Source organism: Sphingobium sp. SA916 (assembly GCF_002894065.1).
Taxonomy (GTDB): Bacteria; Pseudomonadota; Alphaproteobacteria; order Sphingomonadales; family Sphingomonadaceae; genus Sphingobium; species Sphingobium fuliginis.
Map to the genome: position 1 here is coordinate 1 of NZ_LXYF01000051.1, position 51,138 is coordinate 51,138.

The 51,138-nt window shown below is 65.6% G+C and carries 54 protein-coding genes and 1 tRNA gene; 32 read left to right on the plus strand and 23 right to left on the minus strand.

All coding sequences use genetic code 11. The features are described from left to right. Nucleotides 1-105: 105 nt before the first annotated feature. Nucleotides 106-192 (minus strand) — tRNA-Leu (locus A8G00_RS15860). 142 nt (nt 193-334) lie between these two features. On the opposite strand from A8G00_RS15860, the gene A8G00_RS15865 reads away from it, so the two are divergent. The 3 genes from A8G00_RS15865 (at nt 335) to A8G00_RS15875 (ending at nt 2,249) form a co-directional block, all read left to right on the plus strand. Continuing rightward, a complete protein-coding gene (locus tag A8G00_RS15865) occupies nt 335-1,090 on the plus strand; it encodes a carboxylesterase (RefSeq protein ID WP_044660561.1) in 756 nt (251 codons plus the stop codon). Next, nucleotides 1,090-1,962 (plus strand): tetratricopeptide repeat protein, encoded by an 873-nt coding sequence (locus A8G00_RS15870; RefSeq protein ID WP_044660562.1) that lies wholly within the window; start codon nt 1,090-1,092, stop codon nt 1,960-1,962. The genes A8G00_RS15865 and A8G00_RS15870 overlap by 1 nt, the downstream gene beginning before the upstream one ends. Nucleotides 1,963-2,039: 77 nt before the next feature. After that, nucleotides 2,040-2,249: a hypothetical protein gene (locus tag A8G00_RS15875; RefSeq protein ID WP_103001109.1), complete on the plus strand. Its 210-nt coding sequence runs from the start codon at nt 2,040-2,042 to the stop codon at nt 2,247-2,249. A 3-nt stretch (nt 2,250-2,252) separates the two neighbouring features. Here the strand turns inward: A8G00_RS15875 and A8G00_RS15880 are convergent, their stop codons facing one another. Further along, on the minus strand, nt 2,253-2,957 hold the full coding sequence (locus A8G00_RS15880; RefSeq protein WP_103001110.1) for an SIMPL domain-containing protein: 705 nt from the start codon (nt 2,955-2,957) through the stop codon (nt 2,253-2,255). A 103-nt stretch (nt 2,958-3,060) separates the two neighbouring features. Between A8G00_RS15880 and A8G00_RS15885 the strand changes: the two genes are divergently transcribed. The 3 genes from A8G00_RS15885 to A8G00_RS15895 are packed head-to-tail and all read left to right on the plus strand — an operon-like array spanning nt 3,061 to nt 4,692. Next, nucleotides 3,061-3,495, plus strand: a complete 435-nt coding sequence (locus A8G00_RS15885) for a VOC family protein (protein ID WP_025547971.1) — start codon at nt 3,061-3,063, stop codon at nt 3,493-3,495. A 3-nt stretch (nt 3,496-3,498) separates the two neighbouring features. After that, complete coding sequence (gene gloB, locus A8G00_RS15890; protein ID WP_061935009.1) at nt 3,499-4,221, plus strand: hydroxyacylglutathione hydrolase; 723 nt, start codon at nt 3,499-3,501, stop codon at nt 4,219-4,221. Nucleotides 4,222-4,275: 54 nt separating this feature from the next. After that, the gene (locus A8G00_RS15895) at nt 4,276-4,692 is read left to right on the plus strand and encodes a hypothetical protein (protein WP_103001111.1); all 417 of its coding nucleotides are present in this window, start codon (nt 4,276-4,278) and stop codon (nt 4,690-4,692) included. A gap of 57 nt (nt 4,693-4,749) precedes the next feature. Here the strand turns inward: A8G00_RS15895 and A8G00_RS15900 are convergent, their stop codons facing one another. Beyond that, entirely contained in the window at nt 4,750-6,528 is a 1,779-nt protein-coding gene (locus tag A8G00_RS15900; protein ID WP_172451874.1) for a long-chain fatty acid--CoA ligase, read from the minus strand. Between the two features lie 265 nt (nt 6,529-6,793). Next, entirely contained in the window at nt 6,794-7,294 is a 501-nt protein-coding gene (locus A8G00_RS15905) for a flavin reductase family protein (RefSeq protein WP_025547976.1), read from the minus strand. A 167-nt stretch (nt 7,295-7,461) separates the two neighbouring features. On the opposite strand from A8G00_RS15905, the gene cofE reads away from it, so the two are divergent. From cofE to cofC, 3 genes are read left to right on the plus strand one after another with little or no spacing between them, the layout of a single operon-like run. After that, on the plus strand, nt 7,462-8,220 hold the full coding sequence (gene cofE / locus A8G00_RS15910) for a coenzyme F420-0:L-glutamate ligase (RefSeq protein ID WP_103001112.1): 759 nt from the start codon (nt 7,462-7,464) through the stop codon (nt 8,218-8,220). After that, the gene (cofD, locus tag A8G00_RS15915; protein ID WP_103001113.1) at nt 8,217-9,152 is read left to right on the plus strand and encodes a 2-phospho-L-lactate transferase; all 936 of its coding nucleotides are present in this window, start codon (nt 8,217-8,219) and stop codon (nt 9,150-9,152) included. The genes cofE and cofD overlap by 4 nt, the downstream gene beginning before the upstream one ends. A 5-nt stretch (nt 9,153-9,157) precedes the next feature. Then, nucleotides 9,158-9,736 carry a 2-phospho-L-lactate guanylyltransferase gene (cofC, locus tag A8G00_RS15920; RefSeq protein ID WP_103001129.1) on the plus strand — a complete coding sequence of 193 codons (579 nt, stop codon included), beginning with the start codon at nt 9,158-9,160 and terminating at the stop codon, nt 9,734-9,736. Nucleotides 9,737-9,930: 194 nt separating this feature from the next. Here the strand turns inward: cofC and A8G00_RS15925 are convergent, their stop codons facing one another. Further along, the gene (locus A8G00_RS15925) at nt 9,931-12,192 is read right to left on the minus strand and encodes an NADP-dependent malic enzyme (RefSeq protein ID WP_103001114.1); all 2,262 of its coding nucleotides are present in this window, start codon (nt 12,190-12,192) and stop codon (nt 9,931-9,933) included. 283 nt (nt 12,193-12,475) lie between these two features. On the opposite strand from A8G00_RS15925, the gene mutS reads away from it, so the two are divergent. Together mutS and A8G00_RS15935 are read left to right on the plus strand one after the other, a co-directional pair. After that, on the plus strand, nt 12,476-15,127 hold the full coding sequence (gene mutS / locus A8G00_RS15930) for a DNA mismatch repair protein MutS (protein ID WP_103001115.1): 2,652 nt from the start codon (nt 12,476-12,478) through the stop codon (nt 15,125-15,127). 9 nt (nt 15,128-15,136) lie between these two features. Then, a complete protein-coding gene (locus A8G00_RS15935; protein WP_103001116.1) occupies nt 15,137-17,896 on the plus strand; it encodes a [protein-PII] uridylyltransferase in 2,760 nt (919 codons plus the stop codon). 57 nt (nt 17,897-17,953) lie between these two features. On the opposite strand, the gene A8G00_RS15940 is transcribed toward A8G00_RS15935, so the two are convergent. The 4 genes from A8G00_RS15940 to A8G00_RS15955 form a co-directional block, all read right to left on the minus strand. Next, nucleotides 17,954-18,454, minus strand: a complete 501-nt coding sequence (locus A8G00_RS15940) for a L,D-transpeptidase (protein ID WP_103001117.1) — start codon at nt 18,452-18,454, stop codon at nt 17,954-17,956. Continuing rightward, nucleotides 18,451-19,509, minus strand: a complete 1,059-nt coding sequence (gene ribA, locus A8G00_RS15945; RefSeq protein WP_103001118.1) for a GTP cyclohydrolase II — start codon at nt 19,507-19,509, stop codon at nt 18,451-18,453. The genes A8G00_RS15940 and ribA overlap by 4 nt, the downstream gene beginning before the upstream one ends. Then, nucleotides 19,509-20,306 carry an exodeoxyribonuclease III gene (gene xth / locus A8G00_RS15950; RefSeq protein WP_044660572.1) on the minus strand — a complete coding sequence of 266 codons (798 nt, stop codon included), beginning with the start codon at nt 20,304-20,306 and terminating at the stop codon, nt 19,509-19,511. Before xth ends, ribA begins: the two co-directional genes overlap by 1 nt. Nucleotides 20,307-20,821: 515 nt before the next feature. After that, nucleotides 20,822-21,475, minus strand: a complete 654-nt coding sequence (locus tag A8G00_RS15955) for an outer membrane lipoprotein carrier protein LolA (protein WP_048577561.1) — start codon at nt 21,473-21,475, stop codon at nt 20,822-20,824. A gap of 398 nt (nt 21,476-21,873) precedes the next feature. On the opposite strand from A8G00_RS15955, the gene A8G00_RS24830 reads away from it, so the two are divergent. Further along, entirely contained in the window at nt 21,874-22,254 is a 381-nt protein-coding gene (locus A8G00_RS24830) for a hypothetical protein (protein WP_146032600.1), read from the plus strand. A gap of 21 nt (nt 22,255-22,275) precedes the next feature. Here A8G00_RS24830 and A8G00_RS15960 read toward each other — a convergent pair whose 3' ends face one another. The 6 genes from A8G00_RS15960 to A8G00_RS15985 form a co-directional block, all read right to left on the minus strand. After that, entirely contained in the window at nt 22,276-24,597 is a 2,322-nt protein-coding gene (locus A8G00_RS15960; protein WP_025549602.1) for a DNA translocase FtsK, read from the minus strand. Nucleotides 24,598-24,828: 231 nt separating this feature from the next. After that, the gene (locus A8G00_RS15965) at nt 24,829-25,320 is read right to left on the minus strand and encodes a GNAT family N-acetyltransferase (RefSeq protein WP_103001119.1); all 492 of its coding nucleotides are present in this window, start codon (nt 25,318-25,320) and stop codon (nt 24,829-24,831) included. A 10-nt stretch (nt 25,321-25,330) separates the two neighbouring features. Continuing rightward, nucleotides 25,331-26,260 carry a DMT family transporter gene (locus tag A8G00_RS15970; RefSeq protein WP_103001120.1) on the minus strand — a complete coding sequence of 310 codons (930 nt, stop codon included), beginning with the start codon at nt 26,258-26,260 and terminating at the stop codon, nt 25,331-25,333. Nucleotides 26,261-26,300: 40 nt separating this feature from the next. Continuing rightward, nucleotides 26,301-26,525 (minus strand): hypothetical protein, encoded by a 225-nt coding sequence (locus A8G00_RS15975; protein ID WP_103001130.1) that lies wholly within the window; start codon nt 26,523-26,525, stop codon nt 26,301-26,303. Nucleotides 26,526-26,575: 50 nt separating this feature from the next. Then, complete coding sequence (ispG, locus tag A8G00_RS15980; RefSeq protein ID WP_044660577.1) at nt 26,576-27,736, minus strand: flavodoxin-dependent (E)-4-hydroxy-3-methylbut-2-enyl-diphosphate synthase; 1,161 nt, start codon at nt 27,734-27,736, stop codon at nt 26,576-26,578. A gap of 180 nt (nt 27,737-27,916) precedes the next feature. Continuing rightward, nucleotides 27,917-29,221 (minus strand): OmpP1/FadL family transporter, encoded by a 1,305-nt coding sequence (locus tag A8G00_RS15985; RefSeq protein WP_025549607.1) that lies wholly within the window; start codon nt 29,219-29,221, stop codon nt 27,917-27,919. Between A8G00_RS15985 and A8G00_RS25245 the strand changes: the two genes are divergently transcribed. After that, the gene (locus A8G00_RS25245; RefSeq protein ID WP_172451875.1) at nt 29,220-29,420 is read left to right on the plus strand and encodes a hypothetical protein; all 201 of its coding nucleotides are present in this window, start codon (nt 29,220-29,222) and stop codon (nt 29,418-29,420) included. The two genes, A8G00_RS15985 and A8G00_RS25245, sit on opposite strands and share 2 nt — an antisense overlap. A gap of 199 nt (nt 29,421-29,619) precedes the next feature. On the opposite strand, the gene pgmG is transcribed toward A8G00_RS25245, so the two are convergent. The 3 genes from pgmG to A8G00_RS16000 are packed head-to-tail and all read right to left on the minus strand — an operon-like array spanning nt 29,620 to nt 32,335. Further along, on the minus strand, nt 29,620-31,071 hold the full coding sequence (pgmG, locus tag A8G00_RS15990) for a phosphoglucomutase/phosphomannomutase PgmG (RefSeq protein ID WP_103001121.1): 1,452 nt from the start codon (nt 31,069-31,071) through the stop codon (nt 29,620-29,622). A 20-nt stretch (nt 31,072-31,091) separates the two neighbouring features. Next, the gene (locus A8G00_RS15995) at nt 31,092-31,529 is read right to left on the minus strand and encodes a DnaJ domain-containing protein (RefSeq protein ID WP_103001122.1); all 438 of its coding nucleotides are present in this window, start codon (nt 31,527-31,529) and stop codon (nt 31,092-31,094) included. Beyond that, nucleotides 31,529-32,335: a division plane positioning ATPase MipZ gene (locus tag A8G00_RS16000; protein ID WP_099185538.1), complete on the minus strand. Its 807-nt coding sequence runs from the start codon at nt 32,333-32,335 to the stop codon at nt 31,529-31,531. Before A8G00_RS16000 ends, A8G00_RS15995 begins: the two co-directional genes overlap by 1 nt. A gap of 109 nt (nt 32,336-32,444) precedes the next feature. Here A8G00_RS16000 and panC point away from each other — a divergent pair, with 109 nt between their 5' ends. Beyond that, nucleotides 32,445-33,290 carry a pantoate--beta-alanine ligase gene (panC, locus tag A8G00_RS16005; RefSeq protein ID WP_099185539.1) on the plus strand — a complete coding sequence of 282 codons (846 nt, stop codon included), beginning with the start codon at nt 32,445-32,447 and terminating at the stop codon, nt 33,288-33,290. Between the two features lie 38 nt (nt 33,291-33,328). Here panC and A8G00_RS16010 read toward each other — a convergent pair whose 3' ends face one another. Next, nucleotides 33,329-33,769, minus strand: a complete 441-nt coding sequence (locus tag A8G00_RS16010) for a CopD family protein (protein WP_025549611.1) — start codon at nt 33,767-33,769, stop codon at nt 33,329-33,331. A gap of 14 nt (nt 33,770-33,783) precedes the next feature. Continuing rightward, nucleotides 33,784-34,845, minus strand: a complete 1,062-nt coding sequence (gene hemE, locus A8G00_RS16015) for a uroporphyrinogen decarboxylase (RefSeq protein WP_103001123.1) — start codon at nt 34,843-34,845, stop codon at nt 33,784-33,786. 287 nt (nt 34,846-35,132) lie between these two features. Between hemE and A8G00_RS16020 the strand changes: the two genes are divergently transcribed. From A8G00_RS16020 to A8G00_RS16070, 11 genes are all read left to right on the plus strand, one after another. Beyond that, complete coding sequence (locus A8G00_RS16020; RefSeq protein ID WP_025549613.1) at nt 35,133-35,954, plus strand: pyruvate, water dikinase regulatory protein; 822 nt, start codon at nt 35,133-35,135, stop codon at nt 35,952-35,954. 4 nt (nt 35,955-35,958) lie between these two features. Then, nucleotides 35,959-36,552 carry a nucleoside triphosphate pyrophosphatase gene (locus A8G00_RS16025; RefSeq protein WP_044660582.1) on the plus strand — a complete coding sequence of 198 codons (594 nt, stop codon included), beginning with the start codon at nt 35,959-35,961 and terminating at the stop codon, nt 36,550-36,552. After that, nucleotides 36,549-37,370, plus strand: coding sequence for a shikimate dehydrogenase (aroE, locus tag A8G00_RS16030; protein WP_103001124.1), 822 nt, complete (start codon nt 36,549-36,551; stop codon nt 37,368-37,370). Before A8G00_RS16025 ends, aroE begins: the two co-directional genes overlap by 4 nt. Nucleotides 37,371-37,389: 19 nt before the next feature. Further along, entirely contained in the window at nt 37,390-37,983 is a 594-nt protein-coding gene (gene coaE / locus A8G00_RS16035) for a dephospho-CoA kinase (RefSeq protein ID WP_025549616.1), read from the plus strand. A 45-nt stretch (nt 37,984-38,028) separates the two neighbouring features. Next, complete coding sequence (gene dnaQ / locus A8G00_RS16040) at nt 38,029-38,721, plus strand: DNA polymerase III subunit epsilon (protein ID WP_061934391.1); 693 nt, start codon at nt 38,029-38,031, stop codon at nt 38,719-38,721. A 95-nt stretch (nt 38,722-38,816) separates the two neighbouring features. Continuing rightward, nucleotides 38,817-39,413, plus strand: a complete 597-nt coding sequence (gene raiA / locus A8G00_RS16045; protein ID WP_025549618.1) for a ribosome-associated translation inhibitor RaiA — start codon at nt 38,817-38,819, stop codon at nt 39,411-39,413. 119 nt (nt 39,414-39,532) lie between these two features. Next, on the plus strand, nt 39,533-40,000 hold the full coding sequence (locus tag A8G00_RS16050) for a PTS sugar transporter subunit IIA (protein WP_025549619.1): 468 nt from the start codon (nt 39,533-39,535) through the stop codon (nt 39,998-40,000). Next, the gene (locus tag A8G00_RS16055; RefSeq protein WP_037482870.1) at nt 39,960-40,469 is read left to right on the plus strand and encodes a PaaI family thioesterase; all 510 of its coding nucleotides are present in this window, start codon (nt 39,960-39,962) and stop codon (nt 40,467-40,469) included. Before A8G00_RS16050 ends, A8G00_RS16055 begins: the two co-directional genes overlap by 41 nt. Beyond that, nucleotides 40,459-40,809 carry a DUF1491 family protein gene (locus tag A8G00_RS16060; protein ID WP_025549621.1) on the plus strand — a complete coding sequence of 117 codons (351 nt, stop codon included), beginning with the start codon at nt 40,459-40,461 and terminating at the stop codon, nt 40,807-40,809. The genes A8G00_RS16055 and A8G00_RS16060 overlap by 11 nt, the downstream gene beginning before the upstream one ends. A 176-nt stretch (nt 40,810-40,985) precedes the next feature. After that, nucleotides 40,986-41,633, plus strand: a complete 648-nt coding sequence (locus A8G00_RS16065; RefSeq protein WP_025549622.1) for a cell wall hydrolase — start codon at nt 40,986-40,988, stop codon at nt 41,631-41,633. A 99-nt stretch (nt 41,634-41,732) separates the two neighbouring features. After that, nucleotides 41,733-42,227 (plus strand): MmcB family DNA repair protein, encoded by a 495-nt coding sequence (locus A8G00_RS16070; RefSeq protein WP_025549623.1) that lies wholly within the window; start codon nt 41,733-41,735, stop codon nt 42,225-42,227. Nucleotides 42,228-42,311: 84 nt separating this feature from the next. Here the strand turns inward: A8G00_RS16070 and A8G00_RS16075 are convergent, their stop codons facing one another. Continuing rightward, the gene (locus tag A8G00_RS16075; RefSeq protein ID WP_083198958.1) at nt 42,312-42,911 is read right to left on the minus strand and encodes an ankyrin repeat domain-containing protein; all 600 of its coding nucleotides are present in this window, start codon (nt 42,909-42,911) and stop codon (nt 42,312-42,314) included. Nucleotides 42,912-42,982: 71 nt separating this feature from the next. On the opposite strand from A8G00_RS16075, the gene A8G00_RS16080 reads away from it, so the two are divergent. From A8G00_RS16080 to A8G00_RS16095, 4 genes are read left to right on the plus strand one after another with little or no spacing between them, the layout of a single operon-like run. Beyond that, nucleotides 42,983-43,639, plus strand: coding sequence for an SCO family protein (locus A8G00_RS16080; RefSeq protein WP_172451876.1), 657 nt, complete (start codon nt 42,983-42,985; stop codon nt 43,637-43,639). Between the two features lie 3 nt (nt 43,640-43,642). Beyond that, complete coding sequence (locus A8G00_RS16085) at nt 43,643-44,068, plus strand: YcgN family cysteine cluster protein (RefSeq protein WP_025549626.1); 426 nt, start codon at nt 43,643-43,645, stop codon at nt 44,066-44,068. Beyond that, nucleotides 44,049-44,759, plus strand: a complete 711-nt coding sequence (locus A8G00_RS16090; protein WP_103001125.1) for a M48 family metallopeptidase — start codon at nt 44,049-44,051, stop codon at nt 44,757-44,759. Before A8G00_RS16085 ends, A8G00_RS16090 begins: the two co-directional genes overlap by 20 nt. Before the next feature lie 7 nt (nt 44,760-44,766). Continuing rightward, nucleotides 44,767-45,030, plus strand: coding sequence for a hypothetical protein (locus tag A8G00_RS16095; RefSeq protein WP_025549628.1), 264 nt, complete (start codon nt 44,767-44,769; stop codon nt 45,028-45,030). A gap of 48 nt (nt 45,031-45,078) precedes the next feature. On the opposite strand, the gene A8G00_RS16100 is transcribed toward A8G00_RS16095, so the two are convergent. Further along, nucleotides 45,079-45,927, minus strand: a complete 849-nt coding sequence (locus A8G00_RS16100) for a rhodanese-related sulfurtransferase (protein WP_103001126.1) — start codon at nt 45,925-45,927, stop codon at nt 45,079-45,081. Between the two features lie 53 nt (nt 45,928-45,980). Between A8G00_RS16100 and pdeM the strand changes: the two genes are divergently transcribed. Then, nucleotides 45,981-46,640 (plus strand): ligase-associated DNA damage response endonuclease PdeM, encoded by a 660-nt coding sequence (gene pdeM / locus A8G00_RS16105; protein ID WP_048577546.1) that lies wholly within the window; start codon nt 45,981-45,983, stop codon nt 46,638-46,640. Between the two features lie 188 nt (nt 46,641-46,828). Then, nucleotides 46,829-49,594: a TonB-dependent receptor gene (locus tag A8G00_RS16110; protein WP_044660589.1), complete on the plus strand. Its 2,766-nt coding sequence runs from the start codon at nt 46,829-46,831 to the stop codon at nt 49,592-49,594. On the opposite strand, the gene A8G00_RS16115 is transcribed toward A8G00_RS16110, so the two are convergent. Then, the gene (locus A8G00_RS16115; protein WP_048577544.1) at nt 49,572-50,318 is read right to left on the minus strand and encodes a YggS family pyridoxal phosphate-dependent enzyme; all 747 of its coding nucleotides are present in this window, start codon (nt 50,316-50,318) and stop codon (nt 49,572-49,574) included. The two genes, A8G00_RS16110 and A8G00_RS16115, sit on opposite strands and share 23 nt — an antisense overlap. A gap of 17 nt (nt 50,319-50,335) precedes the next feature. Between A8G00_RS16115 and A8G00_RS16120 the strand changes: the two genes are divergently transcribed. Continuing rightward, nucleotides 50,336-50,899: a thiamine phosphate synthase gene (locus A8G00_RS16120; RefSeq protein WP_103001127.1), complete on the plus strand. Its 564-nt coding sequence runs from the start codon at nt 50,336-50,338 to the stop codon at nt 50,897-50,899. Nucleotides 50,900-51,138 lie beyond the last annotated feature (239 nt).

A 51,138-nucleotide genomic window follows, 5' to 3' on the forward strand; every position in this document is an offset into this window, starting at 1 on the left:
GGCCTGATGATGGGCCATTTTCCCGTAGCAGTTTGGGGTAGCAGATGCTCTCTGGGGACCGTTTTTTGGGCGATCCCCGAGAGATTTCAAGCACTTGAGAAGTGCTGGTGCCCAGAAGAGGACTCGAACCTCCACGACCTTGCGATCGCCAGCACCTGAAGCTGGTGCGTCTACCAATTCCGCCATCTGGGCACGGGGTAGGAGCGCGCAACTAGCCGCTGGCCGGGGGGCTGTCAATCACGGCAGGCGCATTATTTTTTATTTTTCTGGTTTCCAGGCCAAGAGCTTTTTACGGGCCTTTTTCAGGCCCCTGCCGTTGAACCGGAGAAATAGCATGGATCGTCCCGACGTCGCGCCGCCCGCCTTTCACCCTCGGCCGGACGGGTTGCGGCTGGCCTGTCGGCACCGGCCCGGCACCGCCCCCACGATCGTCTTCCTGCCCGGCTACATGTCCGACATGGAAGGCGGCAAGGCGGTTGCGCTGGACGGTTGGGCGCAGGATCAGGGCCGGGCGATGCTGCGGCTCGATTATGCCGGCAATGGCGCGAGCGAGGGACGGTTCGAGGATGGCACGCTGGCGAGTTGGCGCGACGATGCGCTGCTGCTGATCGATTCCCTGACCCAGGGGCCGGTGGTGCTGGTGGGATCTTCCATGGGCGGCTGGCTGGCGCTGCTGATCGCGCTGGCCCGGCCGGAGCGGGTGGCGGGGCTGGTCGGCATCGCGGCGGCGCCCGATTTCACCGAATGGGGCTTTACCGACGCGGACAAGGCCCTGCTGGCGACGGAAGGACGGATCGTCGAACCGACCCCTTATGGCGATAACCCCTATGTCACCACCTTGGCCTTCTGGGAATCGGGCCAGTCGCTGCGGCTGCTGGAGGGGGAGATCGCGATCGATTGCCCGGTGCGGCTGTTGCAGGGGCAGGCCGACCCCGACGTGCCCTGGCGAACAGCGTTGCGGATCGCGGAGCGGCTGCGTTCATCCGATGTGCAGACGCTGCTGATTAAGGATGGCGACCATCGCCTTTCCCGCGACCCGGACATCGCCCTGCTGATCCGGACCGTCTCCAGCCTGTTGGACAGCCTCTGATGCCCTTCCTCTTCCTCCCGCTGCTGCTGCTCGCCCCGCAGGCCTATGATCCGGAGGTCGAGGCGGTGATGAACCGCAAGAGGAAGGAAAAGGCGGAAGCGGCGGCTTCTGCGTCGGCCGCTCCGGCGCGGTCAGGAGCAGGAGCGAGTGAGGGCCGCATTCCGGTGCCGGACAAATATGCGGCGAAATTCCAGGCCTGCCTGGACCAGGCGGTGGAGGCGCCGGACAAGGGCGTCGCCTTCGCTCAGCAATGGCGGATCGACGGCGGTAGCTTCTATGCGCGCAACTGCATGGGCTTTGCCTATGCCCGCGCCGAACGCTGGGCGCCCGCCATCGTCGCCTTCGAACAGGGGGCGGACGAAGCCGAACGCAATGGCGAAATGGTGCAGAGCGGCCGGCTCTGGGCGCAGGCCGGCAATGCCGCGCTGGCTGGTGGCGACGCCGCCAAGGCGCGGGACGATTTCGACGCGGCGCTGGCGCGTGGGTTGCCCGACGGTCTGGAGAAGGGCGAGGTCCATCTGGACCGCGCCCGCGCGCTGGTGGCGCTGAACGATGTGAAGGGCGCCCGCGCTTCGCTCGATGCGGCGCTGGATCAGGTGCCGCGGGACCCGCTGGCCTGGCTGCTTTCGGCCACGCTGGCCCGGCGATCGGGGGAAATGAAGCTGGCGCAGGCGCATATCGCGCGGGCGGTGCAGCTTTCGCCCGACGATGCTTCCGTCGCGCTGGAGGAAGGCAATATCGCCATCCTCACCGATCATGAGGATGTGGCCCGTTCCGCCTGGCAGCGGGCGGTGAAGCTGGCGGCGGAAGCGCCGGCGGGAAAGGCGGCCGCCGACAATCTTTCCCGCCTGCCGCCGAAGCCCGCCCGCTGAAGGGCGACCAAGGAACCTCCGCCCGCCATTCTCCGTTGGCCCGCCAGGCGGGACGCGAAGGGATAAGGAGCATGAGGATGCCGGATCGTCATGGAAAGTTCGCGGCGCTGGGCCTGCTGGCCGCGGGCGCGCTGGCGCTGACCGCCTGTTCGCATGGCGCGACGCGCGGCGGGCTGATCGGCGGCGCGGGCGGCGCCGTGGTGGGCTCCGCCACCGGCCTTGGCACGGTGGAGGGCGCTGTGATCGGCGGCGCTGCCGGTGCGATCATCGGCGACGACCAGGATTGATGGCTATTTGAGGTAAAAGTCGACGGTCGTGACGACGCGCACCTTCTTATAGGGTGTGTCGCTCGACCCGTCGGCTTCGCCATCACGTGCTTCGATCGAGAAATAGCCTTGCGTCGCGCTCTTGATGCCGCCGACGCTCGCCCCGCTGTTGCGGGCGAACTGCTCGGCGGCGGCGCGGGCATCCCTGGTCGCGGCGGCGACCATCCGGGGCTTCACGTCGTTGAGCCTTGTGAAACTGTAGCGCATGCCCGACCCCTCCTGCAGCGTGACGCCCCGCCGGACCAGATCAAATTGCTGCGCCACGGCGCGCTGGGCGCGGGGAATGTCGGTGGTGCGCAGCAACATCCGCTGGGTGATGGTGATCGTGTTGACGCCATTGTTGATATATTGGTTGACCCCGGCGCCGGTGGCGGTCAGCGCATCCGGCCTGAAGCCGAGGCCGGCGAAATAGGCGCGCAGTTCGCGGGTGTTATTGTCGATCTCCGCCCGGACAGCGGGCAGGTCGAAACCGGTGGCGGAATAGCTGATCGACCAGGTGGCGAGGTCCGCGGTCACATCCCTTTCCGCCAGTCCGCGCACGGTGACGGATCGGTCCGCCGCCTTCGCCCGCTTGAGCCCGTCGCCCAGCAGATAGCCGCCGCCGACCATGCTGAGCGCCAGAACGGCCGCGCAGCCCATGAAAAGCTTGTCATGATAAGTTAAGGCCATGCCTGCCTCCCTCTTCCGTCGAAGCCCGACGCATCTTATCTTGGAAGCGTCTTAGGTCTTCAGAGATGAACCGTTGCTTTATGGCGACGAATGGAGTGATTTCTTGCCCAAATATCTGCACACGATGATCCGCGTGACCGACATCGACCGCACCGTCGACTTCTTCCGCCTGCTTGGCCTGGAGGAGCAGAAGCGCATCGACAATGCGCAGGGGCGGTTCACGCTGGTCTTCCTCGCCGCGCCCGGCGATGAAGAGGCGCAGGTCGAACTGACCTATAACTGGCCGGCGGAGGACGGTACGCCGCCGGAGGTCTATGGCGGCGGACGCAATTTCGGGCATCTCGCCTATCGGGTCGAGAATATCTACGAGACCTGCCAGCGGCTGATGGACGCGGGCGTCACCATCAACCGGCCGCCGCGCGACGGTCACATGGCCTTCGTGCGGACGCCGGACAATATCTCGATCGAACTGTTGCAGGACGGACATCTTGATCCGGCCGAACCCTGGGCATCGATGCCCAATGTGGGAGCCTGGTAGGCCATGCTGGAGGTCGTCCGCATACCCGTTCTCAGCGACAATTATGTCTGGCTGCTGCATGACGACGCCAGCGGGGAGACTGTGGCCGTCGATCCCGCCGTGGCGGAGCCGGTGCTGGAAGCAGCCCGGCAGAGGGGTTGGACCATCGGCCAGATCTGGAACACCCACTGGCATGGCGACCATGTCGGCGGCAATGCGGCGATCAAGGCGGCGACGGGCTGCATCATCACCGGCCCGGCGGCGGAGGCGGAGAAGATCGGCACGCTGGACCGCACGGTGCGGGAGGGCGATAGCGTCCGCATCGGCGCCCATCAGGCCACCGTGCTGGAGGTGCCAGCCCATACCGCCGGGCATATCGCCTATCATCTGGCCGACGACCGCCTGATCTTCGTCGGGGACACGCTGTTCGCCATGGGTTGCGGCCGGCTGTTCGAGGGAACGGCGGCGCAGATGTTCGCCAATATGCAGCGCTTCGCTGCCCTGCCCGACGATACGGCCGTCTATTGCGCGCATGAATATACGCAGTCGAACGGCCGCTTCGCCCTGACGGTGGAGCCGGACAACGCCGCCTTGCGCGCCCGCATGGGGGATGTCGACGCGGCGCGTTCGCGGGGAGAGGCCACGGTGCCGACCAGCATCGGGCAGGAACGCGCAACCAATGTCTTCATGCGCGCCCGCGATGTCGCGCAACTGGCCGAACGGCGCGCGGCGAAGGATGCGGCGTGACGGTTTTCGCGCTGCTTTGTCGTCCTGCAAGCGGGACGAATGAGGAGAGATGCCATGCGTCCATGGATGTTGCGTTCCAGCCTGTGCCTGGCCCCGCTGCTGCTGGCCGGATGTTCGGACAGCTATGAGCCGCCCAGGCTGACCGAAAAACAGACCAGCGAGCTGGAACGGGCCCTGGCGGGCAAGGTGCCGGGCGAAAGGACGAGCTGCGTCAATCGGGAATCCCAGTCCAATCTGACGGCCATCAGCAACAGCGTCCTGCTCTACCGGGTCAGCCGGCGGCTGGTCTACCGCAACGACCTGATCGGCAGCTGTTCCGGGCTGTCGCGCGGCGACACGCTGATCATCAGGACCTGGGGATCGCAATATTGCCGCGGGGACCAGTTGACCAGCGCCGACCTGATGACCGGCATGGCGACGGGAAATTGCGCGCTGGGTGACTTCATCCCCTATCGCGCGCCGTCGAAATAGGGTTGCTTCCTTATGGCGTCCTGGTCCTGCAAAGGCAGGAACAGGATCAGCCAGGCTTCACCCCTTGTACAGCGCGTCGAGCCGTTCCTGATAGCGGGCGCGGATGACGTGGCGGCGGATCTTCATCGACGGCGTCATCTCGCTATTGTCGATGGTGAAGGGCTCATCCGCCAGGATGAACCGCCGCACCCGTTCGATCACGGACAGGTCGTCATTCACCCGGTCGACCGCCGCGCGCAGCGCCGCCTGATAGGCGGGATCGGCCGCGATCCCTTCAACATTCCGTCCCTGCGCCAGCGCCCATTCCCGCGTCCATTCGGCATCGGGCACCAGCAGACCCACCAGATGCGGGCGGCGGTCGCCATAGACCATCGCCTGCCCGATCTCCGGCTGGAGCGTCAGCATGCCCTCCACCTTCTGCGGCGAGACATTGTCGCCCTTGTCGTTGACGATCAGGTCCTTCTTGCGGTCGGTGATGCGGATGCGGCCCTTTTCATCGATCTCCCCGATGTCGCCGGTGTGGAGCCAGCCATTTTGCAGCGCCTTCTCCGTTTCCGCGGGATTGCGCCAATAGCCGTGCATCACCAGTTCGCCGCGCACGAGAATCTCGCCATCCTCCGCGATCCGCACCTCCACCCCGTCGAGCGGCGGGCCGACCGTGTCCATCGCGATCCCGGCGCGGGGGCGGTTGCAACTGATCACCGGCCCCGCCTCGGTCTGGCCATAACCCTGGAGCAGCGTCAGCCCCATCGCGTCGAAGAACAGGCCGACATCCGGATTGAGCGGCGCCCCGCCCGACACCAGCGCCTTCATCCGCCCGCCGAAGCGCGCCGCGATCTTCGGCTTCAGCGTGCGCGCCAGCAGCGCCTTCATCGGCAGGTCGAGCAGCGATTTTTGCCCGCGCTGTTCCCTGGCCGCGATGCGCAGCGCCTGGCCCAGCAGATAGGTGGGGAATTTGCCCTGCTTCTCGACCGACTTGATGATGCGGGCGCGCAGCACTTCGAACAGGCGGGGGACGACGACCATGATCGTCGGCCGCGCCTCCTCGATATTGCTGGCGAGTTTTTCCAGCCCTTCCGCATAATAGATCTGCCCCGCCGCCATGATCGGCAGGAACTGGCCGCCGCTATGTTCATAGGCGTGGGACAGCGGCAGGAAGGACAGGAACACCTCTTCGTCCCGGCCGAAATCCTCCTCCAGCAACTTGTCCGCCCCCTCGATATTGCAGAGGATGGCGCCATGATGCTGCATCACCCCGCGCGGCGCGCCGCCGGTGCCGCTGGTGTAGATGATGCAGGCCAGATCGTCGCGCTTCGCCGTCTGGCCAGCGGCGCAGGCATCGATGTCGGTGGGATAATGGGCGATCAGGTCGCTCCACAAATGGCAGGCGACATGACCCTGCATGCCGCGCAACGGCTCCATGCCGATGACGAAGCTCGCCTGCGACCGCAGCACGGCTGGCATCAGGTTCTGCGCCAGCCTGGCGGTGGAGACGATGACGGCCCGGGCGCCGCTGTCGGTCAGGATATGCTGGTGATCGCGCGTGGTGTTGGTGGTGTAGGTCGGCACGGTGACGCAGCCCGCGGCCATGATGGCAAGGTCCGCGATGCAGAATTCCGGCCGGTTCTCGCTGACCAGCATCACCGGATCGCCGGGCCTCAATCCCTGCGCCTGCAATGCGCTGGCCAGTGCGGCGACGTCATGGGCGACTTCGGTCCAGCTCAGCGACTTCCATTGGCCAGCCACCTTGCGCCAGAGGAAGGGCGTGTCCCCCATCGCCTTGGCGCGGGCGAAGAACATGGTCACCAGATTGGGAAAACGCTCGATCGCGCTCAAAACGGCATCTCCTCATTCGCGGCGCGTCTTCGGCGCGCCTATCCGCCTGCCCGGCAGGCTATACCCTCGCCGTGCCGTAACGGCCATGATTTTTCGTGGGTTTTCGGAGATCCCCTCCGGGTCGCGGGGAGATGCGATTCAGCGGCGGCAATGGGGGATGGAAAGCGTACATGCGCTTCCATAGGGCCGGCCATGGTCCTGCGCAGGATCATGGCGCGCTGGGGGCCGGTCCCAGTGTTCCCCCGCACAACGCTGATCGACAGGATCAGCTCAGATGAGCGAACTCGCCATAGCCGCCCTGGAAGAAGAGCAGCGGCTTGCCCGGCGTTTCCACCTCCAGCGCGATGACCCGGCCCAGCACGATATAATGGTCGCCCGCTTCATGCACCGCTTCGAGCCGGCAGTCGATCCAAGCCACCACCCCATCCAGGATCGGCGAGCCATTGGCGGAGACGCGATGCGTCACCCCGGCGAACTTGTCGTTCGCGCCCTTGGCCGAAAATTGCTGGCAAAGCGGCTTCTGGTCGCTGGCGAGGATGTTGACGCAGAATTTCCCCGCCCTTTCGATCCGCGGCCAGCTCAGCGAATTCTTGGCAGGGAAAAAGGCGACCAGCGGCGGATCGAGCGAAACGGAGGTGAAGGAACCGACGACCATGCCGGTGGGCGCATGATCGTCCTCCACCGCCGTCACCACGCAGACCCCCGTGGGATAATGCCCCAGCACACGGCGGAAAGTGCCGCTGTCGAAGGCGATGGCCTCGCTCATGCGCGGACGCCCTGAAGGGGAAAAATATCGTCACTGATCTTCATCGTCGCCTCTCTTCCAGACTCGGCCGGGGCATGGCAAGCGAATCCCGCTGATAAGCTCATGAGTTTCCTTTTCCGGGAAATCGCAATGCTACCTTAACCGGCAATTGCACGCTACAGCACGGCATGATCTCGATTCATCCGCTATGCGATATTCCTGAAATCCGGGCCGGCGACGATCTGGCGGCGGTGCTGCGCGACAGTCTGGCGAAGGCGGGCCTGTGGCCGCTCCAGGCCGGCGATGTGCTGGTCGTGACGCAGAAGATCCTGTCCAAGGCGGAAGGACGGATGGTCGCGCTGGACAGCGTCGAGCCGGGCGCGCAGGCGCTGGAGCTGGCCGCCACGACGCGCAAGGACCCCCGGCTGGTCGAACTGGTGCTGCGCGAAAGCAGCAGCGTGGTGCGCGCGGTGCCCCATGTGCTGATCACCCGCCACCGGCTGGGCCATGTGATGGCGAACGGCGGCATCGACCGGTCCAATATCGGGCCGGGGGAGGAAGATCGCGCATTGCTGCTGCCGCTCGATCCCGACGGATCGGCGCGCGGCCTGCTGGCGGCGCTGGCGGGGGCCGAGGCGGCCGGGATCGGCATCGTCGTTTCCGACAGTTTCGGACGGCCATGGCGCCACGGCGTGGTGGGCGTCGCGATCGGCGCTGCGGGATTGCCCGCGCTGGTCGACCGCCGCGGCGAGGAGGATCGGGACGGACGGCGGCTGGAGGTGACGCAGATCGCGCTGGCCGACCAGATCGCCACCGCCGCAACGCTGGTGACGGGCGAGGGCGCGGAAAGCGTGCCCGCCGCCCTGCTGCGCGGCGTGGCCCTGCCCGAAGGAGATGCAGGCGCGGGCGCGCTGGTCCGCCCGCTGGAAGAGGATCTGTTCCGGTGAGCGGCCGCATCGTCGTTCTGACCGGGGGGGTCGGCGGCGCCAAGCTGGTGCTGGGGCTGATGCAGGTCTGCCCGCCGGAGGACATCACCGCCATCGTCAACACGGGGGACGATTTCCGTCATCTCGGGCTGGCGATCTCTCCCGACATCGACACGCTGCTCTATACCCTGTCGGGCAGGGCCAATGCCGCGCAGGGCTGGGGCCGCGAGGGTGAGACATGGAGCTTCATGGACGCGCTCGAATCGCTGGACGGCGAGGACTGGTTCCTGCTGGGCGACGGCGACATGGCGCTGCATGTGCTGCGGTCGCACATGCTGGCGTCGGGCGAAACGTTGAGCGCGGTGACGGCTCGTTTTGCGACGGCCTGGGACCTTGGCCTCAAGATATTGCCGATGAGCGACGATGCCGTGGCCACCCATGTCTCCACCGATGCGGGCGACCTCCCCTTCCAGCGCTATTTCGTCGAGCAGCGCTGCGTCCCGGCGGTCCGGGCGATCCGCTTCGAGGGCGCGGAGCAAGCGCATCCTGCGCCCGGCGTGATCAAGGCGATCAGCGATCCCGCAACCCGCGCCATAGTGATCGCGCCGTCCAATCCCTGGCTGAGCGTCGACCCGATTCTGGCGGTGCCCGGCATCCGCGAAGCGTTGGCGGCAAGAAAGGCGCCGGTCGTCGCGGTGTCACCGATCGTCGGCGGGCAGGCGGTCAAGGGACCGACCGCCAAGCTGATGGGCGAGTTGGGACTGGGCGTCACCAACCAGGCCATTGCCGCCCATTATGAAGGCGTCATCGACGCGCTGCTGGTCGACGTCCGCGACGGGGGCGAAGGGCTGGATATCGCCCATGCCGTCACCGACACGCTGATGAAGACGCTGGACGACCGCGCCCGGGTGGCGCGGGCGGCGCTGGATCTGGCCGAACGGATCGCCGGTTGACGGTCATGAACTGCTGGATCGTCATCCCGGTCAAGGCGCCCGCCGCCTGCAAGACGCGGCTGGCGCCTGTTTTGGACGAAACCGGACGGCGCAATCTGGTGGCGGAGATGCTGCACCGCACGGTGGGGGCTGCGGCGGAAGTGGTCGGGATGGAAAGGCTGCGGCTGCTGGGGCCGTCGCGGCATGGACTGCCGGAGAGCATAGGCTTGCTCGATGATCCGGGCGGCGGCCTTAACCCTGCCGTGACGAGCGCCCGCGATGCGGCATTGGGGGCAGGAGTCGAGCGGCTGCTGTTCCTCTCGGCCGACCTGCCGCTGGTCGAGGCAGCGGATGTGGCGGCGCTGCTGGACGCCCCCGGCATTGCGGCCGCGCCCGATGTCCATGGGCGGGGAACCAATGCATTGTCCTTGCCTCTGCCGCGAGCGGCGGATTTCCAGTTCCATTATGGCCAGGGCAGTTTCTCGGCGCACAGGGCGGAAGCGGAACGGCTTGGTTTGATGTTCTCGCCGGTCGTCCGGCGCGGTCTGGGCTTCGACATCGACCAGCCGGACGATCTGGCCGACTGGAAAGGGCGCGCGATCTAGGGTGGAAGGCGGACATTCCCCCTCCCGCAGGCGGGAGGGGGTTAGGGGGTGGGCTGGCGCGGCATCTGCGCTGTTTTGCAACGGCTAAGTCAAAAGCTCGCTACGCTCGCACCCACCCCTAACCCCTCCCGTTTACGGGAGGGGAATGTCTTGAATTGGCCACCTCCGGCCAGTCGCTCACACCCGCACTTCCGTCAGATTGCCACACCCGCCGAAGCCAGCACCGCCAGCGTCAGCAGTTCCGAAGCGTTGGACGCCATGGTGGCGATCTGCACCGACTTGTCCATGCCGACCAGCATCGGCCCGATCATGGTCGCGCCGCCCAGTTCGCGCAGCAGCTTGGCCGAGATATTGGCCGACTGAAGCCCCGGCATCACCAGGATATTGGCCGGGCCGGACAGACGGCTGAACGGATAATTCTTCATCACCGTGGGGTTGAGCGCCGCGTCGACGGTCATTTCGCCTTCAAATTCGAAATCGACATTCCGCTCTTCCAGCGCCTTGATCGCGTCGCGCACATTATCGAGGAAGCTGCCCGGCGGGTTGCCGAAATTGGAATAGGACAGGAAGGCGACGCGCGGGTCATGGCCCATGCGGCGGGCGACCGCCACGGTGCCTTCCGCGATGTCCGCCAGTTCCTGCGCCGAGGGGCGCTCATTGACCGTGGTGTCCGCCAGGAACACCGTCTTGTCCTTCGTCACCAGCACATGGATGCCGAAGGGGGTGCGGTCCGCCGCCGGGTCCATCACCCGCTTCACCTCCCGCAGCGTCTGGGCGAAGGGCCGGGTCATGCCGGTGATCATCGCGTCGGCATGGCCCATCTTCACCAGCAGCGAGCCGAAGATGTTGCGGTCGCGATTGACCATCCGCTCGCAGTCGCGGCGCAGATAGCCGCGGCGCTGGAGCCGCTTGTAGAGCGTGTCGACCATCTCCGGCACCAGCGGGGAATTGACGCTGTTGTGCAGTTCGAAGCTTTCCGGGTCCTGCACGCCCAGTTCCTTGAGCTTGTCATAGACATGGCCGCGACCGACCAGCACGGGGATGCCATAGCCCAGCGTGCGGAACTGGATCGCCGCGCGCAGCACCACTTCCTCTTCCGCTTCGGCAAAGACGACGCGCTTGGGATTGGCCTTCGCCACTTCATAGGCAGTGGTGAGGACCGAGGTGGTCGGATTGAGCCGGGCCTTCAACGACTGGCGGTAGGCCGCCATGTCCGCAATCGGCTTCTGCGCAACGCCGGTCTCCATCGCCGCCTGCGCGACGGCGGAGGGGACGACCTCCATCAGACGCGGGTCGAAGGGCGCGGGGATGATGTAATCCGGGCCGAAGCTGTGCGAACGGCCATAGGCCTTGGCCACTTCCTCCGGCACCTGTTCGCGCGCCAGTTCCGCAATCGCCTTGGCGGCGGCGAGCTTCATCGGCTCGTTGATCCCGGTCGCCCGCACGTCGAGCGCGCCGCGGAAGATGAAGGGGAAGCCCAGCACATTGTTGACCTGGTTGGGATAGTCCGACCGGCCGGTGGCGACGATGGCATCGGGGCGCACCGCATGCGCTTCGGGCGGCGAGATTTCCGGGTCGGGGTTCGCCATGGCGAAGATGATCGGCTTGTCGGCCATCGACTTCACCATGTCCTGCGTCATCGCGCCCGCGACAGAGAGGCCCAGGAATACGTCCGCGCCCTTGACCGCTTCGGCCAGGGTGCGGGCGTCGGTCTTCACCGCATGGGCCGACTTCCACTGGTTCATGCCCTCGGTGCGGCCCTGATAGATCACGCCCTTGCTGTCGCACATGATGACATTGTCATGCTGTACGCCCAGCGCCTTGATCAGTTCGGTGCAGGAAATCGACGCCGCGCCAGCGCCGTTCACCACCACCTTCATGTCCTTCATCTCGCGGCCGGTCAGCATCGCCGCATTGATGACGCCCGCCGCCGCGATGATCGCCGTGCCGTGCTGGTCGTCATGGAAGACCGGAATGTTCATCCGCTCCTTCAGCGTCTGTTCGATGATGAAGCATTCCGGCGCCTTGATGTCCTCCAGGTTGATGCCGCCGAAGGTCGGCTCCATCAGCTCGACGGCGTCGATGAACTTGTCGACATCCTCAGTCTTGAGTTCGATGTCGATGGAATCGACGGCGGCGAAGCGCTTGAAGAGGACCGACTTGCCTTCCATCACCGGCTTGGACGCCAGCGCGCCCAGATTGCCGAGGCCCAGGATCGCCGTGCCGTTGGAGATCACCGCGACCAGATTGCCCTTCGCGGTATAGTCATAGGCGGTCGCCGGGTCTTCCGCGATGGCCCGCACCGGCACCGCGACGCCGGGCGAATAGGCGAGCGAAAGATCGCGCTGGGTCGCCATCGGCTTCGACGCGATGATCTCGATCTTGCCGGGGCGGCCGGTCGAGTGGAAGAACAGCGCCTCGCGCTCTGAAAATTCCACATTCGACTTGTCGGTCATGGCTGCACCCACCCCTTGTTTGAAACAATAAGCTCGCCCCATAGGGCGCTCCGGCATTCAGTTCAGGCGGAGCCGAAAAGGGTGATTTTCGAGCATCGGAGCGCAGCATACGCAAGTATGTGCGCACCGAAGCGCAGAAAATCGCGCTTTGCAGGCCCGAATGGGCTGAATGCCGACCGCCCTAGCGGTAAGAATATCTTGTGGGCAAGTGCGAGAAGCGCAATTTTCCTGCTGTTTCTTGCAGCACTGGCATGAGGCCGGGCTTCACGCTATCCGCTGTGCCATGGCGCGAACGATCAACACATCCACGCAACAGGCGACGCCGATGATGGCGCAATATCTTGCGCTGAAGGCGGAGGCGCAGGATTGCCTGCTCTTCTACCGCATGGGCGATTTCTTCGAGCTGTTCTTCGAGGATGCGAAGGCGGCGGCGGCGACGCTGGACATCGCGCTCACCAGCCGGGGCGAGCATGGCGGCGCGCCGATCCCGATGTGCGGCGTGCCGGTGCACAGCGCGGAATCCTATCTGGCGCGGCTGATCAAGGCGGGCCATCGCGTCGCCATCGCGGAGCAGACCGAGACGCCCGCCGAAGCCAAAGCGCGGGGGTCCAAGTCCCTCGTCGCCCGCGCCATCGTCCGTTACGTGACGGCGGGCACGCTGACCGAGGAGACGCTGCTCGACAGCCGGCGCGACAATATGCTGGTGGCGCTGGCGCAGGTCGGCGGCGAGGAGGCGGGGGAATATGGCCTGGCCGCCGCCGACATTTCGACCGGGCGGTTCGAGACGCTGACCCTGCGGGCGGCCGATCTGCCCGCCGAACTGGCGCGGCTGCGGCCAAGCGAGATCGTGCTGCCGGACGGGCTGGAGCTGGAACTGCCGGACTCCCACCCCTTCGACCGCGCGGCCTTTTCCAGCAGCCGGGCCGAAGCAGCGCTGAAACGCCTCTTCGGCGTCGCCACGCTGGACGGATTCGGCCAGTTCGGTCGCGCCGAACTGGCGGCGATGGGCGGCCTGCTCAGCTATCTCGACCATGCAGGCAAGGGCACCCTGCCCTTCCTCGCCCCGCCGATGCGGAAAACCAGCGGCGGGCACGTCGCCATCGACGCCGCGACGCGCGAGAGCCTGGAGATCACCGCCACCATGAGCGGTACGCGGGCGGGCAGCCTGCTCGGCGCTGTCGACCGGACCGTCACGGGTGCAGGCGCCCGATTGCTGGCGCAGGACCTGTCCGCGCCGTTGATGGACCAGGCCGGGATCGAAGCGCGGCTGGGCCTGGTGCAACTGTTCCATGACGACAGCATGCTGCGCGACCAGTTGCGCGTGGCGCTGCGGGCCTTGCCCGACATCGGCCGCGCCTTGGGCCGTCTCGCGATGGGCCGGGGAAGCCCCCGCGATCTTGGCCAATTGCGCGACGGGCTTGGCGAGGCGCGGCTGTTGCGGGAGCGGCTGGGCCGCCTGCCCGACCAGCCCTTGCTGCTGGCGCAACTCCTTCCCTCGCTCGACGGCCATGGCGCGCTGGTCGACAGCCTGTCCCGCGCCCTCGTCCCCAGCCCGCCGACCGAGACCGCCAATGGCGGCTATATCGCGGACGGCTATGACGCCGCGCTGGACGAGTTGCGCCGCCTCGCCGGGGACGGCCGCCGCGCCATCGCCGCGCTGGAGGCGAAATATCGCGAGCAGACCGGCATCGCCTCGCTCAAGATCCGGCATAATGGCGTTCTGGGCTATCATGTCGAGGTGCCCGCCCGCGCCGCCGACCAGTTGATGCAGCCCGACAGCGGCTTCACCCATCGCCAGACGCTGGCCGGGGTGGTGCGCTTCAATTCGGTCGACCTGCACGAACAGGCGAGCCGCGTGGCGCAGGCAGGCGCCCACGCGCTGGTGGCGGAAGCCGCGCATCTGGAAGACCTTGTCGAAGCCACCCTCGCCCGCAAGGCGGAGATCGCCCGCGCCGCCGATGCCCTTGCCCGGCTCGACGTGGCGGCGGCGCTGGCGGAACGCGCCGCGGAGGGCGGCTGGCAACGGCCCCATTTCGTCGCGCAGGATGGCGAAGGCCCCTGCCTGGAAATCGTCGGCGGCCGTCATCCGGTGGTCGAGGACGCGCTGCGCCGCGATGGTCAGCCCTTCGTCGCCAATGATTGCCGGCTGTCGGCCGGGGACCGGCTGTGGCTCGTCACCGGACCCAATATGGGCGGTAAATCCACCTTCCTGCGGCAGAATGCGATCATCGTGATCCTTGCGCAGGCAGGCGCCTATGTGCCCGCCGCGTCCGCGACCCTGACGCTGGTCGACCGGCTGTTCAGCCGCGTCGGCGCATCGGACAATCTGGCCAAGGGCCGCTCCACCTTCATGGTCGAGATGGTCGAAACCGCCGCCATCCTTGCCCAGGCGACCGAGCGAAGCTTCGTCATCCTCGATGAAGTCGGACGCGGCACGTCGACCTATGACGGGTTGGCGCTGGCATGGGCGGTGGTGGAGGCGGTGCATGAGGTCAATCGCTGCCGCTGCCTGTTTGCGACCCATTATCATGAACTGACCCGGCTGGCGGAAACCCTTGCCTCGCTCTCGCTCCACCATGTCCGTGCGCGGGAATGGAAGGGCGATCTGGTCCTGCTGCACGAGGTGGCGGAGGGCCCTGCGGACCGCAGCTATGGCCTGGCGGTGGCGCGGCTGGCCGGGCTTCCACCCGCCGTCCTGAAGCGCGCCAAGGACGTCCTCTCCCGCCTTGAAGCGGGCAAGGCCAGGACCGGCGGCATCGCGGCGGGGCTGGACGACCTGCCCCTCTTCGCCGCCGCCACGGCTCAGGTGGAGGAAAAGGTCGATCCCCTGCGCGCCGCGCTGGATGGCATCGACGCCGACGCGCTCTCGCCCCGGGAGGCGCTGGACCAACTCTACCGGCTCAAGCAACTGGCAGCAGCCGGTCAGGAAGACTAGATAAGCCTTATGGTCATGCAGTTTCCGAAATTGGGGTCCAGGCGCGCGATCATCGACCGGCGCGCCATTTCCGACCGCATCGCCGCCCTGGCGCAGGAGCATCGGGGCGACCAGATCAAGCTGCGCGGCCTGATCGTGAAGGAACTGAAGGACGCACTGGACGCCGGGCGGGAGGATGTCGCCCGCCGCCTCAGCCAGAGGCCGACCCGAGGGCGGGAGGCCGTGACCGCCTTTGCCTTCCTGATCGACCAGATCCTGCGCCTGCTCTACGACGCGACAACCCATCACCTCTACCCGGCGGGCAACCGCAGCACCGGCGAGCGGATCGTGCTGATCGCGGTCGGCGGTTATGGCCGGGGCGAGATGGCGCCGCACAGCGATGTCGACATCGGCTTCATCACCCCGTGGAAGCCCACCGGCTGGACCGAGCAGGTCATCGAATCCATGCTCTATTCGCTGTGGGATCTGGGGCTGAAGGTCGGCCATAGCAGCCGTTCCATCGATGAGACGATCCGCATGGCGAAGGCGGACCTGACCGTGCGCACCGCCCTGCTGGAGGCGCGCTACATCTGGGGCGACCGCGCCCTGTATGAGGAGATCAGCACCCGTTTCGACGCCGATGTGATGCAGGGCACAGCCCGCGCCTTCGTCACCGAAAAGCTGGAGGAACGGGACGAACGGCACAAGCGCATGGGCGACAGCCGCTATGTCGTCGAACCCAATGTGAAGGAGGGCAAGGGCGGCCTGCGCGACCTGCACACGCTGTTCTGGATCGGCAAATATGTGAACCGGGTGAAGTCGGTGGCGGAACTGGTCGATGTCGGCCTGCTGACCGAAACCGAACTGCGCCAGTTCCAGAAGGCGGAGGATTTCCTCTGGGCGGTGCGCTGCCATTTGCACATGATCACGGGGCGGGCGGAGGACCGGCTGACCTTCGACCTGCAACTCGAAACCGCCACCCGCATGCATTTCACCGGACGCGCCGGGCGGTCGGGCGTGGAGCGCTTCATGCGCTATTATTTCCTGAACGCGAAGACGGTGGGCGACCTGACCGCGGTGTTCCTCGCCCATCTGGACGACCAGATGGCGGAGCGGGGGCGTCGCTATATCCCCAGCTTCTTCCGCCGCCCGAAGAAGCTGGACGGCTTCGTGCTGGATCGCGGGCGGCTGGCGCTGCCTAACGATCATTTCTTCCAGGACGATCCGGTCCGCTTGCTGGAAATCTTCGCGCTCGCCGACAGGCATGGCCTCGCCATCCATCCCAGCGCCATGCGCGCCGCCAGCCGCGACGCCAGCCTGATCACCGCCAAGGTGCGCCGCGATCCCCGCGCCAACGCCGCTTTCATGGAGGTGCTGACCAGCCCCCGCGACCCGGAAACCGTGCTGCGCTGGATGAACGAGTCCACGGTCTTCGGCCGCTTCATCCCCGATTTCCGCCGCGTCGTGGCGCAGATGCAGTTCGACATGTACCACCATTATACGGTGGACGAGCATACGATCCGCGCCGTCGGCCTGCTGGCGCGGATCGAAAAGGGCGAACTGAGCCAGGATCATCCGCTGGCGGCGGACCTGATGGGCAAGCTGCTGTCGCGCCGCGTCCTCTATGTCGCGGTGCTGCTGCACGACATCGCCAAGGGGCGCGGCGGCGACCACAGCATATTGGGCGCGGAAGTGGCGGACCATCTCTGCCCGCGCCTGGGCCTGACACCGGCGGAGACGGAGACCGTGTCCTGGCTGGTGCTGCACCATCTGCTGATGTCGGCCACCGCCTTCAAGCGCGACCTGGCCGATTACAAGACGATCCTCGATTTCGTCGACGTGGTGCAGAGTCCGGAACGGTTGCGGCTGTTGCTGTGCCTGACCGTGGTCGACATCCGCGCCGTCGGACCCGGCGTCTGGAACAGCTGGAAACGGCAATTGCTGGGCGATCTCTACGAGGCGGCCGAAGAAGTGCTGCGCCTCGGCCACAAGCAGAAGGGCCGCAGCGAACGCGTCACCGCCAAGCAGCAGGCGCTGCGTCAGGCGCTGGGCCTGTCCGAAGCCGATTTCGAGAAGCTGCGCAAGCGGCTGCCGGAAAGCTACTGGATCGCGGAGCCGGAGGACATCCTCATCCACAATGCGCAGCATATATTGGAGGCGGGCGATTCCCCGCTCTCCATCGCCGCGCAATATTATCCGCAGCGCGGCGCGACGCTGGTGACGGTCTATGCCGCCGACCATCCGGGGCTGTTCTACCGGATCGCGGGCGCCATCCATCTGGCGGGCGGCAACATCATCGACGCGCGCATCCATACGACTCGCGACGGCGTCGCCATCGACAATTTCCTGGTGCAGGACCCGCTGGGCGGCGCCTTCCACAGCCCCGACCAATTGACGCGCATCCGCAAGGCGATCGAGGACTCCCTCGCCAACCGGCACCGCATGATCACCAAGCTGGAGGCGCGCCCCCTGCCCCGCACCCGCGCGGAGGCCTTCCGCATCGAACCCAATGTGCTGATCGACAACAAGGCGTCGAACCGCTTCACCGTGATCGAGGTGAATGCGCGGGATCGCCCGGCGCTGCTGTTCAGCCTCGCCAACGCGCTGTTCCAGTCGAAGGTGACGGTGCACAGCGCCCATGTCGCCACCTATGGCGAGCGGGCGGTGGATACCTTCTACGTCACCGACCTGCTGGCCGGGAAGATCGAGAGCAGGGCGCGGCTGCAGACGCTGGAACGGCGGCTGCTGGAAGCGGCAGGCGGTGAGGTGGCGGAACTGGAGCGGGCTTAGGAAGACCCGCCTCCCCCGACCACCTCGTCATCCCCGCCTTCGCGGAAGGACGAACCTTCAGACGACTTCCATCACATCGCCCGGCGCCAGCAACGGCAACAGGCGCAGCATATCCGCCCGCTCCACCGCCACGCACCCCGCCGTGGGACGGCCTTCGGAAAGATGGAAGAAGATCGCGCTCCCCCGCCCCGGCACCGGCGGCGAGTCATTGTGCCCCAGCACGACGATCACATCATAGGCATCATCGTCCCGCAGCAGATTTTCCGCGGAAAAGGCCCGCGGCAGATGCACGGGCCGATTATAGGCCGGATCGGCCGGATCATCGGACCAGCCATCCCCTTCCCGCACCCAGCGCCATGGCAGGCGGATGCCCGCCGCCGCCGCCTTGCCGGGCCGCAGCAACACGCCCCGAACCGGCCAGATGCCCAACGGCGTGCAGCCATCCCCCTCCCGCTTGTCCGCCGCTGCACAGACGCCGCCGCGCCCGATGGTGCAGGGCATGTCCAAGTCACCGAAGAAAAGACGCCCCGCGCCCGCATCGACGCGGATGGTGCTCACAACTGATGCCCTGTCCGGTCCCGCTTGGTGGCGAGATAGCGCTCATTATGCGGATTGGAAGGCAGGATGATCGGCAGCCGTTCCGCCACCCTGATCCCGGCGGCTTCAAGCCCCGTCACCTTGTTCGGATTATTGGTGAGCAACCGCACCTCGTCCACGCCCAGCAGGTCCAGCATCCGCGCCGCCACGGAAAAGTCGCGCGCATCGATGGCGAAGCCCAGCCGGACATTGGCGTCGACCGTGTCGAACCCCTGATCCTGCAAGGCATAGGCGCGCAGCTTGTTGACAAGGCCGATGCCGCGCCCTTCCTGCCGCAGATAGAGCAATATGCCCCAGTTCGAATCCGCGATCTGGTGCAGCGCCTGATGCAGTTGCGGCCCGCAATCGCATTTCAGCGACCCCAGCACATCGCCGGTCAGGCATTCGCTGTGCAGCCGGATCACGGGGGGCGAGGAATCGCGCTGGCCCACGATCAGCGCGACATGCTCGCGCGGTTCGTCGGGACTGCGGAAGGCGACGATCTCCGCCGTCTCGCTGGCCGACACGGGCAGGCGGGCGCGCGTGGCGATGGCCAGATGCACGGCATCGTCATAGGCGTCGATGTCGGCGGCGCTGACGTCCGCCTCGCTGTCGCCTTCCGCCGTCACGAAATAGGCCGGCAATATGCCCGCCAGCCGCGCCAGCCGCAGCGCCGCCTTGGCCGCCGAAGGCGCCGCCAGCGGCTTCGCCATGAACGGCCCTTTGAGCGGCGAGGCAAGGTCCAGCACCGGGTCGGAGATCGCGGTCGCCACATCGACGTCGATCCACGGCGCCCGCGCAACCAGCACCGGCATGTCGGGATCGGCCGCCGCCAGCTGGTTGGCAAGCTTCAGCGTCTGCGCCCGCGCCGCGGAGATCAATATGTCAGCCCCTGCGCCCGGATCGAATCCGGCAAGCGTCACGGCATCGGCCCCCTCCACGGCCATCAGCCGCACGGCGCCGTCGGCGGCCTGCACGCGCACCGGCCAGCCCCGGCGTAGCGCGTCAATGGCGCGGGCGGCGGCGCGGGCGCTCATCAGAAGGCGAACTCCGTGATGATCGGCACATGGTCGGACGGGCGCGACCAGCCGCGGATCGGTTCCACCACGCGGTGGCTGACGGCCTTTTCCGCGACGTCCTGCGTCATCCACATATGGTCGAGCCGCCGTCCGCGATCCGATTCCGCCCAGTCGCGGGCACGATAGCTCCACCAGGTATAGAGCCGCTGCGGCGCGGGGTAGAATTTGCGGCCGATGTCGACCCAGTCGTTCGATTCCTGCAGGCGCGCCAGAATCTCGCACTCGATCGCCGTATGGCTGACGACATTGAGAAGTTGCTTATGGCTCCATACATCGCATTCCATCGGCGCGATGTTGAAATCGCCGGTCAGGATGGTCGGCTTGTCCTCCAGCGTGGAGGACCATTGGATCATCCGCTCCAGGAAATCGAGCTTCTGTCCGAATTTCGGATTGACCTCCCGATCGGGCACATCCCCGCCGGCGGGCACATAGACATTCTCGATCCGGACGCCATTGTCCAGTCGCACGCCGACATGGCGCGCCTCCCCATTGGCCTGCCAGTCGAGCCGGTCGTCCTCCCGGATCGGGATCTTCGACAGAATGGCCACGCCATGGTGCATCGGCTGTCCGTTCAGCACCTGATGATTATAGCCCCGTTGCCGGAACAGCCCCGCCGGGAAGGTGTCGTTCACCACCTTGGTTTCCTGCAGACACAATATGTCGGGCGATTCCTCCGTCAGAAAGCGCTCGACAATATCGAGCCGGGCACGAACGCTATTGATATTCCAGGAAGCGATGCTGAGTGTCTGAGGCATGGCTGATCCACTAAGACCCTCCGCCGCCCCGCGCAAGGGCGGCGAATGTCCCCGCAGACGGAACAGCGTTGGCGCCGTTCGACGTTCAGTTCAGGTGGAGCCGAAAATGGGATGTTCGAGCATCGGAGCGCAGCGCACTTCATGTCCGTGAGCGCCGAAGCGGATAAAATCCCGCTTCGGAGGCCCGCATGAGCTATAGCGCGCTGCGTTAAATCGGACGCTGGTCACGCGCTCTCAGTTTTCGTTGTCGCATCGTTTGAAGCGCAAAACCGCTTCCCACTTTTCTGCGCGATGCTCTGGATGTCGGATCGCACCGAAAAGGCCCCCGCTCCGGGGGCATGGAACGGGGGCCTCGATCGCGCCCTTGAAGCGCTTTGCGGCGGGAGCGGGGTTCCGGGTAACAGGGGGGAAATCCCGGTTCCGTCTCGCGCCGTGGAGTTCCTTTTAGGGCTCGGGATATGAGCCTCAGATGAACGGTTCTGAAAAGTTTTCGGCCCGTCGCACCTGGGGCCCGCTTAACCGCCCGACGCGCGCCCCTTGGGCCGCGGGTCGGTCCAGCGGAAGGCGGAATCCGCCACGGGCACGCCATAACGCTGGTTGCTGAGCTTCACCGCCGTCCGGTTGTTCTGCGAATCCAGCGCCACCCAACCATAGAGCTGCAAGCCCGCCGGGCTGCCCGCATCGCGTTTGAAGATCATGGTGATCGTGCCATATTCGGGCCGTTTGGGGTCGCGGGCCTGGACGGACAGCACGCTGGGATCGCCCGTCTGGATCACCTTGCCGAACTTCGACAGGTCCTTGGACGGATCGATCAACGCCCCCAGCGGCGAATTGCCGATCGGCCAGCGCTGCACCTGCCGCACCTCATAATCGATCATGGTCAACGCCTTGCCGTCGCCCACGATCAGCAAAGGCACGCCCTTCTGATACTGGAAACGGATCTTGCCCGGCTGCTTGAGGGTAAGCTGGCCGGTCAGCGTCTGGCCGTTGCGATCGGTCTGGGCGAAATCGGCGGTCATGGTTGTGACGGCGCGGATATAGGCATTGACCTTCGACAGGTCCGACTGGTCGGCCTGCGCGGCGGCCGGCATCGCCGGCACCGCAAGGGGCGCGGCAGCGATCGCCAGGGCGGCCAGCGTCAGGCTGTGGGGCGCAAGGATGCGCTTCATGCAATCATCTCCGGTTGTTCAGGATGAGAAATGTAGGTGGCAGGGCTTGAACCCGCTGTGAACCCATTCGTTCCTGTCATGCAACGAATGTACTGTCCGCTTCAACGCTCCGCCTGAAGAATATGCGGGTGGTTGGGAATCGGACACCCACTTTATCCCTCTCCCTCGAGGGAGAGGGCTGCGCAGACTTGGCAGCTTGCTGCCCTAGTCGCAGCTGGGTGAGGGGGTTGCGATCCAACGGACCGCGCGGCACTTCCCCTCATCCCAATCAGCCCAGGCTCCTTCGCCGCCAGGGCTTCCTATCCTTCTCCCTCAAGGGAGAAAGGAAGGTCTTGAATGGGCCATTCCCGGCCTTCGCCATCATGTCACGAAATGAAAACGGGAAGGGGGAGAGCAACATGGTCGCTCAATCCCCCTCTGCTCCCGCTTCGCCAGTGCCGGTCTTTCCGGCGGCCCCTCTCCCGATTTATTTTTTAGGCGCTGCGGTGAGCGGCCTCTGCTTAGCCGGGCGCGAAGACAAAAAAAAGGCCGATCCGAAGACCAGCCTGAAAGTTTTTAGGAGAGGATGCCTGAAAGGCAGGGTCTTCTTCGCCCAGATCGCGTTTCCCGGCAAATGCGAAGAACCGAAGGACGATTGCATGAAACGCAATCAGCCTTGGAAATCAGGGGTTTTTCCCGGCGCCACCGGGGTTTTGCCGCACGGCGATGACCCAGCAACCCACGCAAAAACCCGTTTCAGAGCGAAATGGGCAGTGGTTTTTTGGCATCAGCCCAAATGAAAATTTTTCACGCCGACCGGATCAGAGCGGATTGCCATTCTCGTCGCGCAGCACTTCGCGGCGGCCGACATGGTTGGGCGGACCCACCAGCCCCTGCTCCTCCATCTGCTCGATCAGCCGGGCGGCGCTGTTATAGCCGATGCGCAATTGCCTCTGGAGCCAGCTTGTCGACGCCTTCTGATTTTCGAAGACGAGCTGGCACGCCTTGCGGAAAAGCTGCGCGTCCGGGCTGTCGTCGCCCAGGTCGACACCATCGAGCGCGAAGCTGCCCTCCTCCGGCTCTTCGGTGACGGCGGCGATATAATCCGGCTGTCCCTGGGCGCGCCAGTGATCCGCCACCACGCGCACCTCGTCGTCCGACACGAAGGGACCGTGGACGCGCATCAGGCCCTTGCCGCCGTGCATGTAGAGCATGTCGCCCTTGCCCAATAGCTGCTCGGCGCCCTGTTCGCCCAATATGGTCCGGCTGTCGATCTTCGACGTGACGAAGAAGCTGATGCGGGTCGGCAGGTTGGCCTTGATCACGCCGGTGATGACGTCGACCGAGGGCCGCTGCGTCGCGAGGATCAGGTGGATGCCTGCGGCGCGGGCCTTCTGGGCAAGACGCTGGATCAGGAATTCGACTTCCTTGCCCGCCGTCATCATCAGGTCGGCCAGCTCGTCGACCACCACCACGATCTGCGGCAACGGCTGGAAATCGAGCTGCTCCTCCTCATAGATCGGCTTGCCGGTCTCGGGATCGTAGCCGGTCTGCACGCGGCGGCCGAGCGGCTTGCCCTTGGCCTTCGCGGCGCGGACCTTCTCATTATAATTGGCGAGGTTGCGGACGGAGATCGACGCCATCATACGATAGCGGTCCTCCATCTGCTCCACCGCCCATTTGAGCGCGCGGATCGCCTTTGCGGGCTCGGTCACGACCGGCGAGAGCAGATGCGGAATGTCGTCATAGGTCGACAGTTCCAGCATCTTGGGATCGATCATGATCAGCCGCAACTGGTCCGGCGTCATGCGGTAGAGCAGCGACAGGATCATCGCGTTCAGCCCCACCGACTTGCCCGAACCCGTCGTACCCGCGATCAGCAGATGCGGCATGGGCGCAAGATCGGCGATGATCGGCTCGCCCGAGATATTCTTGCCCAGGATGATCGGCAGCGTCGCTTCCTGCCCGAACTGCTCGCTGGTGATGAGTTCGCGGAAGGACACGCCCTCCCGGTTCGCATTGGGCAGTTCGATGCCGATCACGGTGCGGCCCGGAATCGTCGCCACGCGGGCCGAAAGCGCCGACATGTTGCGCGCAATGTCGTCCGCCAGTGCGATCACGCGGCTCGCCTTGATGCCGGGCGCGGGTTCCAGTTCATACATGGTGACGACCGGACCTGGACGGACCTCCACGATATTGCCCTTCACATGGAAGTCGTCGAGCACCGATTCCAGCAGGCGCGCATTGCGTTCCAGCGCGGCCTTGTCGATCTTCTGCCCCTGGCTCGCGGGGGTTGGATTGAGCAGGTCCGGCGAAGGCAGGGAGCTGTTGCCGAACAGGTCGTCCTGGCTGACCGGCGCCATGGAGCGCTGCACGGGCGCAGGCTTGGGCGTCTGGATGTTGATCGGCGGCTTGGGTTCGTTGGTGACGGTCTTGCGCGGGGTTGCGACGCGCTCGAACGGCTCGTCATCTTCATCCGCGTCGACAACCGGCGCGGGACCGGCCAGAGCGAAAGCCGGCCGGGGCAGCGCCAGGCGCGGCAGAGAGGGCCGGCGCAACGCGATGATCGGCTTTTCCAGCGCCAGGCTGCGATACCAGAGGACAAGGCCCGCGATCAGCGTCAGGACGATCAGGATTCCGGTTATCCAGCCCTGCGCGGCGGGCGCCTGCGCCGCAAGGCTCATGACGCCCCGCGCCGTCACCAGCGCGATGATGCCGCCCCATCCGGCGGGCAGGCCGACCAGCGGATTGGTCTGGAACAGCGCCAGCGCGATGCCGAGCAGGACGATTCCGGCAAGGCACTTTCCGAACTGCGCCTTCCACCCGCTCATGTCCTGATCGCCCCACAGCCGCCGGGCGGTGATCGCCATCAGCGGCAGCACCAGCGCCACCGGCACACCCAGCAGCCAGAGCAGGAAATCCGCGACCCAGGCGCCGGGCGCCTGCATGATATTCTGCACATGGTCGCCCGCCACCGTGTTCATCGACGGGTCGCTCGGCTGATAGCTGAGCAGCGCCAGCGCGAGGAACAGGGTCGCCAGCAACAGCGCGATCGCGCCGATCAGCGCACCGCTGCGGATCAGGCTGCGTTTCAGCATTTCGCGCCATTCCGGCGTGCGTTTGGCTCCGCGGCTGACAGCCATGGCGTCAATGTCCCCCAAATGTTCCGTTCGGGGACAATGCGCCGAGCGGGGAGTCCCCGTCAAGAGTCCGGCCCATCGGCTCGTCTCTCCGACTCCGTAACAATCCTTATGTCGACGGGCGGCGGGCCGGCGCAAAAAGTCCCGCGAAAGGAGACTTTGTCATGATCGCCACGCTTTATCCGATCCTCGTGATCGTCGCCCTGGGGGCCTTCACCGCCGTGCTGCTGGGCGTCAGCGTGCAGGATGCGCTGAGGCGAGGGCGCTGAGCGCTTCGCCGTCGACGCGCTGCACCGTCCATTCGTCCATCGGCCGCGCCCCCAGCGAGCGGTAGAAGGCGATGGACGGTTCGTTCCAGTCCAGCACCCACCATTCCAGCCGCGCGCAATCCCGCTCCAGCGCCAGTTGGGCGAGGCGGGAAAGCAGCGCCTTGCCCGCGCCCAGCCTCCGCGCTTCCGGGACGACGAACAGATCCTCCAGATAGAGGCCGGGCCGTCCCTCGAAAGTCGAGAAATTGTGGAAGAAAAGGGCGAAGCCGATCGCCCTCCCCTCATTTTCCGCGATCAGCACCTCCGCCATTGGGCGTGGGCCGAACAGATATTTGTTGAGCGAGGCGCGGTCGGCCTTCACCTCATGGGACAGTTTCTCATAGTCCGCCAGGGCGAGGATGAAGGCGTGGATCGCGCCGATGTCCGATGGCACGGCCTCGCGAATGGTGACGGACATGCTTTTCCTTTCAGGCCACGGACGGTTCGACATGGGGCGGTTCGGCCGATCCCGCGCGCGACGCGATCAGGCACCCCAGCACGATCAGCAGCGCGCCGACCACCGTGGTCAGGGTCAGCCGTTCGCCAAAGGCGAGCCAGCCGATGATCGCAGCCCAGAGGAAGGCGCTATATTCGACCGGGATCAGCACCTGCGTCTCCGCCCGCGCATAGGCCCAGGCGAGCGCCGCAAGCGAGGTGAAGGCCAGCGTCGCGGCCAGCACCACCAGCGCCCATGAGGGCGCCGCCGGCACGACCGGCATCCCCTGGACAAACGCCGCGAACAGGACGAACACCCCCAGCATCACGACATGCTGGAAGAAAGCGACCTCGATAGGGGAGGCGAGCTGCGCCTGTTGCCGCTGGAGGATCAGGTTCCAGGCGAACAGCACCGCCGAAACAAGTACCGCACCCGCGCCCAGCAGCGCATCCGCGTCATAATCGCCCCGCACGCGCCCCGACAGGATGACGGCAACGCCGACCAGCCCCAGCAGCGACGCACCGATGGCCTGCCGCCCGATCCGTTCCTTGAGCAGCAGCGCGGCAAGATACAGCGCGACCAGCGGCGCGATGAAGGACAGGGCGATGGCCTCGGCCAGCGGCATCCGCATGATCGCCCAGAAGAACAGGCTGGCCATCACCGCCACCACCGTCCCGCGCAGCATATGCAGCCGCAACACGGCGCGACCGGGCCAGCGCTGCCGGGTCAGCAGCATCAGCACCAGCCCCAGCAGGCTGCCCGCCACGGCGCGCCAGAACAGCGCATTGAACAGGCCGATGGAAAGGCTCAGCCCCTTCATGGCGGCGTCCATCACGGAAAAGAGCGCAACCCCCACGCAGCAGACGGCGAAGGCGAGAGGAAATGCGGTCGCCGGTGCGGCGCGGTCGGTGTCGCTTCCCATCCGGTGGCCTATGGATGCGGAACGCCGTGGATCGGCCCGGTCAATCGCGTGTCTTCCGGATCACGCGGCCGACAACCAGTTCGTCGATCTGAAGGCGCACGATGCGCGCCCCGCCGATACGGAGGCGGCCGATGGCGATCGCACCGATGGCGAGAGCGCCCAGCGCCAGCGCCCCCAGCGCCAGGCTGCCGATCGCCCCGGCGCCCAGGGCGGACGCACCCACGGCGGATGCACCCGTGGCTGTCGCAGGATGGGAAGCGGCCATGGCATCCCTCCGTTCAGTCGCCGCATCATCCGGGCTGGGAACGCCGCCGGTCATTCCGCCGCTTCCGCCTTGCCGGCGTCGGTGGTTTCGTCTTCCAGCCTGGCCGCTTCGATCTCCGCCGCCTTGGCTTCGACAAGGCCGACGATATGGTCGATCATGCCTTCGTCCTGCACCGTATGATCGGTGAGGCCGGACAGATAGACCATATGCTTGCCCGCGCCGCCGCCGGTCAGGCCGATGTCGGTTTCCCGCGCCTCGCCGGGGCCGTTCACCACGCAGCCGAGCACGGAGAGCGAGAGCGGCGTGTGGATATGCTGGAGCCGTTCCTCCAGCGCCTGCACCGTGCGGATCACGTCGAAGCCCTGCCGCGCACAACTTGGGCAGGAGATGACCTTGACTCCGCGCGTGCGGATGCCAAGCGATTTCAGGATTTCATAACCCACGCGCACTTCCTCTTCCGGCTCGGCGGAAAGGGAAACGCGGATCGTGTCGCCGATCCCGGCCCACAGGAGATTGCCGATGCCGATGGCGCTCTTCACCGTGCCGCCGATCAGTCCGCCCGCCTCGGTGATGCCCAGATGCAGCGGGCAGTCCACCGCTTCGGCCAGTTGCATATAGGCTGCCACGGCCAGGAAGACGTCGCTCGCCTTCACCGCCACCTTATATTCGTGGAAATCCTGGTCCTGCAGCAGCTTGATATGGTCGAGCGCGCTTTCGACCAGCGCCTCCGGGCAGGGCTCGCCATATTTTTCGAGCAGGTCCTTCTCAAGGCTGCCTGCATTGACGCCGATCCGGATCGAGCAGCCATTGGCCTTGGCTGCGTCGACCACCTCCTTCACCCGCGCTTCCGATCCGATATTGCCCGGATTGATGCGCAGGCAGGCCGCGCCCGCATCCGCGGCTTCCAGCGCGCGCTTGTAATGGAAATGGATGTCCGCGACGATCGGCACGCGGGCAGCGCGGACGATCTGCTTCAGCGCGGCGGTCGACGCCTCGTCAGGGCAGGAGACGCGGATGATGTCGACGCCCACTTCCTCGCAGCGGCGGATCTGGTCGACGGTCGCCCGGACGTCATGGGTCGGCGTGTTGGTCATGGTCTGCACCGTGACCGGTGCGCCGCCGCCGACGGGGACATTGCCGACCATGATCTGGCGGCATTGCCTGCGGGCGATGTCGCGCCAGGGGCGCAGGCCGGGATTATGGTCGGACATGAAAAAGGGGCTCCGTGGTGATGGAGCCCCTATAGGGATTTATTGCGTCGGTTAGAAGCGCGAGCTGTCTTGCGTTTCAGCAAAGCTGAAACGTGCGCGCCGGTCCTCACCCCACCCGACCGCCCAGACATCGTATCCTGATGGGCGGTCGGGTGGGGGTGAGGGCCGGTGCCGCTCCCATCAAAAACGCGCCGTCAACGAAGCGCCGATCTGGTCCGCATTGCCGCTGGTCCGCGACAGGGTGGTCGCCGTCACCGTCGCGGGCGCGGGATAATAGCTGTCCGGACGGATGATGTTCGCCTTTTCCACGAAAGTATGGGCATAGCTGACGTTCAGTGCGAAGGCGGGCGAGATGTTGAAGGTCGCGCCAGCCGTCAGCCAGGAACGGTCGCCATCGGGCACGCGGGTCGTCAGGTGCTGCGGATTGGTCGGCGTGCGGTCGAACATCGTCCCCGCGCGCAGGGTCAAGGCCGGGCTGACATCATATTCGCCGCCCAGGCTGACGCTGTAGCTGTCCTTGTAATCCAGTTCCTTGTTGCTGGTGCCGGCGGCGGAGGTGATGGCAATGCCCTTGAACTTCGACCAGTTATACCAGCGGGCGCTGATCATCGCGCGCAGCTTCGGCGTCAGTCGGTGCATGAAGCCCACGGTGACGATGTCGGGCAGGTCCAGCGGGGCGGACGCATCCAATTCGCCATTGGCCGTGGCGATGGGGCCCAGCAGGCCTGAAATGGTCTGCGTGCCGATCAGCTTGTGCTTGACGCCGGAACGGTAGGAAACGCCGACATTGGTGTCGCCATTGGTGTAGAACAGGCCCGCATTCCAGCCGACCGTCCAATCATCGCCCTTCAGCCGCGCGAAGCCGTCGGCCGGGGCCAGGGGCGAAAGCTGCGGCAGGGCGTTGGTCAGCGTCGCCTTCACATATTGCACGTCGACGCCGCCGCCGATCGAGAAATTGTCATTGAGCTTATAGGCGGCGCTGGGCTGGATATTATAGGTTTTGAGGTTGGTGTAGAGCGAGTCATAGCGGCCGAAGAAGCCGTCGTCATAATCCAGCTTCAACCCGAACGGCGCGTTGACGCCCAGGCCCAGCCACAGACGGTCGGTCGCCTGCGCCGTGACGTAGAAGCTGGGGATCGGAATGACCTTGTCGAACGGATTGCCGCCGTCATTGCCCGCAACCGGCACCCGCGCGCCCGGCAGGGTGGGAACGGTGCGATAGGTGCCGCGATTGGCCTGATGCGCGGAGGCCATCAGCGCGATGCCGCCGATCGAGGTCTGGATGCCCGACAGTTCCGTCATGGCCGCAGGATTGAAATAGACGGTGGACGGATCGTCCGCCGCCGCGCCGGCGCCGGCCAGCGCGCGCCCGGTTTCCTTGGGCGCCTGTTCCTGCAGGTAGAAACCACCCGCCAGGGCCGGGACGGGTGCCGCGAATACGCCCGACAACAGGACACTGGCAATGATGGGGCGGCGCAAGGGCATGATGAATCCTCTCTTTAAACTCGTCTGTGGCAAATGGCTTTCGCCGGAAAATGATCCCCTCGAAGCCACGGCCTTATTAGCAATATGGTTAAATTATCGTTCGAAAAGCCCTAATTTGCGGGGGTTTCCGCATCCTGCGCCGCCGGAATGCGAAACGACGCTACGGCAGGAAGCAAAAAGAAGGGCGCTGAGCGGATGAAAAAAAAGCCGCCCCGGAGGACGGCTTGAAAGTTTTAGGAGAGGATGCCTGAAAGGCCTTTTCCTTTTGCGGTGCAGCGATGATTTTCGCAAATGCGAAAAGCTGATGTTCGATTGCATTTCATGCAACTGTCATGCTCCAGCCTGATTTCCGTAACGGAAAGGCAGGCCCGAACGGGCCGCTTTTTCTGCCCGTTCGATCAGGAATCGTCCCCGGAAATCCGAAACACGCCCGAATCGGCCAGTTGCGCATCGATCTCCGCGATCAGGCGCGCCAATCCTTCCTCATCCTTCGCCTCGGCCCGGATCACGAGCGAATCCTGGGTGTTGGAGGCCCTTAGCAGCCACCATCCATCGCGCGTGCCGACTCGCAGGCCGTCGGTTTCGTCGACGCTTGCGCCAACGGCCTGCAATCGGGCGCGGACTTCCTCCACCACGGCGAACTTGCGGCTCTCCTCCACCGGAAAGCGGATTTCCGGCGTATTGACCATGGCCGGCATCTCATCGCGCAGGGCCGTCACGCTACGGCCAAGCCGGGTCAGCCCCCGGATAAGCCGCACCGCGGCATAGAGCCCGTCGTCGAAACCATAATAATCGTCCGCGAAGAAGAGATGCCCGGTCATCTCCCCGCCCAGCGGAGCGGCAATCTCCTTCATTTTGGACTTGATGAGACTGTGGCCGGTCTTCCACATCAACGGTCGCCCGCCGAGCGCGGCAATCCGGTCGAACAGGGCCTGGCTGGCCTTCACATCCGCGACGATCGTGGCGTTCGGCCGGTCCTTCAGCACCAGTTCCGCGAAGATGCCCAGCAACTGGTCGCCCCAGATTACCCGGCCCCGGCCGTCGACCACGCCGATCCGGTCGCCGTCGCCGTCGAAAGCCACTCCGAAATCGAGCTTCTTCGAGCGGACAAGCGCCTTCAGGTCCGCCAGATTCGCCTCGACAGTGGGATCGGGGTGATGATTGGGAAAATGTCCGTCTATCTGGGTGAAAAGCACATGATGCTCACCTGGCAGGAGCTTGACGAGCTTGTCCACCACCGGCCCGGCGGCGCCATTGCCGGCATCCCAGCCAATGCGCCAGGCGGCACCGTCGAACCGCTCCACCAGCCGGGCGGCATAGCGGTCCATGATGTCGACGTTCTCGACCCGGCCCCCGCCTTCGCTCCCGCCTCCGCTTCCGGCGGTGCTCCAGTCGCCGGCCGCCGCCATCGCTCCCAGCTTCGCGATGGCCGCGCCGAAAAAGGCTTCATGCTGAAGCACAAGCTTGAAGCCGTTATGATCGGGGGGATTGTGGCTGCCGGTTATCTGAATGCCGCCGTCCACATCCAGGACCGCTTCGGCATAATAGAGCATGGGCGTCGGGCCCAGGCCTATGCGCACGACATCGGCGCCGGAATCCTGAAGGCCCTGGACGACCGCCTGTTCCAGCGCCGGGGAACTCAGCCGCCCGTCATATCCGACCGCGACCCTTGATCCCCCGCCCCGCCTGACGCCCGCCTTTTCGACGCCTGCCTGCCTGACGCCCGCCTGTCTGACGATCGTGCCGAAGCTGCGGCCCACGGCATAGGCATCTCCCTCGCCCAGCGTCCGGCCCACCACGCCCCGAATGTCATATTCGCGCAGCAGCGTGGGATGAAAGCGATGGGCCATGGCATCTTCTTCCCTTGGCTTCAGTGGCGCTGCGCGGCTTCCCTGATCAGCAGGTCGCGGGCAGCGTTGATCTGGGCCGCCAGCGCTTCGGTGCCACCCTTGTCCGGATGGACGGAGGCGATGAGGCGGCGATGCGCGGCGCGGATGGCGCTGGCATCCGCATCGGGGCCCACGCCCAGCAGCTTGCGGGCGTCGATCACCGCCTGAGGGGAAACGGCCCGGGTGGCGGGCTGGTCCAACCCCGCCTTCGCCTTGCCGGGGCGGCTCTTGGCGAAGAAAAACAGGGTGGCGCCCAGCAGCAGCGGCGCGCCGACCAGCGGCTTGCCCTTGGCCGCCATGACCGCGCCGACCAGAGCGGCGCCCAGCGCCATGCCATCCTTCGCGCTCATGCGTTGCAGTCGTCCCGTCCAGATAAGCCAGGCGGCAAGCCCGATCAAAGCCAAGGCAAGCAGACCCATCAGGCCGCGCCGAGCAGATCCACCGGCGCGACCTCATCGCGCGAGGGAAGGGCGAGGCCCGACACCATCTCGCGCAGTTCCTGCCGCGCGGCGATATGGCTGACGCCCAGTTCGCCCAGATGCCCCTTGTCCAGCAGCGTAAGCCCCGAAGGGAAGAGTTCGCGGAAGATCACGCGCTCCGAAAGGCCGGGAATCACGCGGAAGCCGACGCGGCGGGAAAGCTCCATCAGGGCATCTCCGACGCGCTTCTTGTTGCGCGCGTCATGATGCTGGACGCGGTTGCGCAGCACCACCCAGTCGATGGTCACGCCGTCGGCCTTGGCCCGGGTCTTGCGCGCCTCGAAGATCAGTTCGGAATAGAAGGAAAGGCGCTTCACCTTGAAGGTTTCCGCATCCACCTGCCCGATCAGGTCGAAATCGACGAAGCTGTCGTTCATCGGCGTCACCAGCGTATGGGCGCGGGCGGCCATGTGGCGGGCATAGTCATCGTCGCGGCCGGGCGTGTCGATGACCAGGAAATCCTTGCCCTCGGCCATGGCGGCGGCCTGTTCGTTCAGCGCCTGGACGCTGTCGCCCTGGAACACCGCGAAGTCCGGTGTAGGCAGGTCGATGCCGCGGCGGCGCGCGGTGTCGGCGCGATTCTCCATATAGCGGGTGATCGTGCGCTGGCGCGGGTCCAGGTCGATCATGCCGACCCGGTGACCCAATACCGTCAGCGCGATGGCCGTGTGCACGGCGGTGGTCGACTTGCCGGTTCCGCCCTTCTCATTGGCGAAGACGATATGGTGCGTTTGGGCGTTCGCCATCGGACCTTTATAACCCCGTTGATTGTCGCAATGATTCTTGACCGTTTCAGCCGGTCGTGCCTTAGCAGGATATACCCCTGTCGATGCCCTTATCGGAGCCGTTCCTGTCGTGCAAATCCTCCGTGACCTGCCTTCCCTGCGTGCCGCCGTCGATGCGCTGAAAAGCGACGGAAAACCGCTGGCTCTGGTGCCCACCATGGGCGCGCTGCATGACGGGCATATGGCGCTGGTCGAGGAAGCGCGCCGCCATGCCGGGCATGTCGCGGTGTCGATCTTCGTCAATCCCCGCCAGTTCGGGGTGAACGAGGATCTGGACGCCTATCCCCGGCGCGAGGCGAAGGACGCGCAGATGCTGCAGGCGGCCGGAGTCGACATCCTCTGGGCGCCGAGCGTGGACGTCATGTACCCGGCGGGCTATGCCACCAACATCTCCGTCTCAGGCGTGACCGAAGGTCTGGACGGCGCGGCGCGGCCCGGCCATTTCGACGGCGTGGCGACGGTGGTGGCGAAGCTGTTCAACCAGGTCCGCCCCGATGTCGCGCTGTTCGGGGAGAAGGATTATCAGCAGCTCGCCGTGATCCGGCAGATGGTCCGCGATCTGGACGTTCCCATCGAGCTTGTCGGAGTGCCGACCCAGCGGGCCGAGGACGGCTTGGCGCTGTCGTCCCGCAACGCCTATCTCAGCGAGGAGGAACGCAGGGAAGCGCTGGCTCTGCCCCGCGCCTTGGGCGAAGCGGCGCGGCAGATGGAAAAGGGCGCGACCGTCGAGGCCGCCCTTGCCAGGGCCGTTGCCCTGCTCGCGGCGCATGGTTTCGATCCGATCGACTATGTGTCGCTGTGCGATGCCGTGACGCTGGAACCGATGACGGTGCTGGACCGCCCGGCAAGGCTGCTCGGTGCGGCGAAGCTCGGCAAGACGCGGCTGATCGACAATATTCCGGTCGATCCGCTTTGATTTCCGTCATCCCGGCTTTGGCTGGGATGACGGCCATGTCAAAAGGGCTTCACGATCACCGCGATCACGATCACCGCGGCGGCGATTCCCGGAATCTCGTTCACCAGCCGCAATTGCTTCTCGCTGAGCGGCCGCAGCCCCTTGGCCAGCTTCTTGGCATAGCCCGCGATCCAGCCATGATAGCCCGACAGGCCCAGCACGAAGAGCAGCTTCAGGTGGAACCAGCCGAAATGCCAGGCGCCGATCTCGACCATCAGCATAAGCCCGAAAACCCAGACCAGGATGAGGGACGGATTGAGGATGATCCTGAGCAGCCGCCGTTCCCGGTCGATCCACTTCCTGTCCTCGTCCGACCCCACCGGACATTGATGGTGATAGACGAAGAAGCGGGGCATCATGAACAGGCCCGCCATCAAGAAGATGACGAAGATGACATGCGCGGCTTTGACCCACAAATAGGCTGCTCCCAGATAAGGCATGGTTCAGTCTCCCGCTACGACCGCATCCGGCGCACATGGCTAATCAGCGCTTCGACATGATCAATGGGGGTGTCGGGGAGAATCCCGTGGCCCAGGTTGAAGATATGCGGCCGACCGGCAAAGGCGGCGCGGATAGTATCGACGGCCTCTTCCACCGCCCTGCCCCCCGCGATCAGCGCCAGCGGATCGAGATTCCCCTGCACCGGCAGGCCCTGCGGCAGCGCCCGGTCGGCCCAATGCGGGTCGACCGTTTCATCCACGCCCACCGCATCGACGCCGGTCCCCGCCGCATAATCCGCCAGTTTCGCGCCCGCGCCCTTGGGAAAGCCGATCACCGGAATCTCCGGATGGATCGCCTTCAGCTTCTCCACGATTCGCCGGTTGGGCTGGATCACCCAGCGGTCGAATTCCAGCGGGGCCAGGCTGCCCGCCCAACTGTCGAACAGCTGCACGGCCTCCACGCCCGCCTCGATCTGGCCGGAGAGATAGACCACGGTGGCATCGGCAATGGCATCGATGATCGCGCCGAATTTTTCCGGCTGGCTGTAGGCAAGGCGGCGGGCGGCGCCCTGGTCCTTGCTGCCCTGCCCGGCGACCATATAGGTCGCGATGGTCCAGGGACTGCCCGCAAAGCCCAGGAAGGTCACATGGCTGTCCAGCGCCGCCTTGACCTGCCGCACCGTCTCATAGACCGCCTCGAAGCGGCTGAAATCCGGTTTCAGGACCGACAGCTCCGTCTCCGCCAGGATCGGCGCGAGGCGCGGGCCTTCCCCCGCCTCGAACCAGAGGTCCTGCCCCATGGCATAGGGCACGATCAATATGTCGGAAAACAGGATCGCGCCGTCGAAACCGAAGCGGCGCAGGGGCTGGAGGGTCACTTCCGCCGCCGCCGCGCTGTCATAGACCAGTTCGAGGAATCCGCCCTTTTCCGCCCGCAAGGCGCGATATTCGGGCAGATAACGGCCCGCCTGACGCATGAGCCACATGGGCGGCACGGCAGGGCGCGCACCCTTCAGGACCGAAAGCAAGGGCTTGGCCGTCAGGTCATTCGAAAGGGCGGCATCGGGTCCCGTCATAAACTCTCTTATATTTAGATTCAAAAGGATGATGGAGATAGTGGGGCGGTTGGCAGCGGGGTTTATGCGCTGTGCCCCGATTTGCCAACAACTTGACTCCTCAAGGCCGCCGATTCCGGTCCGAGTCAGTCGGTTTATTCCCGTTATCCACAGGCTGTGGGTGGGTGTTTCCTTCTGTTGGCGGGCTGTGGAGAAGATTCCCGGAATCGGGGAGGACGAAAAGCGCCTGATTTCACCCGCAAGCTATGCCTTGATTTATCCACAGCCTCCCCACAGAGATGTTCTTCATGTCGCGCATCCATCTCCACCTGCTTTCGGACTCGACCGGCGAGACGCTGGAAAACATAGCGAAGGCTGCCATCGGCGCGTTCGAAAATGTCGAGGCGGTGCGCCATTTCTGGCCGATGGTTCGGTCCGACGTCCATCTCGACCGGATCATGGAGGAGATCGCCGCCAATCCGGGGCTGGTGCTGTTCACCCTCTCCAACCATCAGCTCCGGCGTCGGCTGGAGACGCGCTGCCGGGCGCTCGGCCTGCCCCATGTGGCGGCGCTCGACAGCGTGACCGACGCCCTCTCCAACATATTGGGGCAGGAAACGCGCAACCGTCCGGGGCGCAAGCATATATTGGACGAGGCTTATTTCGCGCGGATCGAGGCGATCCAGTTCACCATCGCCCATGACGATGGCGTGGGCCATGAAAATTGGGAGGAGGCGGACATCGTGCTGGCCGGCGTTTCCCGCGCGTCCAAGACGCCGACATCCATCTATCTCGCCAATCGCGGGTACAAGACCGCCAATATCCCGCTGGTGATCCAGTCGCCGCCGCCGCGCAGCCTGTTCTCGCTGAAGCATCCGATGGTGGTCGGCCTGACCGTCAGCCCGGAACGGCTGGTGCAGATCCGCCGCAATCGCCTGCTGTCGCTCAACCAGGCGCCGGAGACCAGCTATGTCGACATCGACCGGGTGCAGGAGGAACTGTCCTTCGCCCGGCGCATGTTCGCGGACAATGGCTGGCCGGTGATCGACATGACCCGCCGGTCGATCGAGGAAGCTGCCGCCGCCATCATCAACCTGTTCAACGACCGCGTGCTGGCGGAAGGAGCATGAGACCATGATCGTGCTGGCATCGCAAAGCGCGAGCCGCCGCGCCCTGCTGGAAGCGGCGCAGGTGCCGTTCGAGGCGCTGTCCCCCGGCGTCGACGAGGAAGCGGCGAAGGAAGCGCTGCGCGCCGACGGCCTGGATGCGCGGCAACTGGCCGATGCGCTGGCGGAACTGAAGGCGCTTCGCGTCTCGCGCAGGGTGCCGGGCGGGCTGGTGCTGGGCTGCGACCAGACCCTCAGTCTGGATGACGGCGCGATGATCGACAAGGCGGTCGACCGCGCCGATGCGGAGCGCATAGTGAAGCTGCTTTCCGGGCGGGTGCATCATCTCCACAGCGCGGCGGTGATCGCGCTCAACGGCGAACCGATCTGGCGGCATGTCGAGCGGGTGCGGATGACGGTGCGGCCTCTGTCGGACGCTTTCATCACATCCTATCTGGACGGCGATTGGGAAAATTGCCGCTGGTGCGTCGGCTGCTACCGGATCGAGGGGCCGGGCGCGCAGCTTTTCAGCCGGGTCGAAGGCAGCCAGTTCGCGATTCAGGGCCTGCCGCTGCTGCCTTTGCTTGACTTTCTGCGCGTCCGGGGCGTTCTGGCGACATGACCGACAAGCTCCCCTATGCCGAAGTGATCGGTGACCCGATCGAACACAGCAAGTCGCCGCTGATCCACAATTTCTGGCTCGATGCGCTGGGGATCGAGGCGGAATACAGGAAGACCCATGTCACCGGCGAGGGCCTGTCCGCCTATTTCCTGGCGCGGCGCGCCGATCCGGACTGGCTTGGCTGCAACGTCACCATTCCGCACAAGATCGCGGTGATGGACTATACCGACGATCCGGGCGGCGTCCGGGAGCGGATCGGGGCGATGAACACCATCGCCAGCGAGACGGGCGGACCGCTGATCGGCACGAATACGGATGCGGGCGGATTCCTCCAGCCATTGCTGCGCGACAGGTGGAAGGGGCAGAGCGCCGTTCTGGTGGGGGCGGGCGGCGCGGCGCGGGCGATCCTGTTCGCCCTCACCAGCCTGGGCGTGCCGGACATCACCGTCATGGTGCGCGATGCGGCCAAGGGTCAGGCGCTGCTCGACCGTGCAGGGGTCAGGGGCCGCGTGATCGGCATGGCCGATGCGCTCCCCCGGGCGGACCTGCTCGTCAACACCAGCTCGCTCGGCATGGTGGGCCAGCCGGTGCTGGACCTGGACCTTTCGCCCCTGGGCCCGGAAGCGACGGTCTATGACATCGTCTATGCGCCGCTGGAGACGGAGTTGCTCAAGGCGGCGCGCATCCGGGGCCTGAAGACCCTCGACGGGCTGGAGATGCTGATCGGGCAGGCGGCGCTGGCCTTCGACATCTTCTTCGATGCGGAGGCGCCGCGCGAACGGGACGAGGAATTGCGCGCCCTGCTGCTCGCCGCCTGAGATTCATGAAGATGATGGGATGAAGATCTACGGTCTCACCGGCTCCATCGGCATGGGGAAGTCCGCCGTCGCGGCCATGTTGCGGCGGGAAGGCGTTCCCCTGTTCGACGCCGATGCGGAGGTGCATCGCCTGCAGGGGCCGGGCGGCGCGTTGCTGCCGGCGATAGAGGCGCGCTTTCCCGGCACGACCGGTCCCAAGGGCGTCGACCGGGCGAAGCTGGGGGCGGCGGTCTTCGGTCATCCCCAGGAATTGAAGGCGCTGGAAGCCATCGTCCATCCCGCCGTGCAGCAGAGCCGCAAGGCCTTTCTGCAACGGAACCGATCGCGCCGGTTCGTCGTGCTGGACATTCCGCTGCTGTTCGAAACCCATGGCCATCGCCGGCTGGCCGGCGTCATCGTGGTCACCGCCCCTGCCTGGAAGCAGCGCAAGCGGGTTCTGGCCCGTCCCGGCATGACCGCTGCAAAATTTCGCCGGATTGTCCATCTGCAAACGCCCGATGCTGAAAAGCGGCGGCGGGCCGACTATATCATCCATACGGGCACGACCTTCGCTGAGACCCGCTTCCAGGTTCGCCGCTTGGTCGCTTGCCTTGGTGCGAAGACAGGCCGATAAGAGGGGGCCGGCGAGGTTGGCCGGCAAGAGTCGTTGTAGAGGGCGATGCGCGAGATCATTTTCGACACCGAAACGACGGGATTCGACCCAGCCTCCGGCGATCGCCTGGTCGAGATCGGATGCATCGAACTCCTCAACCGGGTTCCCACGGGCCGCACCTTCCACGCTTATTACAATCCGCAGCGGTCGATGCCGGCCGCGGCTGAGGCGGTGCACGGCCTGTCCGACGCTTTTCTGAGGGACAAGCCGCTATTTTCCCATGGGGTGGAGGAACTGCTCGCCTTTCTGGAGGACAGCCATCTGGTCGCCCATAATGCGCGTTTCGACTTCGGCTTCCTCAATCACGAACTGAAGCTGTGCAAGCTGCCGGAAGTGTCGATGGAGCGGATGATCGACACCGTCGCCATCGCCCGGCAGCTTCACCCCGGCGCCAAGCACAGCCTCGACGCGCTCTGCACCCGCTACGGCATCGACCGCAGCCATCGCATCAAGCATGGCGCGCTGCTCGACGCCGAATTGCTGGCCCAGCTTTACATCGAACTGACCGGCGGCCGTCAGATCGGCCTCGGTCTTGCACAGGAGGAAGAGAAACTCGTTGTAAATATGGAACTTGCGGCGGAAGTCGCGGTTCGCCCTGTTCGTCCCGCGCGTGTCTTTGCGGCAGGCGCGGAGGAGCTGGAGCGGCATGCAGCGTTCGTCGCGACGCTGGACAAGCCGCTCTGGCTTGAAGAGGCCTGATTACGGCTGTCCCTTCGGGATGGGCTGCCTTCACGGCCTCCACGCCAACCGGGTCGCCAATCCCGGGCGGTCCGGCAAGAATAAGGAGAAGGCATATGGATATTCGTGTTTCCGGGCATCAGGTCGATACGGGTGACGCGCTCAAGCAGCATGTCTGGACCCGTCTGGAGGCCATGGCCGAGAAATATTTCTCCCGCGCGCTTTCCGCCCAGGTCACATTCCGGCCCGCCCCGCACGGCGCCTTCCATTGCGACATCGTCTGCCATGTCATGACCGGACTGATCCTGAAGGGCGCCGGAGAGGCGCAGGAGGCGCATCCTGCCTTCGATCAGGCGGCCGAACGGATCGAGAAGCAGTTGCGCCGCTATCTGCGCCGTCTGAAGGACCGCAGCGCGCAGGCCGCGGCGGCGGAGGCCAGCCGGGCCAATGGATATGGCGCCGATGAACTGGACGGCGCCGGCTACACGATTTTCGCGTCCCCGGCCGATGAAGAGGACCCGGCCGAAGCGCCGCTGATCGTGGCGGAAACCCGGGTCGACATTCCCGAAGCCAGCGTGTCGGACGCGGTGATGATGCTCGACCTGCGCAACACCAATGCGCTGCTGTTCGTCAATGCCGGGACGGCGGCGTACAACATGGTCTATCGGCGGCAGGACGGGACCATCGGCTGGGTAGAGCCCCGCCTGGGCTGATCGCCTTCCCCCGGCCGCCGGTTGACCTCGATCCGCTGGCGGCCTATGGGGCCGGACTTTAAAGATCCGGGCATTGCGTCATTTTTCCGAAGCTGGGCGCGGCTCGGCTGGGATTCGGCATGGTTCATTTCAACGATATCGTCGCACCGGATGCATTGGGCACCGCCCTTTCGGTGAACGGCAAGAAGCAGTTGTTTCAGAAGGTTGCGGCCTTGGCTGCGCAGGCCTACGGCCTGGCTGCCGATCCGGTGGCGGAGGCGCTGCTGGAGCGTGAGAAACTGGGCTCGACCGGCTTTGGGGGCGGAGTCGCGATTCCCCATGCGAAGATTCCCGGCCTTCAGAAAATGTGCGGGGTGGTGGTGCTGCTCGATCCGGCGGTTCCTTTCGACGCTGTGGACGAAGCGCCGGTGGACATCGTCTTCGCGCTGCTCTCTCCGGTGGATTCCGGCGCCGAACATCTGAAGACCCTGGCCCGCGTTTCGCGCTACCTGCGTGACGAGGGGCAGATCGCCCGGCTGCGCGGCGCCAAGTCGACGGCGGCGCTCCATGCCCTGCTCGCCGGTGGCGAGGCGCGTGACGCTGCCTGATCCGGGTTCCGCCGCCAGCGCCTTGCCCAGCGGGGAGCAGGCGCATTTCCGGGCGCTGGAGTCCCTCTACCGTTCCGCACCGATCAACCGGCTGTTCCGGTCGGAACTGACGATTCCGGAAGAAGGCCGGTCGATCATCCATTTCGACGTGGACGAGACGCAGTTCCATGCGGCCGGCGCGGTGCACGGCACGGTCTATTTCAAGATGCTGGACGATGCGGCCTTCTACGCCGCCAACAGCCTGGTCAGCGATCGCTTCCTGCTGACCACCAGCTTCAACCTGCTGTTCACCCGCCCGATCGGGCCGGGCCGGATTCGGGCCGAAGGGCGCTGGATCAGCGGAAAGCGGCGCGTCTATGTGGCGGAGGCCAGCCTGATCGACGCCGACGGCGAGGAGGTCGGGCGCGGCACCGGCACCTTCATGCGGTCGCAATTCCCCCTCTCCTCCCTGCCGGGCTATGCCGGCTGACCCATCCGACGCGCGGCTGACCAGCGCGATGCTGGTCGGTGTCCTGATGCGCCGCTGCGCCGCGGCGGGCGGCTTTGCCACGGTGCTGGTGAAGGGCGATGCCGTCAGCGGCGTGATCCTGCTCCAGGCGCTGGAAAATGGCCGGGAACAGGGACTGTTCGAACGCGTTCCTGATTATGCGGGCGGCTATCGCCTCACCCGCTGCGGCCCGGACCCGGAAAAGGGGGCCGAGGCCATGGCTCAATATCTTGCGCGCCGGCGCGGATCGGACCCCGATCTGTGGGTCATTGAACTCGACATCGCGGATGCGGAACGGTTCGCCGCTGAAACGATCTGTTGATCGTTGACTCATTTTCCGCGCGCGGGCACAGGCCTCCGACGCTTTCAACGCGCAGGTTGCCGGTTTTCGTCCATGGGGGGCGGATGCGGTAAACACGCAGACGGGGGGCGGCCGAACGTCGTGTTTTAGGGGTTTTTTGACGTTCCCGGCCAAGAACCGCACGATTTTGAGCTGTAATGAGTTTTCGTCTGAAGGCTGCGATCTTCGCGGCATTTTCCCTTTCCGCCACAGCGGCGGTTACCGCGGCCGACATGTCGAGCGCTTCCGAGGCGGCTCCGTCGGTCCTTTCCCTTCCGGGAAGCAATGAGCTGAATGCAGCTCCGGCCGGCGCCACGCCCGCCGTCACTTTCGCCGCGCCGCGCGAAGTCGTGCAGCCGCTGGCTCCCCTTTCCGACAGCGCCGATGTGAAGGCCGACAATCTCGCCGCCCTCGTGGACGCGCAGGGCGCGGCTGAGGATGTTTCCGGCGACATGAAGTGCCTGGCCGGCGCCGTCTATTTCGAATCCAAGGGCGAAAGCCTGGAAGGCCAGTTGGCCGTTGCCCGCGTCATCATCAATCGCGCCCGGTCCGGCCGCTTTGCCGACAGCCTGTGCGGCGTCGTCTATCAGCCCGGCCAGTTCAGCTTCGTGCGCGGCAATGGCATGCCGTCGATCCGCCTGGGCAGCGAAAGCTGGCGCGAGGCCGTCGCCATCGCCCAGATCGCGATGGACGATAGCTGGGACAGCAAGGCAGAGGGTGCGCTCTATTTCCACGCCCGTCGGGTTTCGCCCGGCTGGGGCAAGCGCCAACTCGCCGCGATAGACAATCACGTCTTCTATCGCTGACCGTTTCGCGCCGGGCGCGCAGGGGGTGAAGAAGGGCCGGTTCGGGCGATCCTGAATCGGCCCTTTCCTTTTGTTCCCTTCCTGTTCTAAGAACGGGACATGGAATCCGATCTTTCCGACAGTTGTTCGCCCCTCACGGACGGCACGGCTCTGGCCGTGGCGCGGGGCACGCTGCGCCTGTTCTTCCGGCATGACATGAGCGGGATATTGGAAGTGCCGCTGCCCAATGGCCGGCGCGCCGACATCATGGCGCTGGACGGGGCGGGTCGGATCACCATTGTAGAGATCAAGTGCAGCCGCGCCGACCTGTTGGGCGACATGAAATGGCCCGACTATTTCGATTATTGCGACCGCTATTTCTGGGCCGTGCCGTCGGGCTTCGACCTGTCGCTGTTCGAGAGCGAGGCGCTATGGCCGGGACGGACGGGATTGATCGTCGCGGACCAATATGACGCCGAACTGGTGCGCCCCGCACCCATGGAGCCGCTGGCGGCCGCGCGGCGCAAGGCGGAAACACTGCGCTTTGCTAGGCGGGCGGCCAGGCGGCTGACGGCGCTGGCGGACCCGGATCATGCCGCGGAACTGGGGTGGTAGTCTGATCTCCCGCGACATTCCCCTTAAGCGATACGTGCTCCTGCGCAGGAACACGCATCGTCTGATGTTCGCTTCAGGAAAAAATCAGAACACCGGCCCCTGCACCGGTCCCTTGGGCGCGGTCTTCGTCTTCGCAGCGCTCAGCGCTTCCACCAGCCCCGGCGTCCTGGCGTCGCGCTCCGCATAGTCCCGCGCCGACATGCCGGCGATCGTGTCGCGCTTGTCGGGATTGGCGCCTTGCGCGACCAGCAGCCGGACCAGCGCCACGTCGCGAAGCTGCACCGCCCGGATCAGCGGCGTCTCGCCGCTGCCATTCGCCTTGTCCACCTGCGCATTATAGGTCAGCAGGCTGCGCACGCCTTCCTCGAACCGGGCCTGCACCGCGTCCATCAGCGGCGTGTTGCCGTTATTGTCGGTCAGGTTCGGGTTCGCGCCCTTGGCGAGCAGGAAGGTCAGCCATGTATTGTCCCGCCGCGCGACGACCAGATGCAGCGCGGTATCGCCCGTCGTCACGTCGCGGCTGTTGATGACGGTCGATCCCGGCTTCTGGATCAGGTCGGTCACCTTCTGCCCGTCGGCATCCTTGACCGCCTTCAGAAAATTGTAATTGTCGGAAAACTGCGCCTGCGCCGCGACCGGCGACAGCAGCGCCAGGGCCAGAGCGGCGGCACGGCCAAGGCCCATCAAAGCCGGAAAACGTCCTGTCATTATGTCCATAGCCCCGTTGGGATTTGCAAATCGGGCCATAGCAGGGCATGGCTGGCGGCGCCATGAACAAAGCGCTGATTTCGCTCGCCCTGCCGCTGACCGCCCTGCTGGCAGCCTGTAATATGGGGGCCGGGGGCAATGCATCAAGCGGCGATGAAAGCGCCCAGGGGGATCTGCACGGGGCCAGCATCGGCGCGCCCTTCACCCTGACCGATCAGGACGGGAAGAAGGTTCGCTGGGACGATTTCAAGGGCAAGTATCGGCTGGTCTATTTCGGCTACACCTATTGCCCCGATGTCTGCCCGATCGACCTGCAACGCATCATGCAGGGCTTTTCGAAGTTCGAGAAGGATAAACCGGCGCTCGCCGCAAAGGTCCAGCCGATCTTCATCAGCGTCGATCCGGATCGGGACACGCCCGCCGTCCTCAAAACCTATGTCGCGGCCTTCCATCCGCGCCTGATCGGCCTGACCGGCACCCCTGACGAGATCGCCAGGGTGGCGAAGGATTTCGTCGTGCTCTACAATAAGGAAGAGGCGAAGGGCGCAAGCGGCTATCTGGTCAGCCACAGCCGCACGCCCTATCTTTTTGGGGGCGACGGCGCGCCGGTCGCGCTGGTGCCGGTGGACGATCCGGGAACGCCGGATGTGGATGAGGGCGATCCCGCCAGGGTGACGGCCTTCCTCGAAAAATGGGTGAAGTGACGGTTGGACTTCTGGGAAAAGCCCCTCGACAGACTGGACCGCGCGGAGTGGGAAGCGCTGTGCGACGGCTGCGGCAAATGCTGCCTGCACAAGGCCGAGGATGAGGATACGGGGCGCATCTACCCCACCAATGTCGCCTGCCGCCTGCTGGACCGGCATAGCGGGCAGTGCACCAACTATAAGGAACGCCGCCGCTTCGTGCCCGATTGCGTGCGGCTGACCCCCGCCAAGGTGAAGACGATAAGCTGGCTGCCGCGCACCTGCGCCTATCGGCTGCGGGGCGAGGGCAAGCCATTGCCCGAATGGCACTATCTGATCTGCGGCGACCGCGAGGCGGTGCACCGGGCCCAGGAGTCCGTGCGCGGCTGGACCATTGCGGAAGCCGACGCCGGCGATTGGGAAAACCATCTTGTCGACAGAGAACTCTGACGCCGAAATCCTGATCGACGGCATCGCCGTTCCGGTGCGGGTCCGCCGGTCGGCGCGGGCCAAGGCCTATCGATTGTCGCTGGACCAAGCGCGGGGGGAGTTGCGGCTGTCGCTGCCGACCCGCGCCAATCTGAAGCGGGCGCTCGGCTGGGCGCAGAAACATGAAGGCTGGGTCCGCTCGCAAATGGCGCGGCAGCCAGCGCAGGTGATGCTGTGCGATGGCGCCGTCTTTCCGTTGGAGGGGCGGGAGGTGCGCATCTGCTGGGTCGAAGGCGCTTCCCGCACGATCCGGCTGGAGGGCGACCGGCTGCTGCTGGGCGGCGCGGCGGAATCAGTCGGGTCGCGGGTGCTGCGCTGGCTCAAGATGCGGGCGAAGGCCGTGCTGGAGACCGAAAGCCATGAAATGGCGCGGGACAATGGGCTGATCGTGGCGTCGGTCGGCATTGGCGATCCGCGCAGCCGCTGGGCGAGCTGCGCCTCCAGCGGGGCGATCCGCTATAGCTGGCGGCTGATCCTCTGCCCGCCGGAGGTGCGCCGGGCGACCGTGGCGCATGAGCTGGCGCATCTGCTGCACATGGATCACAGCCCTGCCTTTCACGCGGCCCACAAGCGGATATTGGGCGAAGACCCCCGGCCTGCGCGGGCCTGGCTGCGCGCCCATGGGACCGCGCTGCACCGCTTCGTCGGGTGACAGGCCCATGGGCAGGAAGAAGCGCTATCTGACGGCGACGATGCCGGACGGCTATGTGAAGACCATCGGGCCCACGGCGGACGCCTTCACCCATTATTGGCGCATCGTCGCGATACTGGAGAATGGCAGGACGGAGGTCTTCTGGGGCCACAGCCGCTCGCTGGCCGAGGCGAAGAGGAAGCGGACGGCGGCGGAAGAAGGCGCGCGGATGCGCGGCTGGAAACGCTATGCGTTCGAGATAGCGGAACTGGTCGAAACGCCGGCCCGGTGAAGCGCAAGCTGCTCCTGCGAAGGCGGGATCACGCTATGCCCTGGTCCTTCAGCCCTGGTTCCTGTGCGGCCAGACGCCCGACCCGTCCGCCGCGCAATCATGCGCGGCGTCCCGCACATGCGGCAAGCCGCAGGCCCGGCAGGTGACATAATCGCCCGCCTTCAGCCCATGGCCCACCGCCACGCGCTCGTCGAACACATAGCAGGCGCCCTGCCAAAGGCTGTCCTCTTCGGGCATTTCCTCCAGATAGCGCAGAATGCCGCCGCGCAGATGATAGACCTCCTCAAAACCGCGGGCCCTGACCAGCGCGGTCGATTTCTCGCATCTTATGCCGCCGGTGCAGAACATGGCGATGCGCGGCGTGCGGCCCTCCTCGCGCAGCTTTTCGGCAAAATCGTCGAACCAGGCCGGGAAATCGCGGAAGGAGCGGGTGCCGGGATCGATCGCCCCTTCGAAGCTGCCCACCGACACTTCATAGGCGTTGCGCGTGTCGATCACGACCGTGTCCGGATCGGCTATCAGGGCGTTCCATTCCGCCGGATCGAGATGCCTGCCCGCCTGATGCGCCGGGTCGAGATCGCCCGCGCCCAGCGTCACGATCTCCGCCTTCACCTTCACCTTCATCCGGGCGAAAGGCGGGCTGTCGCCATGGGCATATTTGACGTCGAGATCGGCGCAGCCCGGATATGCCCGGATATGCGCGACCAGCGCCGCAATCGCCCTCTCGCTCCCCGCGACCGTGCCGTTGATCCCCTCCCCGGCGACGATCAGCGTGCCGCAGGTGCCAAGGTCGGCGCAGAGCAGGCGCAAATCGCGGGCAATCGCCTCCGGATCGGCAAAGGCCGCGAAACGGTAAAGCGCGGCAATGGTGAAAGCGGATTCCATGGCAGCGCCCATAGCCGCTTCGCTGCCCTCTTGAAAGCGGCGGGGCAAGGGGGCATAGGCAGGCCATGGTTCCCCTTTCGTTCGCGGGTCATGATTTTCTGGCGTTGGCGGAGGCTGCGCTGTTCTGGCCGGCGCGCTCCGCCCTGCTGGTGGCCGACCTGCATTTCGAAAAGGCAAGCTGGTTCGCCCGATCCGGGCAGTTCCTGCCGCCCCATGACAGCCAGGCGACGCTGGACATGATCGAGATGCTGGTGGAACGGACGGGCGCGCGGGCCGTCTGGTCGCTGGGCGACAGTTTTCACGATGCCGATGGCGCGGCCCGGCTCGATCCGGCGGCGCGGGCAAGACTGGCCGTGTTGACGGACAGGCTCGACTGGGTCTGGATCACCGGCAATCACGATGCCGGCATGGCGCGGACGCCCGGCGGCACGCGTCGCACGGACATGCAGGTGGACGGCATCTGGCTGCGGCATGAGGCGGACCCTGCCGACCCCCGGCCGGAAATTTCAGGGCATTTCCACCCCAAGTTCCGCCTGTCCGTGCGCGGACGCCATGTGTCGCGGCGCTGCTTCGTCGGATCGCGGACCAAATTGATTCTGCCTGCTCTTGGCGCCCTGACGGGCGGCCTCGATGCCGGTCATGGCGAGATTCGCCGGGTGATGGGATCGGGCGCGGCCGCCCTGGTGCCGGTCGCCGGCCGGCTGCTGCGTTTTCCCATTGCTTAGGCGGACGTAACGGAAACCGGAATTTAAGCTGTCTCCTTTAGGTGACAGTGCATGAGAATCCGGTCACCATGGGGGATCAAAGCCTCTGAAAAGCAGGCATATCTTGCCTTCATCCTGCTGTGGCAGCATAGTTCGACAATAATTCGACGCGACGCAAAGCCGCGCGGATAAGGAGAGGGAGCATCATCATGAAGAAGAGCCTTTGGCTGATTTCTGTCGGTGCCGTTGCATTGGGCAGCAGCGTTCCGGTCGCATGGGCGCAGGACGGCGGAACCGCGGTCGATCCGGAAAGCGTCAACATCATCGTCACCGCCACCCGGCGCGCCAGCCCGCTGTCGGACGTGCCGATCGCCGTGTCCGCCGTGACGGCGCAGGCGATGCAGAATAGCGGCGCGACGGATATTCGCGCGCTCAACCAGCTCGCCCCTTCGCTGCTGCTGTCCTCCACGGGGACAGAGGCCAATGCCTCTGCCCGCATCCGCGGTATCGGCACGGTGGGCGACAATCCGGGGCTGGAAAGCTCGGTCGCGGTGTTCATCGACGGCGTCTATCGCTCGCGCACCGGCGCCGGCCTCAACGAACTGGGTGAGATCGAGCGGGTCGAGGTGCTGCGCGGTCCCCAGGGCACGCTGTTCGGGCGCAACGCCTCCGCCGGCCTCATCAACATCATCAGCAAGGCGCCCGAGTTCAAGCTCGCGGGCAAGGCGGAGATCACTTACGGCAATTATGATTATTGGCGCCTTGCCGGCCGCATCACCGGGCCGATCAGCGATCAGCTGGCGCTGAGCCTTGACGGCGTCTGGTCCAGGCGCGACGGCTTCTACGATCTGGTGAACGCCAGCGGCGCCAAGGTCGGGGAAACCAATGACCGCGACCGCTATTTCCTGCGCGGGCAGGCGTTGTTCGAGCCGAACGACGCGCTCTCCATCCGCCTCATCGGGGATTATACCCATCGCGACGAAAGCTGCTGCGGCGCCGCCTATATGGAGACGCGGGAACGCCGTCCGGTCGCCGGCGGGGGCTACAGCACGGCGCCCTTCAACCGGATCGCCGCCATTCTGGCGGGGCAGGGCAGCGTCTTTGCCGCCGATCCCTATGACCGCGACCTCACCATCACGGCTGGCCGGAATTATGTGAGCAAGCTCAAGGATTGGGGCGTTTCAGGCGAGATCAATTATGATCTGGGCGGCGCCAAGCTGACCAGCATAACCGCCTATCGCGATTACAAGAGCCAGGACTATGGCGATTACGACTATAGCGGGGCCGACCTGCTCTACCGCGATCCCAACACCTATCGCCAGTTCAGGACCTTCACCCAGGAACTCAGGGCGCAGGGATCGGCCTTCAACGATGTGCTCGACTGGCTGGTCGGCGGCTATTATGCGCATGAAAAGCTGACGCTGGAGGATAATATCGTCTTCGGCGCGGACTATGGCCGCTTTGCCGCCTGCCGCCTGATGGCGGGGGCAGGCGTCAACAGCAATTTGACGGCGGCGCAGCTTGCCGCTTGCGGCAGCGGGCTTGCGACGCAGGCGCTGATCGCCGGCACGCAGGCGCAGCTCAACGGCGGCCTTGTCCTTGCCGGCGTTCCAGCCTTGCAGGCCGGGGCGATTTCGACCGGCCTGGGCAATGGTCTCCGCGCGCTGGCGGCGATCCCGTCGGGCACCGGCGACATTGCCTCGCTCTACCATCAGAAGAGCGAGAATTGGGCGTTGTTCACCCATAATATCATCCATATCGCAAAGCAGCTCGATCTGACGCTGGGTCTTCGCTACACCCATGAGAGCAAGCGTTTCTCGGCGGACCTCAACAATAACAACGCCACCTGCGCGGCCTTGCAGGCCTCCAGCCTGCCCGCCATCGCGACCAATGCGCAGCTCGGCAGCGCGGCGGCCCTGGCGGGCGGCATCCTGACCCTGGGCTGTCTCGGCAACGGATCGACCGGGCTGAACGCGCTCGACCTCAATGACAAGATCAGCGATGGGGAGTTTTCCGGCACCGCCGTCCTGTCATGGAAGCCGATCGACGAACTGCTGGTCTATGGCAGCTATTCGAAGGGCTATAAGGCGGGCGGCTACAATCTCGACCGCTTCCAGCTCGGATCGACGGGCCTGAACGCGGTGCCGGCCGTGTTCGCGCCGCGCACCAATGCCGACGTCACCAGCCTGCGCTTCGCCGCTGAAAAGGTCGATGCGTTCGAAGTGGGCCTGAAATATACCCAGCCCAAATGGAGCGCGAACATCGCCGCCTTCCGGCAGGAGTTCAAGAATTTCCAGTTGAACACCTTCAACGGCACCAGCTTCGTCGTCCAGAACATCAATGGCTGCGACGGCGCGCTGACGGCGGCGCGGACCTGCGCAGGCGGGGATGTGGGACCCGGCCTGATCAGCCAGGGCGTGGAACTGGAACTGTCGGCAACCCCGGTGCGGAATGTGCGTGTCGCGGGGGGCTTCACCTATGCCCGCGCCAAATTCGCCAACCGCCTGGTCGGCAGCGGCGACGGAACGGTGCCGCTCGATCCGGCGCTGTTCCTGCTGCCGGGTTCGATCAACTCCCAGGCGCCGGAAGTCGTGACGACGGTCAGCGCGTCCTGGACGCCTTCGCTCGGCTCCAACGGCCTGTCGGCGCTTTTCTATATCGACGGGCGCATGAGCAGCGACTTCAACACCGGTTCGGACCTGTTCCCCGAAAAGCGGCAGGACGGCTATGCGGTGTTCAATGCCCGTGTCGGCATTCGCGGGCCGCAGCAGCGTTGGGCGGTTGAATTCTGGGGCCAGAACATCTTCAACCAGGACTATAGCCAGGTCGCCTTCAGCAGCCCGCTACAGTCGAGCAGCCCGTCCACCTCGACCACCGGCCAGTTCGCCCTGGGCGCACCGATGGCGAACCAGTTGATCTCCGCCTATCTGGGCGATCCCCGCACCTACGGCATCACCCTTCGCGGGAGTTTCTGATCATGCCCCTGCCGCTCCCCGGTGCCGGGCGAGCGGCAGGGCGCTCCCCGAACAGGGCCGTGCCGACGCGGATGTGCGTAGCGCCCAGCATGATCGCGGTTTCATAATCCCCCGACATGCCCATGGAGAGCTGTTCCATCCCCTCCTCCCGCGCCATCTTGGCGAGCAGCGCGAAGAAGGGCGCGGGTTCGATGTCGGCCGGCGGCACGCACATCAGGCCCAGCAGCGGAATATCCGCGTCCCGGGCCGATCGGATCAACGCGGGCACGTCGGCAATCGGACAACCGCCCTTTTGCGCTTCCGCACCGATATTGACCTGCACGAAGCAGGGCACCCGCCTGTCCGCCGCGTCCATGGCCTTGGCCAGCGCCGTCAGCATCGACGGCCGGTCGAGCGAATGGATGACATCGAACAGGGCGACCGCGTCGGCCGCCTTGTTCGACTGGAGCTGACCGACGAGGTGCAGTTGAAGGCCCTCATGCTCCTCCCGCAGGGCAGGCCATTTGCTTTCCGCTTCCTGCACGCGATTTTCCCCGAAGACCCGCTGGCCTGCCGCGATCAACGGGCGGATGGCGTCCGCCGCCTGCGTCTTCGACACGGCGATCAGGGTGATGTCGTCGGCGGTGCGGCCGGTAAGGCGGGCGGCGCGGCCCATGGCGTCGTGTATCTCGGCCAATCGGTTCGCGGCCAGCCGGTCTGCGGCTTCGATGCTGTCGGTCGTCATGGCGGCTGCTATAGGCGATGGCCATGCAACGCCGCCACCGCAAAAAATTGCCGACGATCTGGTTGATGACCGACGAACGCATCGGGGAGCCCGCCCTGCTGGCTGCTGTCGCCCGTCTGCCCAAGGGGAAGGCGGGAGTCATATTCCGGCACTATCGCACGGCCGCGGCGGAGCGGCGCGCCCTGTTCGATCGGATCGCCCGGATTGCCCGAAGGCGGCGGCTGGTGCTGATGCTGGGCGGCACGGCGGCGCAGGCGCAGGCCTGGCGTGCCGATGGCTGGCACGGACGTGACCGGCGGCGGGCAGGAAAGGCGCTGCTCCACAGCAGGCCGGTGCATGATGGGCGGGAGATGGCGGAAGCCGTGCGCTATGGAGCAAATATCATCCTGCTCTCGCCACTCTTCCCGACGCGCTCGCACCCCGGTTCACCCCTATTGGGGCGAGCGGGCTTCGCCGCCCTGGCCCGGCTTGCTCCAATGCCGGTAATCGCCCTGGGCGGGGTGAACGCGGCGCATCGGCATATGCTGAAGGCAATCGGCGCTTCCGGCTGGGCCGCCATCGATGGCTTGTCGGGCCGGTGACGGCGGTAAGGGGCGGTGGTCGGCGGGCGACCATCCAAAGGCCGCACCTTACTCTCGCGAGCCGCTTGTCTCCTGCGGATTCCTCCGCAGGAGCATGCCGCGCCGATGGCAGTTCATGACCCAGACTGTGTAAAAACGGCGTACGGCGCTTGAAGGCATGTGGGCGAAGATATGCGAGTGCGTTGAGCGAGGCTCTCCCCTTATGTTGCAATGGCGGCCAGCATTTTCCGTGTCCCCAT

Excerpts from the sequence above, each read along its gene's own strand:
- A8G00_RS16060 (WP_025549621.1), top strand. The coding sequence starts at position 40,459 with ATGCCGGCTGACCCATCCGACGCGCGGCTGACCAGCGCGATGCTGGTC.
- A8G00_RS25245 (WP_172451875.1), top strand. The coding sequence starts at position 29,220 with ATGATGAATCCTCTCTTTAAACTCGTCTGTGGCAAATGGCTTTCGCCG.
- mutS (WP_103001115.1), top strand. The coding sequence starts at position 12,476 with ATGGCGCGAACGATCAACACATCCACGCAACAGGCGACGCCGATGATG.
- A8G00_RS16050 (WP_025549619.1), top strand. The coding sequence starts at position 39,533 with ATGGTTCATTTCAACGATATCGTCGCACCGGATGCATTGGGCACCGCC.
- A8G00_RS16000 (WP_099185538.1), bottom strand. The coding sequence starts at position 32,335 with ATGGCGAACGCCCAAACGCACCATATCGTCTTCGCCAATGAGAAGGGC.
- pgmG (WP_103001121.1), bottom strand. The coding sequence starts at position 31,071 with ATGGCCCATCGCTTTCATCCCACGCTGCTGCGCGAATATGACATTCGG.
- A8G00_RS15925 (WP_103001114.1), bottom strand. The coding sequence starts at position 12,192 with ATGACCGACAAGTCGAATGTGGAATTTTCAGAGCGCGAGGCGCTGTTC.
- ribA (WP_103001118.1), bottom strand. The coding sequence starts at position 19,509 with ATGAGCGCCCGCGCCGCCGCCCGCGCCATTGACGCGCTACGCCGGGGC.
- ispG (WP_044660577.1), bottom strand. The coding sequence starts at position 27,736 with ATGTCCGACCATAATCCCGGCCTGCGCCCCTGGCGCGACATCGCCCGC.
- cofC (WP_103001129.1), top strand. The coding sequence starts at position 9,158 with ATGAACTGCTGGATCGTCATCCCGGTCAAGGCGCCCGCCGCCTGCAAG.
- A8G00_RS16065 (WP_025549622.1), top strand. The coding sequence starts at position 40,986 with ATGAGTTTTCGTCTGAAGGCTGCGATCTTCGCGGCATTTTCCCTTTCC.
- A8G00_RS16075 (WP_083198958.1), bottom strand. The coding sequence starts at position 42,911 with ATGGGCCTTGGCCGTGCCGCCGCTCTGGCCCTGGCGCTGCTGTCGCCG.
- cofE (WP_103001112.1), top strand. The coding sequence starts at position 7,462 with ATGATCTCGATTCATCCGCTATGCGATATTCCTGAAATCCGGGCCGGC.
- dnaQ (WP_061934391.1), top strand. The coding sequence starts at position 38,029 with ATGCGCGAGATCATTTTCGACACCGAAACGACGGGATTCGACCCAGCC.
- A8G00_RS15960 (WP_025549602.1), bottom strand. The coding sequence starts at position 24,597 with ATGGCTGTCAGCCGCGGAGCCAAACGCACGCCGGAATGGCGCGAAATG.
- xth (WP_044660572.1), bottom strand. The coding sequence starts at position 20,306 with ATGCCTCAGACACTCAGCATCGCTTCCTGGAATATCAATAGCGTTCGT.
- raiA (WP_025549618.1), top strand. The coding sequence starts at position 38,817 with ATGGATATTCGTGTTTCCGGGCATCAGGTCGATACGGGTGACGCGCTC.
- hemE (WP_103001123.1), bottom strand. The coding sequence starts at position 34,845 with ATGACGGGACCCGATGCCGCCCTTTCGAATGACCTGACGGCCAAGCCC.
- A8G00_RS15895 (WP_103001111.1), top strand. The coding sequence starts at position 4,276 with ATGCGTCCATGGATGTTGCGTTCCAGCCTGTGCCTGGCCCCGCTGCTG.
- A8G00_RS15985 (WP_025549607.1), bottom strand. The coding sequence starts at position 29,221 with ATGCCCTTGCGCCGCCCCATCATTGCCAGTGTCCTGTTGTCGGGCGTA.
- A8G00_RS16100 (WP_103001126.1), bottom strand. The coding sequence starts at position 45,927 with ATGGGCGCTGCCATGGAATCCGCTTTCACCATTGCCGCGCTTTACCGT.
- A8G00_RS15905 (WP_025547976.1), bottom strand. The coding sequence starts at position 7,294 with ATGAGCGAGGCCATCGCCTTCGACAGCGGCACTTTCCGCCGTGTGCTG.
- A8G00_RS16095 (WP_025549628.1), top strand. The coding sequence starts at position 44,767 with ATGGGCAGGAAGAAGCGCTATCTGACGGCGACGATGCCGGACGGCTAT.
- A8G00_RS15880 (WP_103001110.1), bottom strand. The coding sequence starts at position 2,957 with ATGGCCTTAACTTATCATGACAAGCTTTTCATGGGCTGCGCGGCCGTT.
- A8G00_RS16115 (WP_048577544.1), bottom strand. The coding sequence starts at position 50,318 with ATGACGACCGACAGCATCGAAGCCGCAGACCGGCTGGCCGCGAACCGA.
- A8G00_RS15955 (WP_048577561.1), bottom strand. The coding sequence starts at position 21,475 with ATGAAGCGCATCCTTGCGCCCCACAGCCTGACGCTGGCCGCCCTGGCG.
- A8G00_RS16025 (WP_044660582.1), top strand. The coding sequence starts at position 35,959 with ATGATCGTGCTGGCATCGCAAAGCGCGAGCCGCCGCGCCCTGCTGGAA.
- A8G00_RS15970 (WP_103001120.1), bottom strand. The coding sequence starts at position 26,260 with ATGGGAAGCGACACCGACCGCGCCGCACCGGCGACCGCATTTCCTCTC.
- A8G00_RS15865 (WP_044660561.1), top strand. The coding sequence starts at position 335 with ATGGATCGTCCCGACGTCGCGCCGCCCGCCTTTCACCCTCGGCCGGAC.
- gloB (WP_061935009.1), top strand. The coding sequence starts at position 3,499 with ATGCTGGAGGTCGTCCGCATACCCGTTCTCAGCGACAATTATGTCTGG.
- A8G00_RS15875 (WP_103001109.1), top strand. The coding sequence starts at position 2,040 with ATGCCGGATCGTCATGGAAAGTTCGCGGCGCTGGGCCTGCTGGCCGCG.
- A8G00_RS16070 (WP_025549623.1), top strand. The coding sequence starts at position 41,733 with ATGGAATCCGATCTTTCCGACAGTTGTTCGCCCCTCACGGACGGCACG.
- A8G00_RS15995 (WP_103001122.1), bottom strand. The coding sequence starts at position 31,529 with ATGGGTCTGCTTGCCTTGGCTTTGATCGGGCTTGCCGCCTGGCTTATC.
- aroE (WP_103001124.1), top strand. The coding sequence starts at position 36,549 with ATGACCGACAAGCTCCCCTATGCCGAAGTGATCGGTGACCCGATCGAA.
- A8G00_RS16110 (WP_044660589.1), top strand. The coding sequence starts at position 46,829 with ATGAAGAAGAGCCTTTGGCTGATTTCTGTCGGTGCCGTTGCATTGGGC.
- A8G00_RS15975 (WP_103001130.1), bottom strand. The coding sequence starts at position 26,525 with ATGGCCGCTTCCCATCCTGCGACAGCCACGGGTGCATCCGCCGTGGGT.
- A8G00_RS16010 (WP_025549611.1), bottom strand. The coding sequence starts at position 33,769 with ATGCCTTATCTGGGAGCAGCCTATTTGTGGGTCAAAGCCGCGCATGTC.
- A8G00_RS15965 (WP_103001119.1), bottom strand. The coding sequence starts at position 25,320 with ATGTCCGTCACCATTCGCGAGGCCGTGCCATCGGACATCGGCGCGATC.
- A8G00_RS15870 (WP_044660562.1), top strand. The coding sequence starts at position 1,090 with ATGCCCTTCCTCTTCCTCCCGCTGCTGCTGCTCGCCCCGCAGGCCTAT.
- pdeM (WP_048577546.1), top strand. The coding sequence starts at position 45,981 with ATGGTTCCCCTTTCGTTCGCGGGTCATGATTTTCTGGCGTTGGCGGAG.
- A8G00_RS16120 (WP_103001127.1), top strand. The coding sequence starts at position 50,336 with ATGGCCATGCAACGCCGCCACCGCAAAAAATTGCCGACGATCTGGTTG.
- A8G00_RS15935 (WP_103001116.1), top strand. The coding sequence starts at position 15,137 with ATGGTCATGCAGTTTCCGAAATTGGGGTCCAGGCGCGCGATCATCGAC.
- A8G00_RS24830 (WP_146032600.1), top strand. The coding sequence starts at position 21,874 with ATGGTCGCTCAATCCCCCTCTGCTCCCGCTTCGCCAGTGCCGGTCTTT.
- A8G00_RS16055 (WP_037482870.1), top strand. The coding sequence starts at position 39,960 with ATGCCCTGCTCGCCGGTGGCGAGGCGCGTGACGCTGCCTGATCCGGGT.
- A8G00_RS16020 (WP_025549613.1), top strand. The coding sequence starts at position 35,133 with ATGTCGCGCATCCATCTCCACCTGCTTTCGGACTCGACCGGCGAGACG.
- coaE (WP_025549616.1), top strand. The coding sequence starts at position 37,390 with ATGAAGATCTACGGTCTCACCGGCTCCATCGGCATGGGGAAGTCCGCC.
- A8G00_RS16080 (WP_172451876.1), top strand. The coding sequence starts at position 42,983 with ATGGCTGGCGGCGCCATGAACAAAGCGCTGATTTCGCTCGCCCTGCCG.